Source organism: Klebsiella sp. 141198 (assembly GCF_050600785.1).
Taxonomy (GTDB): domain Bacteria; phylum Pseudomonadota; class Gammaproteobacteria; order Enterobacterales; family Enterobacteriaceae; genus Klebsiella; species Klebsiella aerogenes.
In genome coordinates this window covers 56,949-114,619 of the sequence record NZ_JAQIRM010000007.1, presented here as the reverse complement: position 1 = coordinate 114,619, position 57,671 = coordinate 56,949, and the positions used below count along the sequence as shown (strand labels likewise).

The 57,671-nt window shown below is 55.8% G+C and carries 55 protein-coding genes (2 of these 55 cut by a window edge); 32 read left to right on the top strand and 23 right to left on the bottom strand.

The genetic code is table 11. From position 1 onward, the window contains the following. The 4 genes in view from pgaA to pgaD are tightly spaced (at most 38 nt apart) and all read left to right on the top strand, a layout consistent with a single transcriptional unit that may run on beyond the window. On the top strand, positions 1-229 hold the 3' portion of the coding sequence (gene pgaA / locus PGR10_RS21870) for a poly-beta-1,6 N-acetyl-D-glucosamine export porin PgaA (protein WP_430924098.1). The gene continues 2,219 nt to the left of window position 1, outside the view; the window shows 229 of its 2,448 coding nt (coding positions 2,220-2,448); its start codon lies beyond the left edge, outside the window; it ends in the stop codon at positions 227-229. A 38-nt stretch (positions 230-267) separates the two neighbouring features. Beyond that, positions 268-2,253 (top strand): poly-beta-1,6-N-acetyl-D-glucosamine N-deacetylase PgaB, encoded by a 1,986-nt coding sequence (pgaB, locus tag PGR10_RS21865; RefSeq protein WP_430924171.1) that lies wholly within the window; start codon positions 268-270, stop codon positions 2,251-2,253. Continuing rightward, entirely contained in the window at positions 2,246-3,577 is a 1,332-nt protein-coding gene (pgaC, locus tag PGR10_RS21860) for a poly-beta-1,6-N-acetyl-D-glucosamine synthase (protein ID WP_087859248.1), read from the top strand. Before pgaB ends, pgaC begins: the two co-directional genes overlap by 8 nt. Continuing rightward, positions 3,574-4,008, top strand: coding sequence for a poly-beta-1,6-N-acetyl-D-glucosamine biosynthesis protein PgaD (gene pgaD / locus PGR10_RS21855; protein ID WP_087859247.1), 435 nt, complete (start codon positions 3,574-3,576; stop codon positions 4,006-4,008). Before pgaC ends, pgaD begins: the two co-directional genes overlap by 4 nt. 57 nt (positions 4,009-4,065) lie before the next feature. Here pgaD and PGR10_RS21850 read toward each other — a convergent pair whose 3' ends face one another. Further along, positions 4,066-4,857, bottom strand: coding sequence for a DsbA family protein (locus PGR10_RS21850; protein ID WP_045380425.1), 792 nt, complete (start codon positions 4,855-4,857; stop codon positions 4,066-4,068). Between the two features lie 218 nt (positions 4,858-5,075). On the opposite strand from PGR10_RS21850, the gene PGR10_RS21845 reads away from it, so the two are divergent. From PGR10_RS21845 to cbpM, 3 genes are all read left to right on the top strand, one after another. Beyond that, on the top strand, positions 5,076-5,759 hold the full coding sequence (locus PGR10_RS21845; protein WP_430924097.1) for a TerC family protein: 684 nt from the start codon (positions 5,076-5,078) through the stop codon (positions 5,757-5,759). A gap of 141 nt (positions 5,760-5,900) precedes the next feature. Then, a complete protein-coding gene (gene cbpA / locus PGR10_RS21840; protein WP_047057455.1) occupies positions 5,901-6,818 on the top strand; it encodes a curved DNA-binding protein in 918 nt (305 codons plus the stop codon). After that, positions 6,818-7,123: a chaperone modulator CbpM gene (cbpM, locus tag PGR10_RS21835; protein ID WP_087859244.1), complete on the top strand. Its 306-nt coding sequence runs from the start codon at positions 6,818-6,820 to the stop codon at positions 7,121-7,123. Before cbpA ends, cbpM begins: the two co-directional genes overlap by 1 nt. 192 nt (positions 7,124-7,315) lie before the next feature. Here the strand turns inward: cbpM and PGR10_RS21830 are convergent, their stop codons facing one another. From PGR10_RS21830 to PGR10_RS21815, 4 genes are all read right to left on the bottom strand, one after another. Next, positions 7,316-7,687, bottom strand: a complete 372-nt coding sequence (locus PGR10_RS21830) for a plasmid partitioning/stability family protein (protein WP_087859243.1) — start codon at positions 7,685-7,687, stop codon at positions 7,316-7,318. A gap of 9 nt (positions 7,688-7,696) precedes the next feature. Next, the gene (locus PGR10_RS21825) at positions 7,697-8,653 is read right to left on the bottom strand and encodes a plasmid stability protein StbA (protein ID WP_015368687.1); all 957 of its coding nucleotides are present in this window, start codon (positions 8,651-8,653) and stop codon (positions 7,697-7,699) included. Between the two features lie 274 nt (positions 8,654-8,927). Then, entirely contained in the window at positions 8,928-10,343 is a 1,416-nt protein-coding gene (gene melB, locus PGR10_RS21820; protein WP_113374726.1) for a melibiose:sodium transporter MelB, read from the bottom strand. A gap of 92 nt (positions 10,344-10,435) precedes the next feature. Then, a complete protein-coding gene (locus PGR10_RS21815) occupies positions 10,436-11,788 on the bottom strand; it encodes an alpha-glucosidase/alpha-galactosidase (protein ID WP_087859241.1) in 1,353 nt (450 codons plus the stop codon). 239 nt (positions 11,789-12,027) lie between these two features. On the opposite strand from PGR10_RS21815, the gene melR reads away from it, so the two are divergent. Beyond that, entirely contained in the window at positions 12,028-12,966 is a 939-nt protein-coding gene (gene melR / locus PGR10_RS21810) for a transcriptional regulator MelR (RefSeq protein ID WP_026612426.1), read from the top strand. Positions 12,967-13,016: 50 nt separating this feature from the next. Here melR and proP read toward each other — a convergent pair whose 3' ends face one another. Further along, positions 13,017-14,519, bottom strand: a complete 1,503-nt coding sequence (gene proP, locus PGR10_RS21805; RefSeq protein ID WP_020079848.1) for a glycine betaine/L-proline transporter ProP — start codon at positions 14,517-14,519, stop codon at positions 13,017-13,019. A gap of 534 nt (positions 14,520-15,053) precedes the next feature. On the opposite strand from proP, the gene PGR10_RS21800 reads away from it, so the two are divergent. The 13 genes from PGR10_RS21800 to PGR10_RS21740 all read left to right on the top strand — a co-directional run bounded on the left by PGR10_RS21800 (position 15,054) and on the right by PGR10_RS21740 (position 24,695). Beyond that, complete coding sequence (locus tag PGR10_RS21800; RefSeq protein ID WP_015704081.1) at positions 15,054-15,389, top strand: zinc ribbon domain-containing protein YjdM; 336 nt, start codon at positions 15,054-15,056, stop codon at positions 15,387-15,389. A gap of 284 nt (positions 15,390-15,673) precedes the next feature. Then, positions 15,674-16,108 (top strand): VOC family metalloprotein YjdN, encoded by a 435-nt coding sequence (gene yjdN / locus PGR10_RS21795; RefSeq protein ID WP_015704080.1) that lies wholly within the window; start codon positions 15,674-15,676, stop codon positions 16,106-16,108. A 156-nt stretch (positions 16,109-16,264) separates the two neighbouring features. After that, positions 16,265-16,990: a phosphonate metabolism transcriptional regulator PhnF gene (phnF, locus tag PGR10_RS21790; RefSeq protein WP_047065952.1), complete on the top strand. Its 726-nt coding sequence runs from the start codon at positions 16,265-16,267 to the stop codon at positions 16,988-16,990. After that, on the top strand, positions 16,991-17,443 hold the full coding sequence (gene phnG / locus PGR10_RS21785) for a phosphonate C-P lyase system protein PhnG (protein ID WP_015368696.1): 453 nt from the start codon (positions 16,991-16,993) through the stop codon (positions 17,441-17,443). After that, positions 17,440-18,024 carry a phosphonate C-P lyase system protein PhnH gene (gene phnH, locus PGR10_RS21780; RefSeq protein ID WP_015368697.1) on the top strand — a complete coding sequence of 195 codons (585 nt, stop codon included), beginning with the start codon at positions 17,440-17,442 and terminating at the stop codon, positions 18,022-18,024. The genes phnG and phnH overlap by 4 nt, the downstream gene beginning before the upstream one ends. Further along, positions 18,025-19,089, top strand: a complete 1,065-nt coding sequence (locus PGR10_RS21775; protein ID WP_213317927.1) for a carbon-phosphorus lyase complex subunit PhnI — start codon at positions 18,025-18,027, stop codon at positions 19,087-19,089. It abuts the gene before it with no gap. Next, positions 19,082-19,930, top strand: coding sequence for an alpha-D-ribose 1-methylphosphonate 5-phosphate C-P-lyase PhnJ (locus tag PGR10_RS21770; protein WP_430924096.1), 849 nt, complete (start codon positions 19,082-19,084; stop codon positions 19,928-19,930). The genes PGR10_RS21775 and PGR10_RS21770 overlap by 8 nt, the downstream gene beginning before the upstream one ends. Continuing rightward, entirely contained in the window at positions 19,927-20,685 is a 759-nt protein-coding gene (gene phnK / locus PGR10_RS21765; protein WP_042894298.1) for a phosphonate C-P lyase system protein PhnK, read from the top strand. The genes PGR10_RS21770 and phnK overlap by 4 nt, the downstream gene beginning before the upstream one ends. Positions 20,686-20,792: 107 nt before the next feature. Beyond that, positions 20,793-21,473: a phosphonate C-P lyase system protein PhnL gene (gene phnL, locus PGR10_RS21760; protein WP_411325439.1), complete on the top strand. Its 681-nt coding sequence runs from the start codon at positions 20,793-20,795 to the stop codon at positions 21,471-21,473. Continuing rightward, on the top strand, positions 21,470-22,606 hold the full coding sequence (gene phnM, locus PGR10_RS21755) for an alpha-D-ribose 1-methylphosphonate 5-triphosphate diphosphatase (protein ID WP_430924095.1): 1,137 nt from the start codon (positions 21,470-21,472) through the stop codon (positions 22,604-22,606). Before phnL ends, phnM begins: the two co-directional genes overlap by 4 nt. Beyond that, on the top strand, positions 22,606-23,169 hold the full coding sequence (gene phnN / locus PGR10_RS21750) for a ribose 1,5-bisphosphokinase (RefSeq protein WP_430924094.1): 564 nt from the start codon (positions 22,606-22,608) through the stop codon (positions 23,167-23,169). Before phnM ends, phnN begins: the two co-directional genes overlap by 1 nt. A 15-nt stretch (positions 23,170-23,184) precedes the next feature. Beyond that, positions 23,185-23,943, top strand: coding sequence for a phosphonate metabolism protein PhnP (gene phnP / locus PGR10_RS21745; protein WP_430924093.1), 759 nt, complete (start codon positions 23,185-23,187; stop codon positions 23,941-23,943). A gap of 290 nt (positions 23,944-24,233) precedes the next feature. Next, positions 24,234-24,695, top strand: coding sequence for a hypothetical protein (locus PGR10_RS21740; RefSeq protein ID WP_430924092.1), 462 nt, complete (start codon positions 24,234-24,236; stop codon positions 24,693-24,695). Positions 24,696-24,947: 252 nt separating this feature from the next. On the opposite strand, the gene yjdP is transcribed toward PGR10_RS21740, so the two are convergent. Together yjdP and PGR10_RS21730 are read right to left on the bottom strand one after the other, a co-directional pair. After that, a complete protein-coding gene (yjdP, locus tag PGR10_RS21735; RefSeq protein WP_087859231.1) occupies positions 24,948-25,301 on the bottom strand; it encodes a DDRRRQL repeat protein YjdP in 354 nt (117 codons plus the stop codon). A gap of 70 nt (positions 25,302-25,371) precedes the next feature. After that, complete coding sequence (locus tag PGR10_RS21730) at positions 25,372-27,657, bottom strand: ATP-binding protein (protein ID WP_430924091.1); 2,286 nt, start codon at positions 27,655-27,657, stop codon at positions 25,372-25,374. Positions 27,658-27,846: 189 nt separating this feature from the next. Between PGR10_RS21730 and PGR10_RS21725 the strand changes: the two genes are divergently transcribed. Genes PGR10_RS21725 through PGR10_RS21715 form a run of 3 tightly spaced genes read left to right on the top strand, consistent with a single transcriptional unit; the run spans position 27,847 to position 31,334 of the window. Then, positions 27,847-29,367, top strand: coding sequence for a sugar ABC transporter ATP-binding protein (locus PGR10_RS21725; protein ID WP_032713455.1), 1,521 nt, complete (start codon positions 27,847-27,849; stop codon positions 29,365-29,367). Then, the gene (locus PGR10_RS21720; protein ID WP_045380370.1) at positions 29,364-30,362 is read left to right on the top strand and encodes an ABC transporter permease subunit; all 999 of its coding nucleotides are present in this window, start codon (positions 29,364-29,366) and stop codon (positions 30,360-30,362) included. Before PGR10_RS21725 ends, PGR10_RS21720 begins: the two co-directional genes overlap by 4 nt. A gap of 30 nt (positions 30,363-30,392) precedes the next feature. After that, positions 30,393-31,334, top strand: coding sequence for an ABC transporter substrate-binding protein (locus PGR10_RS21715; RefSeq protein ID WP_087859227.1), 942 nt, complete (start codon positions 30,393-30,395; stop codon positions 31,332-31,334). A gap of 28 nt (positions 31,335-31,362) precedes the next feature. On the opposite strand, the gene PGR10_RS21710 is transcribed toward PGR10_RS21715, so the two are convergent. Next, a complete protein-coding gene (locus PGR10_RS21710; RefSeq protein ID WP_430924090.1) occupies positions 31,363-32,097 on the bottom strand; it encodes a response regulator in 735 nt (244 codons plus the stop codon). A gap of 272 nt (positions 32,098-32,369) precedes the next feature. Here PGR10_RS21710 and fdhF point away from each other — a divergent pair, with 272 nt between their 5' ends. After that, on the top strand, positions 32,370-34,517 hold the full coding sequence (fdhF, locus tag PGR10_RS21705; protein WP_077598920.1) for a formate dehydrogenase subunit alpha: 2,148 nt from the start codon (positions 32,370-32,372) through the stop codon (positions 34,515-34,517). Between the two features lie 202 nt (positions 34,518-34,719). Continuing rightward, on the top strand, positions 34,720-35,403 hold the full coding sequence (locus PGR10_RS21700) for a tetratricopeptide repeat protein (RefSeq protein WP_087858852.1): 684 nt from the start codon (positions 34,720-34,722) through the stop codon (positions 35,401-35,403). Between the two features lie 35 nt (positions 35,404-35,438). Here PGR10_RS21700 and gltP read toward each other — a convergent pair whose 3' ends face one another. Next, positions 35,439-36,749 carry a glutamate/aspartate:proton symporter GltP gene (gene gltP, locus PGR10_RS21695; protein ID WP_045398139.1) on the bottom strand — a complete coding sequence of 437 codons (1,311 nt, stop codon included), beginning with the start codon at positions 36,747-36,749 and terminating at the stop codon, positions 35,439-35,441. Positions 36,750-37,163: 414 nt separating this feature from the next. Between gltP and acs the strand changes: the two genes are divergently transcribed. The 3 genes from acs (at position 37,164) to actP (ending at position 41,266) form a co-directional block, all read left to right on the top strand. Beyond that, positions 37,164-39,122 carry an acetate--CoA ligase gene (gene acs, locus PGR10_RS21690; protein WP_032709622.1) on the top strand — a complete coding sequence of 653 codons (1,959 nt, stop codon included), beginning with the start codon at positions 37,164-37,166 and terminating at the stop codon, positions 39,120-39,122. Between the two features lie 183 nt (positions 39,123-39,305). Next, positions 39,306-39,620, top strand: coding sequence for a DUF485 domain-containing protein (locus PGR10_RS21685; RefSeq protein WP_045398145.1), 315 nt, complete (start codon positions 39,306-39,308; stop codon positions 39,618-39,620). Continuing rightward, on the top strand, positions 39,617-41,266 hold the full coding sequence (gene actP, locus PGR10_RS21680; RefSeq protein WP_045398148.1) for a cation/acetate symporter ActP: 1,650 nt from the start codon (positions 39,617-39,619) through the stop codon (positions 41,264-41,266). Before PGR10_RS21685 ends, actP begins: the two co-directional genes overlap by 4 nt. 41 nt (positions 41,267-41,307) lie before the next feature. On the opposite strand, the gene PGR10_RS21675 is transcribed toward actP, so the two are convergent. The 7 genes from PGR10_RS21675 to PGR10_RS21645 form a co-directional block, all read right to left on the bottom strand. Beyond that, positions 41,308-42,402: a type 1 fimbrial protein gene (locus PGR10_RS21675; protein WP_430924089.1), complete on the bottom strand. Its 1,095-nt coding sequence runs from the start codon at positions 42,400-42,402 to the stop codon at positions 41,308-41,310. 19 nt (positions 42,403-42,421) lie between these two features. Continuing rightward, positions 42,422-42,985 carry a fimbrial protein gene (locus PGR10_RS21670; RefSeq protein ID WP_087858820.1) on the bottom strand — a complete coding sequence of 188 codons (564 nt, stop codon included), beginning with the start codon at positions 42,983-42,985 and terminating at the stop codon, positions 42,422-42,424. A gap of 22 nt (positions 42,986-43,007) precedes the next feature. After that, positions 43,008-45,581 carry a fimbria/pilus outer membrane usher protein gene (locus PGR10_RS21665; RefSeq protein WP_430924087.1) on the bottom strand — a complete coding sequence of 858 codons (2,574 nt, stop codon included), beginning with the start codon at positions 45,579-45,581 and terminating at the stop codon, positions 43,008-43,010. Next, positions 45,535-46,221: a fimbrial assembly chaperone gene (locus PGR10_RS21660; protein WP_430924086.1), complete on the bottom strand. Its 687-nt coding sequence runs from the start codon at positions 46,219-46,221 to the stop codon at positions 45,535-45,537. Before PGR10_RS21660 ends, PGR10_RS21665 begins: the two co-directional genes overlap by 47 nt. Positions 46,222-46,274: 53 nt before the next feature. Beyond that, the gene (locus PGR10_RS21655) at positions 46,275-46,835 is read right to left on the bottom strand and encodes a fimbrial protein (RefSeq protein ID WP_162750243.1); all 561 of its coding nucleotides are present in this window, start codon (positions 46,833-46,835) and stop codon (positions 46,275-46,277) included. A gap of 565 nt (positions 46,836-47,400) precedes the next feature. After that, entirely contained in the window at positions 47,401-48,090 is a 690-nt protein-coding gene (locus tag PGR10_RS21650; RefSeq protein ID WP_087858823.1) for an LrgB family protein, read from the bottom strand. Continuing rightward, a complete protein-coding gene (locus PGR10_RS21645) occupies positions 48,083-48,493 on the bottom strand; it encodes a CidA/LrgA family protein (RefSeq protein WP_430924085.1) in 411 nt (136 codons plus the stop codon). The genes PGR10_RS21650 and PGR10_RS21645 overlap by 8 nt, the downstream gene beginning before the upstream one ends. 103 nt (positions 48,494-48,596) lie before the next feature. On the opposite strand from PGR10_RS21645, the gene PGR10_RS21640 reads away from it, so the two are divergent. Then, complete coding sequence (locus tag PGR10_RS21640) at positions 48,597-49,478, top strand: LysR family transcriptional regulator (protein ID WP_087858825.1); 882 nt, start codon at positions 48,597-48,599, stop codon at positions 49,476-49,478. 130 nt (positions 49,479-49,608) lie between these two features. Here PGR10_RS21640 and PGR10_RS21635 read toward each other — a convergent pair whose 3' ends face one another. The 4 genes from PGR10_RS21635 to soxR all read right to left on the bottom strand — a co-directional run bounded on the left by PGR10_RS21635 (position 49,609) and on the right by soxR (position 54,526). After that, positions 49,609-51,255: a Na+/H+ antiporter gene (locus PGR10_RS21635; protein WP_015368729.1), complete on the bottom strand. Its 1,647-nt coding sequence runs from the start codon at positions 51,253-51,255 to the stop codon at positions 49,609-49,611. Positions 51,256-51,402: 147 nt separating this feature from the next. Then, positions 51,403-52,752, bottom strand: coding sequence for an NCS2 family permease (locus PGR10_RS21630; RefSeq protein ID WP_015368730.1), 1,350 nt, complete (start codon positions 52,750-52,752; stop codon positions 51,403-51,405). Positions 52,753-53,124: 372 nt separating this feature from the next. Next, positions 53,125-53,793, bottom strand: coding sequence for a glutathione S-transferase family protein (locus PGR10_RS21625; protein ID WP_430924084.1), 669 nt, complete (start codon positions 53,791-53,793; stop codon positions 53,125-53,127). Between the two features lie 274 nt (positions 53,794-54,067). Continuing rightward, entirely contained in the window at positions 54,068-54,526 is a 459-nt protein-coding gene (gene soxR, locus PGR10_RS21620) for a redox-sensitive transcriptional activator SoxR (RefSeq protein WP_087858828.1), read from the bottom strand. Between the two features lie 84 nt (positions 54,527-54,610). On the opposite strand from soxR, the gene soxS reads away from it, so the two are divergent. Then, positions 54,611-54,940 (top strand): superoxide response transcriptional regulator SoxS, encoded by a 330-nt coding sequence (gene soxS / locus PGR10_RS21615; protein ID WP_015368734.1) that lies wholly within the window; start codon positions 54,611-54,613, stop codon positions 54,938-54,940. Here soxS and PGR10_RS21610 read toward each other — a convergent pair. After that, on the bottom strand, positions 54,925-56,529 hold the full coding sequence (locus tag PGR10_RS21610) for an EAL domain-containing protein (protein ID WP_213317917.1): 1,605 nt from the start codon (positions 56,527-56,529) through the stop codon (positions 54,925-54,927). The genes soxS and PGR10_RS21610 overlap by 16 nt on opposite strands. A gap of 550 nt (positions 56,530-57,079) precedes the next feature. On the opposite strand from PGR10_RS21610, the gene PGR10_RS21605 reads away from it, so the two are divergent. After that, positions 57,080-57,361 carry a YjcB family protein gene (locus PGR10_RS21605; RefSeq protein WP_015704055.1) on the top strand — a complete coding sequence of 94 codons (282 nt, stop codon included), beginning with the start codon at positions 57,080-57,082 and terminating at the stop codon, positions 57,359-57,361. 64 nt (positions 57,362-57,425) lie between these two features. On the opposite strand, the gene iraM is transcribed toward PGR10_RS21605, so the two are convergent. After that, a protein-coding gene (gene iraM / locus PGR10_RS21600) for an anti-adapter protein IraM (protein WP_213317916.1) crosses the window boundary here: on the bottom strand, positions 57,426-57,671 show its 3' portion. The gene runs 114 nt beyond the window's last position; only the last 246 of its 360 coding nucleotides appear in the window; its start codon lies off the right edge, out of view; its stop codon occupies positions 57,426-57,428.

Genomic DNA, 57,671 nt, shown 5'->3' with positions numbered 1-57,671 from the left:
GTATCAGCACTACGATACCGTCTGGAGCCAGCAGCTTGCGGCAGGCGGCGGCGCCTACTGGCAAAAAGCATATTCGGCCGGCGCTATCGCCATGCTCGGCTACGGTCAGCGTATTCGCTGGAACAACGTGATCGACACCGGCGTGATGCTGAACTGGGACAAGCGCCCTTACGACGGCAAACGCGAAAGCAATCTCTCCATTGCCCTTGATGCGAATTTACGGTTTTAAGGATAAACATGGTCAACAAAAGTATCCGCATCAGCCTGATGGTTATCGGCTGGCTCCTGATGACCTGCGCGCTTCGCGCAGAGACGATTCCTTTTCTGCCGCCGGACGCGCGGCCGCAACCGGAGGCGAATAAGCCCTGGCCGCATAATAAGTTTTTGGTACTGGCCTATCACGATGTAGAAGACGATGCCGCCGATCAGCGCTATCTGGCGGTGCGTACCAGCGCGCTCAACGATCAAATCGGCTGGCTGCTGCACAATGGTTATAAGGCCATCAGCGTGCAAAATATTCTCGACGCCAACGCGGGGTTAATCACACTGCCGCCGAAGGCATTTCTGCTGAGTTTCGATGATGGCTACAGCAGTTTTTACACCCGGGTCTGGCCGCTGTTAAAAGCCTGGAACGTCCCGGCACTGTGGGCGCCGGTAGGCAGTTGGGTCGATACGCCGGAGCAGAAAAAAGTCGATTTCGGCGGTCTGATGACCCCGCGCGAACGTTTCGCCACCTGGGAGATGGTGCGCGAGCTCGCGCAATCACCGCTGGTCGAAATCGGCGCGCATACCTGGGCTTCGCACTATGGTATTCAGGCCAATCCGCAGGGTAGCCGCGAACCGGCGGTTGCCAACCGCTTTTATGATAAGGCCAGTGGGCGCTACGAAAGCGACCAGCAGTTTCACCAGCGCATCGATACCGACGTGCGCAAAGTGAGCGACAAAATCGCCGACGTCACCGGCAAAGCGCCGCGCGCCTGGGTATGGCCCTACGGCGCGGCCAACGGCACATCGCTGGCTATTGCCAAAAATCGCGGCTATCAACTGGCGTTTACCCTAGGCGATGGTCTGGGCGACGTGCGCGATCTGGATAACATTCCCCGTCTGCTTATCTCCGGTAACCCGTCGATCAAGGCCTTCGCCAGCCAGGTGACGCAAATCCAGGAGCGTGAACCGGTTCGGGTGATGCACGTCGATCTCGATTATGTCTACGATAAAGACCCGGCTCAGCAGCGCAAAAATATCGATAAGCTGATCCAGCGCGTCTATGACATGAAAATCACTCACGTTTTCCTACAGGCCTTTTCCGATCCGCTCGGCGACGGCACGGTGAAAGCGCTCTACTTCCCCAACCGCCGCCTGCCGATGCGCGCCGATCTGTTTAATTTCGTCGCCTGGCAATTGCAGACGCGCGGCGGCGCCAAAGTGTATGCGTGGATGCCAGTGCTGGCGTTCGATCTGGACGGTTCGCTACCGCGCGTACAGCGCTGGGATGCACAAAGCAATACGCTGCGCCAGGCTACTCACCCCTATGTACGTCTGTCGCCATGGAATAGCCAGGTGCGCGATGAGATCCGCGATATTTATCAGGACCTTGCCCGCTACGCGACCTTTGACGGCGTGCTGTTCCACGACGACGCGGTACTGACGGATTACGAAGATGCCGGCGCCGGGGCGATGGCTGCCTGGCGTGCGGCGGGCCATCGGGAGGATATCGCGCAGATCCGCCAAAACCCCGCCACGCTGCACGCCTGGACGCGATTTAAAAGTCAAACGCTTATCGACTTCACCCGCACGCTCAGCCAGAGCGTGAAAGCGATTCGCGGCCCGCAGGTGAGAACCGCGCGCAATATCTTCGCCCTGCCGATCCTGCAACCGGAAAGCGAGGCCTGGTTCGCGCAGAATCTGGATGATTTTCTGGCGGCCTACGACTGGACGGTGCCGATGGCGATGCCGCTGATGGAATCCGTTCCGGTTGCGGAAAGCGATGCGTGGCTGGCGCGTCTGGTGCGCGCCGTCAGCGCCAGGCCGGGCGCACTGAAGAAAACCATTTTTGAGCTACAGGCTAAAGACTGGAGTCTCCCGCAGCAAAACGCCATCCCTGACCAACAGCTGGTCGACTGGATGCGGACATTACAGCTCAACGGCGTCAACAATTACGGCTACTACCCCGACGATTTCCTTAATAATCAGCCTGATATCTCGAAAATCAGGCCCCTATTTTCATCGTACTGGTATCCCAACAATGACTGATCGCATTATCGCATTTTCGATTTTATGCCTGGTTTTCGGGCTGCCTCTGGGCGTGGCCGCCGTTTTCACCGGCGAGTTGATACTGGATTTCGTCTTTTTTTGGCCGCTGTTTATGTCGGTGCTGTGGATAACCGGCGGGCTCTACTTTTGGTTTCAACTGGAGCGCCACTGGCCGTGGGGTAAAGAGACGCCGCCGCCGAAACTCGACGGCGATCCGCTGATCTCTATTTTGATTCCCTGCTTTAACGAGGAGAAAAATGCCCGCGAGACCATCGAAGCCGCGCTGGCTCAGCGCTATCGCAACATTGAGGTGATCGCCATCAACGACGGCTCCTCCGACGATACCGCCAGGGTGCTGAATCAACTGGCGGAAGAGTACGACCTGCTGCGGGTGATTCATCTAGCCGAAAATCAGGGGAAAGCGGTAGCGCTGAAAGCCGGCGCTGCCGCCGCGCGTGGGGACTTGCTGGTGTGCATCGACGGCGATGCCCTGCTCGACCGTGATACCGCCGCCTACCTGGTAGCGCCGCTGATTCAGTATCCCCACGTCGGCGCGGTGACCGGCAACCCGCGAATTCGTACCCGCTCGACGCTGATTGGCCGCATTCAGGTCGGCGAATTCTCTTCGATAATCGGGCTGATTAAGCGCACCCAGCGTATTTATGGCCGGGTGTTTACCGTCTCCGGTGTGATTGCCGCTTTTCGTCGCCAGGCGCTGGCGGACGTCGGCTACTGGAGCCCGGATATGATCACCGAAGATATCGATATCAGTTGGAAGCTGCAGCTACGCCATTGGGCGATTTTCTTCGAGCCGCGAGCGCTGTGCTGGATCCTGATGCCGGAGACGCTGAAGGGGCTGTGGAAACAGCGGTTACGCTGGGCGCAAGGCGGCGCCGAGGTTTTTCTGGTCAATCTGCGCCGCCTGTTTCGCTGGGAGCATCACCGGATGTGGCCGCTGTTTCTCGAATATGCCCTCTCCACGCTGTGGGCCTTCGCCTATGCGGTCACCATTTTGCTGTTCATCGCCAGCCATTTTGCCCCGCTGCCGGAGAATCTGACCGTCCGCAGCCTTTTTCCGCCGGAATTTACCGGGCTGCTGCTGGGGGTGATGTGTCTGCTGCAGTTTATCGCCAGTCTGTACATCGAACGGCGCTATGAACGCGGCGTCGCCGGCTCGCTGTTCTGGGTGATCTGGTTTCCGATGGTGTACTGGATGATTGGCCTGTTAACCACCATCGTTGCCTTCCCCAAAGTCATGTTGAAACGTAAACGCGCCAGGGCTCGCTGGGTCAGCCCCGATAGAGGTAAAGGAAGAATGTCATGAACGAACAAACCCTGATCTTAACCGAGCATCGCGTGTTGCCGCGCATCTTTGACGGCGTATTAACCGCTATCGCGTGGGCCGGCTTCGCCTTTTTTCTGTATGCCAATTTGCTGATGCAGTTTACCCAGCACGGTAACGACAGCTGGGACGCGATTATGGCGTCGTTTAATACCGTACTGGTCTATTTACTGGTAGCAGCAATTAACGGCTGGCTGCTGATTTTGTGGTATCAGTACAATCTACGCCGTTATAACGCCCGGCGGCACGGCAGCATGGCCTCGCTACGTCATGAAGAGCTAGCGGAGAGCTTTAATATCGCACCGCAAATCATTTCCGAGATGAGCCAATATAACCTGCTGACGGTATATCACGACCAGATTGGCAGAATCATTGATTTAAAAATCAATCAGAGCGAGGAAGACGAACGCTAACGGAACCACAAAAAAGGCCGCATCGCTTGCGGCCTTTGTGCTTACGGGGCGGTGAAATTAGTTACCGCCGGCTTTCTTAATCGCCGCATCCAGCGAGGCTTTGTCGGCCAGTCCCGGGAAGACGGTAATGGTCGCTTCGGTCGCGCCAGTTGTCGGCATGACTATCACGCCAGGCGTACCGCTTAAGCCAATCTCCTGCGCCAGCTGGTTAATGTTTTCCAGCGCCGGTTCGACGTCCGCCGCTTTTTTGGCGTCAAAGTTCACCTTTTTCGCCTGCTGTTGGATGTCCGCCGCCGTCAGTTTACCTTCGTTATGCCCGGTGGCGTAAACGCCGTTGTGGTAAGTCAGATAGGCCTCGGCCCCTTTCTGCTGATATATCTGCAGACCGGTTTTCGCCGCATCCAGCGAAGTTGCCCAACGGCTGCCGAAAATCGGCCACTCTTTGAAGGCAAAACGGGTTTGCGGATGGTCTTTAATCACCTGCTCCATAACCGGCGCGAGGCGGCTACAGTAGATGCATTGATAATCGAAGAACTCGATAACGGTGACTTTACCGTTAGCCGGGCCGTAGGTTGGCGTGGCCTTATCCTGCGTCAGCTTGTCGGCATTCTTGATTACCGCCTGGGTAGCGGCGCTGGCCTGCTGCTCCGCCTGAATTTGCTGCAGCTTTTGGCTGGCCTGCAATAGCACTTCCGGATGGGCGACCAGGTAGTCAGCGGCGATTTTGCCGATACGCGCTTCCTGCTCCGCGGTGAACGTCGCGGCCGGCGCGTCAGCGGCGCTGGCCAGCGCCGGCAGCAGGGAAGCGCCCGCCAGGGCGAGAATAAGTAGATTCTTGATGCCAGACATATTGAAAAGTCCTTACGAAAAGTAGACGGCAGGTGAGCCTAATCGGACAAAATATCATCCTTTGGCGGCGAATCATTGTCAGTCTATGCATTGATTCGTAACTTTATTTGTCAGACGCCGCGATTCCCCCTACGGCCTGAAGGGTGGTCAGGGGCGAAGAACGGGAGTACCCTGCGCCCATCTTTTTTGATCGACATTATTTGCAATACGAGCCAGGCATGAACGAAATATTGAGTCAGTGGGACTTCGCCGTTATTTTGCTACAAATCATCGCCATCGATTTGTTATTAGGCGGCGATAACGCGGTGGTCATCGCCATGGCCTGCCGCAAGTTGCCGGCGCATCTGCGCACCAAAGCCATTGTTATCGGTACTCTCGGCGCGATTATCGCCCGGGTCGCGCTGCTGGCGGTGGCGATTTATTTGTTGTCGTTGCCGTGGCTAAAAATCGTCGGCGCGTTACTGCTACTGTGGATTGGCATTAAACTGGTCGCCAACGAGGAAGAAGAGAGCGATATCAGCAGCTCCAGTAGCCTGTGGCGCACCGCCGTCACCATCACCGTCGCCGATGTGATCATGTCGCTGGATAACGTGCTAGCCGTGGCAGCCGCCGGTAAAGGCCATCTCCTGCTGGTGGCGCTGGGGGTATTAATCAGCATCCCGATTATTGTCGCGGGCAGTAAGCTGGTGTTGGCCATACTGACTCGCTTTCCCTCGGTCGTATTGCTGGGCGGCGCGTTGATTGGCTGGATTGCCGGTTCAATGATGATAACCGACCCGACCTTTGTTCAGCTGTTCCCCAATTCCCCGAATTATCTACATTTTGTTGCCGGGGCCATTGGTGCGGCGCTGGTGCTGCTGGAAGGATGGCGGCGCAACTACCGCTCCGGCACCCCAAAATAATCACTGGATGCCGTCATCCCCGACGGCGTCAAGTTTTTGCCACTTTTCTCCGCCACCCTTTCTCATTTGCCCTACTCTTAATAGAGCCGCCTGATCCAGGGATTCTGTGACCAGATTTTTGAGCATAAATGAGATAACACCATGGAATTAAAGGATTATTATACCATTCTAGGGGTTAAGCCAACGGACGATCTGAAAACCATCAAGACCGCCTACCGCCGTTTGGCTCGTAAATATCACCCCGACGTCAGCAAAGAGCCCGATGCCGAAGCAAAATTCAAGGATCTCGCCGAAGCATGGGAAGTCCTCAAAGACGATCAGCGTCGCGCCGAATATGACCAACTTTGGCAGCACCGCAACGATCCGCAGTTCAACCGCCAACAGCACGCCCACGAACAAAGCTACAGCCAGCAGGACTTCGACGATATCTTCTCCTCGATGTTCGGCCAGCAGGCGCATCACGCCCGCCGCCAGCGCGCCGAGCGCGGCCACGATGTCGAAATCGAAGTGGCGGTGTTCCTCGAAGAAACCCTCGCCGAACAGACTCGTACCATCAGCTACAAGCTGCCGGTCTATAACGTCTTCGGCATGGTTGAGAGTGAAACGCCGAAAACGCTGAATGTGAAAATTCCGGCGGGGGTCAGCGATGGCCAGCGAATTCGCCTGAAAGGTCAGGGGACGCCAGGCGAAAACGGCGGCCCGAATGGCGATCTGTGGCTGGTGATTCACATCGCGCCGCATCCGCTGTTCGACATCAACGGTCATAACCTGGAGATCGTACTGCCGCTGGCGCCGTGGGAAGCCGCGCTGGGGGCGAAAGTCACCGTACCGACGTTAAAAGAGAGCATTCTGCTGACAATTCCGGCGGGTAGCCAGGCGGGACAACGGCTGCGCATCAAGGGCAAAGGGTTGGTAAGCAAAACCCACACCGGCGATTTGTTCGCCGTCATCAAAATCGTTATGCCGCCAAAACCAGATGAAAAAGCGCGTGAGCTCTGGCAGCAACTCGCCGAAAGCGAAGCCAGCTTCGATCCGCGTAAGACATGGGGGAAAGCCTGATGGCTAAAGTAACAGTGACGTTTACCATCACCGAGTTGTGCCTGCGCACCGGGGTGTCGCAAGAGGAGCTGACGGAGATCGTCGGCTTAGGGATGATTGAGCCGCACCAGCCGCAGGCTGAAACCTGGCTGTTTGACGACAGCGCGGTGACGATTGTGCATCGCGCAGTGCGCCTGCGTAACGAGCTGGAGCTGGACTGGCCGGGGATTGCGGTGGCGTTGACGCTGCTGGATGAAAATGCGCGACTCACCCGCGAAAATCGACTACTGCAGCAGCGTCTGGCCCGCTTTTTGACCCATAGCTAAGCGGAATTCCCGGGTCGCGGCGTTCCGCCTTACCCGGCCTACAGGTCGCTCACAGCGCAAACGGTAGCCCGGCTGAGCGTAGCGTAAGCCGGGAAATTTCCCGGGTCGCGGCGTTCCGCCTTACCCGGGCTACAGCTCGCTCACGGTGCAAACCGTAGCCCGGCTGCGCGCAGCGAAAGCCGGGATAAGCGCTTAATCCGGCAGCGAGCCGGCGAGATTACGCGCGGAGACGCTCTCGCTCACCGGCGCTGGCGGCTCGGGCGCCTTAACCGGCGCGGCCGCTGGCGTAGATGCCGCAGCGGAAGAGGCTGGCTGAATCTCAAGAAACGAGGCCAGCATTCTACGCAGCGTCTCCGGTGGCGTATCTTCCGCCAGCAGCGCCGCCAGCATTGACGGCAGCCGGCTATCTACTTCACCCAACGCTAACCCTGCCAGCAGCGCTGTACGCGACATATCCCCGCGATCGCCACGATGATGGGCTTCAATTTTCGCGTCCGCAAAGCGCTCGCTGGCGCTGATATCCGGGCGCAGGTATATCAGAACCTTTCTGCGATCCAGAGTCATAGACGCTCCTTAACCAATAATTTTCAGACCACGCACGAGGGCGAACTGCGGCTCGTCGGCCACCACAAAGCGATCTTCGCGCAGACCCATGCGTTCGCGAATCGCATCGGCAACCAGCGGCGCGCCGCCGCCAATCACGATGGCGTGAGAATAGCCTTTAAAACTATCAATCGCCGTCAGAACGCGAGTCGTCAGGCGTTCGATGCTGTTGGAGATAACCTTTTTCACTTCAGATACCGCATCCGGATCGTTGATGTTATCGGTCAGATACTCTTCGTCGTGGCGGTTGATGATTATCTGGTCAACGTTATAACTGGAGGTATCGGTATTCGCCCGCGCCAGCGCCAGCTTAACGGCGTCGGTCACCAGCGATACGCCCAGCTTCGGGTCGCCGTAAATACGCGAAACCGAGGTCATTTGCCCGGCCACCATCGAAATATCCAGCGTGGTGCCGCCGAGGTCGACAATCAGCACCGAATGCGACGGTTTCAGCTCATCGCACAGGCTGATACCCGCCGGAATGGATTCCGGACGCACGGTGACTTTGGTGATATTGAACACCACGCCTTTATTCAGTTTAACTTCGCGCAGCAGGCTCTTTTTCTTACGCTCAATGTTATCAAGACGATATTGCGCATCTTCATCATAAAATTCAGTCAGCGGCAGGGTGACCACAATCTCGACATCCTGCGGTTCGAGGCCGCTGGTCAGCAGAGCATGGTGAACAGCGATGGAGTTCAACGGGCTGTATTGCCAATCAATATTGTTGGTGGGTAACGCATCGGGGGTGATCAGGTCGAAAGAGTACTTTTCATCATCCACGGTGTAGTTAAATGGCTTCCCGGCACCGAAAGTGGCAGACCAGCCGCGCTTGAAACTATTGGGGCTGATATGGGTGAAAGTTTCGCCATCTTGCTCCCACAGCATTTTGATATTGGTTGAACCATCATCGATAAAAATGCGCATCGCATTGCTCCATCACTGAGACAAATAAGAGAAAATGTAAGACCCAAAAAGAGTAGCAAGAGTTAAAAAGCAGCGCAAGAGCACGAAAAAGAGACAATTCTGAGTTTTATTTGAGAAACAATGGAGATTTCAATTAACTCATTGAGTTCAAAGAGAGAACTATAAGAGACAAATAAGAGAACTAAAAGTTTTCATTTCTGTCTATTTTAAACGCTTTTTTTGTGCAAAAAGAGAGCATCCCTCCCCTCTTTCGCCAGCGGTTTTCGCACGCTTTTTACACCTGATTGGGTACCACGATCGGCCGTTCCGGCTCGACGACATTTTCCGGTACCCGACGATATTTATCCAGCAGGTGAATCTGAATACGTCGCAACATATCGCCATTCAGTTTGTAATAGCGGAAATAGAGAAACAGCGTCAGAGCAAAAAAGATCGTCGGCAGCGCAATCATAATCGCCTGCATCCCCAGCAGCGTGTGGGATGATTGCACCACATTCGGCACGTAACCGATGATACCGAGCACGATGGCGATAAACCAGGCCGCAAACGCCGAACCGGCTTTGACCACCAGCGTCTGTACCGAGTAGGCGATACTTTCGCAGCGGATATTCATCGTATATTCGCCGTAGTCAACGGTATCGGCCACCATAATGACCTGCAGCACCCAGAACAGCGCAGTTCCAATATTCAACAACACTCCAGCCAGCGAAATCAGCGCAATGTTGTAAACCCCGCTCAGCGCCATCAGCAACAGTACGCCGCAGCCCAGCACCGGCATGATCGATGCCCCCGCCCACAGAATGCGTCGCGACAGACCTTTCACCAGCCGTGGGAACAGGATTAGCGTCAGCAAATTCGCCGCCCCCGCGTAGGACATGTAATACGGGAACATCTCCGCACTGCCAATCACGTAGGTAAAGTAATAAATCGCGAAGCCGGCAATGATATTCGCCGCCGTGTTATAGGCCAGCGCCATGCCCAACAGGCAGGCCAGCTGATCGTTTTTATAGATGAGCGCCACCATCTGGCGCAGTGAGAGATGGCTGGAATCCTCGCTTACGCCGCTATCCGACGAGTAAACCTCATGGACGTTGCGCAAGGTAACGAGGGTGGAAATTACGAAAAAGGCAATCAGCACCAGGGTAAACATCTGGAAACCGAAGCCGCGATCGGCGCCGCCGACGGCGCTGACAAACGGCAGTGTGACCCCGGCGGTCACAAACCCGGCAAGGCTGGCGAAAAAGCGCGGGTAAGGCACCAGCTGTTCACGTTCGCGTTTATCAAGGGTAATGGTCGGCACCAGCGACCAGAACGGCACATCCATGATGGTATAGGTGAAGCCCCACAGCAGGTAGGTCAGCCACACCCACGCCAGAAGCGCCCCGCCGCTGAAGTGATGGGCGCTGAACAGCATATACAGCACCACCGAGTTGGTGATAGTGCCGATCAGGATCCACGGCTTGAACTTCCCCCATCGCGATCGCGTGCAGTTGACGATCCATCCCATGATCGGATCGGCTATCGCATCGAGGATCCTCGCCACCAGGAACAAGGTGCCAACCACCCCAACCGATAAGCCAACAATATCGGTGTAGTAATACATCAGATACATGTAAACGATACCGATAGCGAAATCTTTACCAAAGGCACCAAATCCGTAGCTGAGCTTTGTTGTCATTGAAATACTCATAGGGTACAGGTCGCTGTCGCCAGCGCCTCCTTTAGCGTTTGATAGAGCATGGCAGGCGCCGCCGGGCCAGATCCCCCGGCGGCATGAGAAGATTAACGGTGCAGCCAGTCCGGCAGCCAGTCGCCGTGGCTGGCGATCAGATCGTCCACCAGCGCGTAGATCTCTTCGATCCCCAGCACCGCGGCGGTGTGCGGATCCATCATCGTGGCGTAATAAACGTAATCGCGATTTTCCGTCAGGATGGCCTCCGTTAGCAGCGTCTGCACGTTGATGTTGGTCTGCATCAGCGCCGCCAGATGCGCCGGCAGCGCGCCTACTTTCGTCGGCTGGATGCCGTTGGCGTCCACCAGGCAAGCAACTTCCACGCAGCAACCCTGCGGCAGGTTGTCGATAAGATTATCGTTGCGCACGTTGCCGTACACCACGCTTGGCTCGCCGGTCCAGATGGCATTCATGATGGTGCTGGCATACTCGCGCGAAGGTTTAACCTCGATACGCTCGCCGCTCTTATAGCTCTCCAGCTCTTTATGCCAGTTGGCCAACTGCTCGACGCAGCGTTTAGGGTACTCATCCAACGGCACTTTATAGCGGGCGATAAGATCGTCGCGCCCCGGCTTGATAAACCATGGCGTGTATTCGGCGAAATGCTCCGACGATTCGGTGACAAAGTAGCCCAGCTTTTTGAACATCTCATAGCGGACGATGTTCTCGCAGCGTGGATTGCCATGCAGGTTCGGCTTCGGCGCCAGTCCTTCGGCGTAGGCCTGCAGCAGGTCGGGATAGATACTGACGTAGCTGCCGTCCGCGAGCTTTTTCTCCAGCGACAGATAGAACGCCATATGGTTAATTCCCGCGCAGCGGTAACGTAAATCCGCCGGGTCGAGGTTAAGGTCGCGCGCCAGCTCTTCCGCTGTGCCTTGCACCGAGTGGCACAGACCCACCTGCTTGATATGCGGGTAGCGGGCGTACATCGCCCAGGTGTTCATCGCCATCGGATTAACGTAGTTAAGCATGGTGGCGTCCGGGCAGACCTCGCTCATATCGTCGCAGATAGCCCACAGGTGCGGGATGGTGCGCAGCGCGCGCATAATGCCTCCCGGCCCCAGCGTATCGGCAATGGTCTGCTCAAGGCCGTGGCGTTTACAGACTTCAAAGTCAGTCACGGTGCAGGGCTCGTAGCCGCCAATCTGGAAAGCGACAACAACAAAATCGGCGTTCCGCAAGGCGGTTTTACGATCGCGATGGCAGCTAATTTCGCCATTCGCGCCGACGGAATCCATCAGCTTTCGTACCACGGTATGTGACTCTTCCAGCCGGGTTTCATCGATATCCATCAGCGCGATATGCGCCGATTTCAGCGCCGGGCGCTGGAAAACATCACCGAGAATATTTTTGACGAACACCGTCGAACCGGCGCCGATAAAGGTAATTTTTGGGGCGGACATCGCGCTCTCTCCATCAGGTCATTGAACACTTTCAGAGTGGCATGCCGCTCGCCGCTGCGCTGCCCCGTTCCCGCCGGAGCATTCCCGGAAACTCAGATCGGCCATTAAGCGCCACAAAATCTGAGCTTTTGGGAATAGATCGGCTTAAAAGGAGAGAAAACGGGCCGATGATTCCGCTAAGCTGTAATCAGTTCAGGCTAAAAACGCAGCCACTCTGACGATCCAGGAATCCGCCCATGATGGAACACCGCTTCACTTCCCTGCCCCCCGACCCGCACATGTGCAGCAGCGATGAAAAGCAGAGCCGCAGCCCGCTGGCGCTCTATTCCGAGTATCAGCGCATGGATATCGAACTGCGCCCCCCGCACGCCATGGCCACCAGCCACTGGCACGGCCAGGTAGAGGTCAACGTGCCGTTCGATGGCGACGTGGAGTACTTGATTAACAATGAAGTAGTGCGCATTGAGAAAGGCTATATCACCCTGTTTTGGGCCTGTACGCCGCATCAGTTGACCCGCCCGGGCGACTGCCAGCAGATGGCGATATTCAACCTGCCGATGCATCTATTTCTGTCGTGGCCGCTGGATCGCGAACTGATAAACCACGTCACCCACGGGATGGTGATTAAATCTCTTGCCGCCCAGCAGTTAAGCGCTTTTGAAGTACGCCGTTGGCAGCAGGAATTGAATCACGAGAATGAACAGATTCGCCAGCTGGCGATCGATGAAATCGCCCTGATGCTCAAGCGGCTGAGCCTCGCCGGCTGGCAGCCGATTCTGGTCAATAAGACCTCGCGCACGCACAAGAACAGCGTCTCGCGCCACGCGCAATTTTACGTTAGCCAGATGCTGGAATTTATCGCCGCCCATTATGACCAGGCGCTGACCGTCGATGCCGTCGCCGAGCACGTTAAACTCAACCCAAACTACGCGATGGGCGTTTTTCAGCGGGTAATGCAGCAGACCATGAAGCAGTACATCACCGCCATGCGCATCAATCACGTGCGCGCGCTGCTGAGCGACACCGATAAGACCATCCTTGATATCGCCCTCACCGCCGGGTTCCGTTCCAGCAGCCGCTTCTACAGCACCTTTACCCGCTACGTCGGCATGCCGCCGCAGCAGTACCGTAAATTGAGCCAGCAGCGCCGCCACAGCCTCGCGCCGCCGCAGCCATAAAAAATGCCGCTTGGGTCTCCCCAGGCGGCATCGTGAACAGTGAAAAGCGGTTAGTCGTTGATACGCGGGTGCTGCTGTACCAGACGGGCGCGTTTTTCCTGCAGGTCGGCGATTTCCTGATCGATATCTTCGATTTTATGTTCGATGTTATCGTAGTGCTCGCCCAGAATTTCTTTCGCTTCCTGGATATCGGACGCCGCCGGCGTCGCCCCTTTCAGCGGACGGTTAGCGGTCTCTTTCATCGACAGGCCGGTAATCAGACCAATCACCGCAATCACCATCAGATAGTAAGCCGGCATCATCAAATTCTGGGTGGTTTCCACCAGCCATGCCGCCAGCGTCGGCGTCAGACCGGCGATCAGCACCGAGATGTTAAAGGCGCTGGCCAGGGCGCTGAAGCGGATGTGGGTCGGGAACATCGCCGGCAGCGATGAGGCCATCACGCCGATAAAGCAGTTCAGCACCACCGCCAGCAGCAGCAGACCGGCGAAGATCAGGCCAATCACGTTACTGTTAATCATGATAAAGGCCGGGATAGACAGCGTGAACAGCGCGACGCTACCCACCAAGATAAACGGACGGCGGCCAAAACGGTCGCTCAGCATGCCGATAACCGGCTGGACAAACAGCATGCCGACCATGATGGCGATAATAATCAGTACGCCGTGATCTTCCGAGTAGTGCAGGTTATGCGACAGGTAGCTCGGCATGTAGGTCAACAGCATGTAATAGGTCACGTTGGTGGAAATCACCAGACCAATACAGGTCAGCAGGCTGCGCCAGTGTTTGGTGGCAATCTCTTTAAAGGAGACCTTAGGACCTTCCTGCAGACCTTCGCGGTCGCCCTGTTCAAGGGTATCCACGTGCTGCTGGAACGCCGGCGTCTCTTCCAGCGCGTGACGCAGGTACAGGCCGATAATCCCCAGCGGCAGCGCCAGGAAGAACGGGATACGCCAGCCCCAGTCGAGGAAGTTCTCTTCACCCACCACGCTGGAAATCAGTACCACCACGCCTGCGCCCATCACGAAGCCGGCAATCGAACCGAAGTCCAGCCAGCTGCCCATAAACCCGCGTTTACGGTCAGGCGAGTATTCGGCCACGAAGATCGACGCCCCGGTATATTCGCCGCCCACCGAGAAGCCCTGCGCCATTTTACACAACAGCAGCAGAATCGGCGCCCAGATACCAATAGTGGCATACGACGGAATAAGACCGATACAGAATGTACTTATCGACATGATAACGATGGTGATCGCTAAGATTTTTTGTCGACCGTATTTATCGCCGAGCATCCCGAAGAACAGGCCGCCGAGCGGACGAATCAAGAAGGGAACCGAGAAAGTACCGAGCGCGGCAATCATCTGCACGCTGGGATCGGCATCGGGGAAGAAGACTTTACCAAGGGCATAAGCCACAAAACCATACACACCGAAATCGAACCACTCCATCGCATTACCGAGCGAGGCCGCGGTGATGGCTTTTCGCAACTTACCATCATCGATGATGGTGACATCCCTAAGCGTGATCGGCTTTATTTTTTTCCTTTTAAGCATACTTTTCCTCTGTGCTATCGCCTTGAGCGCACGACTCCTCGCCAAATGACGAGGTCATTCGCGACGTACGTTGGGAGCGGCGAAGTGCTGTGCTCCACATTTCAAGCGTAGCAGGTTTGCCTGCACTGTCTTTCTGACAGAGTGTACAACCGAACCTGTTGACGCCTGCTCTGGCCTTAAATTAATAATTCACTTACCAAATAAGCAGTGACGAATTTACTTACATCCCTTTTTACCCTACCAGCGTTTAAATTTGGGATCAACTTCACGAAAAATTCGCCCAGCTTAATTACAGAGCCAAATAAAATGAATAAGTTCAATCTCTGTTTCGCCGCCGATGTTTATTTATGGACTTTATTAACGTCCATTTTTCAGCATATTCTCCGCAAAGCCAAAATAATTACCCTGCGTTATTTCCTGGAAAAAATACCCGACAAAAGTGCGGGATTGCGCTATAATCAGCCGCACTTTCGGCTAATAGCCGCTGTTTAACGGACCAACGTCCTGTTTTTCCCAGTAATCACGAGGAACGCCATGCAACTTCCACACTGCCCAAAATGCCATTCTGAATACACATATGAAGATAACGGCATGTACATCTGCCCGGAATGCGCCCACGAGTGGAACAATGCCGAGCCGGCCGACGACACCGACGCGCTGATCGTAAAAGACGCTAACGGCAACTTACTTGCCGATGGCGACAGCGTCACCGTGGTGAAAGATCTGAAGGTAAAAGGCAGTTCTTCTATGCTGAAAATCGGCACCAAAGTGAAGAATATCCGTCTGGTCGAAGGCGATCACAACATCGACTGCAAAATTGACGGTTTTGGTCCGATGAAGCTGAAATCTGAATTCGTCAAAAAGAACTAATTAATTTTTTTTACGCCAGCGCCATTATTTTTCCGGCGCTGGCGGCAACCTCGCCGGCGCGTCCGAATATCAGCGGCGGATCGCGGCGAAGTTATTTTGCTAATTTCACGAAAATTATTCCCGAATCCTTCCAGCCAAACCGCGCGATCAATTCTCATTTCGTCTCTGCCTTCCCGCCACGCGGCGACGCATTTTCAGAAAAATTCACCCCGCTTTGCCGCCTGGCTTCTTTTGCCCGTCACCAACTACGCTTTATGGGTCATTGGTTATCTGAGGTCATGCTTATGTCCCTGAGTCCTTACATTGCTTTTAGCGGCAACTGCGCTGCCGCCATCGCCTTCTATCAGCAGGCGCTGGGGGCGCAGCTTATCCACCAAATCACCTACGGCGAGATGCCGCAGAGCGCCCAGGATGCCGAAGATGGTTGCGCCTCCGGGCAACATCTTGCCGCCGACTGCATCGCCCACGCCAGCCTGCAGGTCGCCGACAGTATTTTGATGTTGAGCGATAGCCCCAGTAGCGACATGGAACATTACGCGGGATTCGTCCTCGTGCTGGAGCCAAAAGATATTGCTGAAGGCAAACACTGGTTTGAGGCGCTGGCCGATGGCGGGCGCATCGAAATGGCGTGGCAGGAGACCTTCTGGGCCCACGGTTTCGGCAAAGTGGTCGATCGCTTCGGCGTGCCGTGGATGGTTAACGTCGTCAAACAACCCTAATCTTCTCCACAGGGCGGCTTCTCCGCCCTGTCATCTCACCGGCATCAACTCTTCATCCTGCGGTCATCGTGACTTAACAGAAATGTAACAAAAACGCGTCAGTATCGGCCCACGCTCAACGGGGATCCCCAAGGTGCTTAGTGAGGCTCGATAACCATGTACTTATCCAGACATCCGACCAGTTACCCCACCCGGTATCAGGAAATTGCCGCCAGGCTTGAACAGGAGCTGCGCCATCACTATCGCTGCGGCGATTATTTGCCTGCGGAACAGCAGCTGGCGGCGCGCTTTGAAGTCAACCGCCACACCCTACGTCGCGCCATCGATCAGCTGGTGGAACGCGGCTGGGTCCAGCGCCGCCAGGGCGTCGGCGTGCTGGTATTGATGCGCCCCATCGACTACCCGCTCAACGCCCAGGCGCGTTTCAGCCAGAACCTGCTGGAACAAGGCAGCCACCCGACCAGTGAGAAGCTGTTGTCGGTGCTACGCCCGGCCAGCAGCCATGTCGCCGAAGCCTTTGGCATTGCCGAAGGTGAAACCGTCATTCATCTGCGCACCCTGCGCCGGGTCAACGGCGTGGCGCTGTGTTTGATTGACCACTACTTCGCCGACCTGCGCTTCTGGCCGGTGCTGCAAACCTTCACCCACGGTTCGCTACACGACCTGCTGCGCGACCAACTCGCCGTCGAACTGACCCGCGTGCGCACCAAAATCAGCGCCCGCCGCGCGCAGGCGAAAGAGAGCAAGCTGCTGGAAATCCCCAATATGGCGCCGCTGCTGTGCGTACGTACGCTCAATAGCCGCGAGGGCGAGACAGTCACGACGGAGTACTCCGTCAGCCTGACCCGCGCCGACATGATTGAATTCACCATGGAGCACTGAATGCACTTCGATACCGCCACCCGCCAGCGCTGGATGTCCGTACTGGCCCACAGTGAACCGCAGGACCTTCTGGCGCGCATGCAATCGCTGCGGCTGGCGCCGGAGTATGAATTAATTCGCGCCCCGGAAACCGGACTGGTACAGCTCCAGGCGCGCATGGGCGGCATCGGCGATCGCTTCTTTGCCGGCGACGCCACCCTGACCCGCGCCGCCGTACGCCTGGCCGATGGCACCCTCGGCTACAGCTGGATTTTGGGCCGCGACCGCCCCCACGCCGAGCGCTGTGCGGCGATCGACGGCCTGCTGCAATCGCCTCACTATTTTCACACCTTAATGGAAACCCTCATTACCCCGCTGGAAGCACAACGCAGCGCGCGCCTTGACGCCCGCCGCGCCGAAGTCAACGCCAGCCGGGTCGACTTCTTTACTCTGGTTCGCGGAGATAACGCATGACATTACAAACCGCCTTTACCCTACCGGTGCAGGATGCCCAACACAGTTTCCGCCGCCTGCTGAAAGCAATGAGCGAGCCGGGAGTGATTGTCTCCCTACAGCAGCTTCAGCACGGCTGGCAGCCGCTGAATATCGCCTCCACCAGCTTGCTGCTGACGCTGGCCGATCACGACACCCCGGTGTGGATGGCCGCCGCGCTGCATAACGATCTGGTCAGCCAAAATCTTCGCTTCCATACCGGCGCGACGCTGGTGGAACAGCCGCAGCAGGCGGTATTTGCCGTCGCCTGCGACACCATCAGCGCCGAACAGCTTAATGTCCTTTCCGCCGGTACCGTGGCGGCGCCGGAAACCGGCGTCACGCTGATTGTTCAACTAGCCAGCCTGAGCGGCGGACGCATGCTGCGCCTGACCGGCGCGGGCATTGCCGAGGAGCGAATGATCGCCCCACAGCTGCCAGACTGCATCATCGACGAATTAACCGAACGCCCGCACCCGTTCCCGCTGGGCATTGACCTGATCCTGACCTGCGGCGAGCGCCTGCTGGCTATCCCGCGTACCACCCACGTGGAGGTGTGCTAAATGTATGTTGCCGTCAAAGGCGGCGAGAAGGCGATTAGCGCCGCTCACGCCTTGCAAGAGCAGAAACGACGGGGCGATGGACGGCTTCCCGAACTGAGCGTTGACCAGATAAGCGAACAGCTCAGCCTGGCGGTGGACCGGGTGATGACCGAAGGCGGCATCGCCGACCGCGAACTGGCGGCGCTGGCGCTGAAGCAGGCCAGCGGCGATAACGTCGAAGCGATCTTCCTACTGCGCGCCTACCGCACCACCCTGCCGCGGCTGGCGGTCAGCGAACCGGTTGATACCGCCGGTATGCGCCTGGAGCGCCGGATCTCCGCGGTGTACAAAGATATTCCCGGCGGCCAGCTGCTGGGCCCTACTTATGACTACACCCACCGCCTGCTCGATTTTACCCTGCTGGCCAACGGCGAACCGCCGTCGGTGCAGAAAGCCAATAGCGAAACGCAGCCGACGCCGCACGTCTTCAACCTGCTGGCGCAGCAGGGGCTGGCAAAAGCGGAAGCGGACTGCGGCGCGCCGCCTGACGATATCACCCGCACCCCGCCGGTCTATCCCTGCTCGCGCTCCTCAAGGCTGCAGCAACTGGTACGCGGCGATGAAGGCTATTTGCTGGCGCTGGCCTACTCAACCCAGCGCGGCTATGGCCGCAACCATCCGTTTGCCGGCGAGATCCGCAGCGGCTACGTACAGGTGGAAATCGTGCCGGAAGAGCTGGGCTTTAGCGTCAATATTGGCGAGCTGTTGCTGACCGAATGCGAAATGGTCAACGGCTTTGTCGATCCAAAGGATGAGCCGCCGCACTTCACCCGCGGCTACGGCCTGACGTTTGGCATGAGCGAGCGTAAAGCGATGGCCATGGCGCTGGTCGACCGCGCCCTTCAGGCGCCGGAATACGGCGAAGAGATAAGCGGCCCGGCCCAGGACGAAGAGTTCGTGCTGGCGCATGCCGATAACGTTGAAGCCGCCGGCTTCGTCTCGCATCTGAAACTGCCGCACTATGTCGATTTCCAGGCCGAACTGGCGCTGTTGAAACGCCTGCAACGGGAGAACGAACGTGGCTAACCCACTGACTGGCTATAACTTTGCTTATCTTGATGAGCAAACCAAGCGCATGATCCGCCGGGCGATACTGAAAGCGGTGGCCATTCCCGGCTATCAGATGCCCTTCGGCGGCCGCGAAATGCCGATGCCCTACGGTTGGGGTACCGGCGGGATCCAACTGACCGCCAGCGTTATCGGCGAGAACGACGTACTGAAGGTCATCGATCAGGGCGCCGATGACACCACCAACGCGGTGTCGATCCGCCAGTTCTTTAAACGCGTAACCGGCATCGCCACCACCGAACGCACCGAAGACGCCACCCTGATCCAGACCCGCCACCGGATCCCGGAAACGCCGCTGGTGGAAGATCAGATCCTGATCTATCAGGTGCCGATCCCGGAGCCGCTGCGCTTTATCGAACCGCGCGAAACCGAAACCCGCACCATGCACGCGCTGGAAGAGTACGGCGTAATGCAGGTGAAGCTGTATGAGGATATCGCCCGCTTCGGCCATATCGCCACCACCTACGCCTATCCGGTAAAGGTGAACGGCCGCTACGTGATGGACCCTTCGCCGATCCCAAAATTCGATAACCCCAAAATGCACATGATGCCGGCGCTGCAGCTGTTCGGCGCCGGGCGCGAAAAACGTATCTACGCGGTGCCGCCCTATACCGCAGTCGAAAGCCTCGATTTCGACGATCACCCGTTTAGCGTGCAGGAGTGGGATGAACCCTGCGCCATTTGCGGTTCGCGTCACAGCTATCTTGACGAAGTGGTGCTGGATGACAGCGGCCAGCGGATGTTTGTCTGCTCCGATACCGACTATTGCCGCCAACAGAGCGAGGCGCAGAAAAAATGAGCCAGCCGTTACTTGCAGTCAATCACCTGACCCATCTCTATGCGCCGGGCAAAGGTTTTAGCGATGTCTCTTTCGAGCTGTGGCCGGGCGAAGTGCTCGGCATCGTGGGCGAATCCGGCTCCGGTAAAACCACGCTGCTGAAAGCGATTTCCGCTCGTCTGGCGCCGCAACAGGGTGAAGTGCGGTATCAACAGCGATCGCTATACGCCATGAGCGAAGCCGAACGCCGCCGCCTGCTGCGCACCGAATGGGGCGTCGTGCATCAGCACCCGATGGACGGCCTGCGTCGCCAGGTCTCGGCGGGCGGCAACATCGGCGAACGGCTGATGGCGACCGGCGCCCGCCACTACGGCGACATTCGCGCCACCGCCGAACGCTGGCTGCAGGAGGTGGAGATCCCGCCTTCCCGCATCGACGACCTGCCGACCACCTTTTCCGGCGGCATGCAGCAGCGCTTACAAATCGCCCGCAATCTCGTGACGCAGCCGAAACTGGTGTTTATGGATGAACCCACCGGCGGGCTGGACGTCTCGGTACAGGCGCGCCTGCTCGATCTCCTGCGCGGGCTGGTGGTGGAGTTAGGGCTGGCGGCGGTGATAGTCACCCACGATCTCGGCGTCGCCCGCCTGCTGGCGAACCGTCTGCTGGTGATGAAACAAGGACAGGTGGTGGAAAGTGGCTTAACCGACCGGGTGCTCGACGATCCGCATCATCCTTACACCCAGCTGCTGGTGTCGTCGGTGTTGCAGAATTGATGCTGTTTTGCCGGATGGCGGCTGCGCCTTATCCGGCCTACAGGTGCGTTATTCGTAGGCCGGGTAAGCGAAGCGCCACCCGGCACTCCAACCCCGAGAGGGCTAAAATGATCCGCGTTGAAAACATCCATAAAACCTTTGTTCTGCACCAACAGCACGGCGTACGTCTGCCGGTGCTCGCCGACGCTTCGCTCACCGTTAACGCCGGGGAATGCGTGGTGCTGCACGGCCATTCCGGCAGCGGCAAATCGACGCTGCTGCGTTCGCTGTACGCTAACTATCTGCCGGACAGCGGCCATATTCATATCCGCCACGGCGACGAATGGGTGGATCTGGTGACCGCCACGCCGCGCAAGGTGCTGGAAGTGCGTAAAACCACCATCGGTTGGGTCAGCCAGTTTCTGCGGGTGATCCCGCGGATATCCGCGCTGGAAGTCGTCATGCAGCCGCTGCTTGAGCTCGGTACGCCGCGCGAAGAGAGCGCCGCTAAAGCCGCCCGTCTGCTGAGCCATCTCAACGTGCCGGAGCGTTTGTGGCATCTGGCGCCATCCACCTTTTCCGGCGGCGAACAGCAGCGGGTCAACATCGCCCGCGGTTTTGCGGTCGACTATCCAATTTTACTCCTTGATGAACCCACCGCCTCGCTGGATGCCAACAACAGCGCCGCGGTGGTGGCGCTGATCCAGCAGGCTAAAGCCCGCGGCGCGGCCATCGTCGGTATTTTCCATGATGAAACGGTACGCGGCCAGGTCGCCGACCGCCTGCACCCAATGGGTATCACAGTATGATAATCAATAACGTAAAGCTGGTACTGGAAGACGAAACCATCGACGGTTCGCTGGAAGTGCAGGAGGGACGAATTTACGCCTTTGCCGAAAGCCAGAGCCGGCTGCCCGGCACCCTCGATGGCGAAGGAGGCTGGCTGCTGCCGGGGCTTATCGAACTCCATACCGATAACCTGGATAAATTCTTCACCCCGCGGCCAAAGGTTGACTGGCCTGCACACTCGGCGATGAGCAGCCACGATGCTTTGATGGTCGCCAGCGGCATCACCACCGTACTCGACGCCGTGGCGATTGGCGACGTGCGCGACGGCGGCGACCGCCTTGAGAATCTGGAAAAGATGATCAACGCGGTGGAAGAGACGCAAAAACGCGGGCTTAACCGCGCCGAGCACCGCCTGCATCTGCGCTGTGAACTGCCGCACCACACCACCTTGCCGCTGTTTGAAAAGCTGGTCGACCGCGAGCCGGTCACTCTGGTGTCGCTGATGGATCACTCGCCGGGTCAACGCCAGTTCGCAAACCGCGAAAAATATCGCGAATATTATCAGGGCAAATATCAGCTCAGCAGCGAGCAGATGCTACGCTTCGAAGAGGAGCAAATGGCGCTGGCGGCGGCCTGGTCGCAGCCTAATCGCCAGGCTATCGCCGCGATGTGCCGGGAGCGCCAAATCGCTCTCGCCAGCCACGACGACGCCACTCATGAACATGTCGCCGAATCCCACCTGCTTGGCAGCGTGATCGCCGAGTTTCCCACCACATTGGCCGCCGCGCAGGCTTCGCGCCAGCATGGAATGAATGTGTTGATGGGGGCGCCGAATATCGTGCGCGGCGGCTCTCATTCCGGCAATGTCGCCGCGCATCAACTGGCCGCCAGCGGCCTGTTGGATATTCTCTCTTCCGACTACTACCCCGCCAGCCTGCTTGATGCCGCTTTCCGCATCGCCGATAGCGACGACAACGCTTTTACGCTGGCGCAGGCTGTCCGTTTGGTCAGCAAACATCCGGCGCAGGCGCTGGGTCTGCATGACCGCGGCGTCATCGCCGAAGGCAAACGCGCCGATCTGGTGCTGGCGCACCGCCGCGGCGAGCACGTCCATATCGACCACGTCTGGCGTCAGGGAAAGAGGGTCTTTTAATGCCTGGAAAACTGATTTGGCTGGTCGGCCCTTCCGGGTCGGGAAAAGATAGCCTGCTGGCCGCGCTGCGCCAGCGTGAGCATCCGCAACTGCTGGTCGCGCATCGCTACATCACCCGCCCGCACCAGGCGGGCTGCGAGAACCATATTGCGCTCAGCGAGCATGAGTTTTTCACCCGCGCCGAGCGTAATCTTTTCGCGCTAAGCTGGCATGCCAACAATAATTACTATGGCGTCGGCGTGGAGATCGACCTCTGGCTGCATGCCGGTTTTGATGTCGTCGCCAACGGCTCGCGCGCGCATCTGGCGCAGGCGCGGGAACGTTACGATGACGTACTGGTACCGATTTGTCTCGAAGTCTCGTCACAGGTATTGCGCCAGCGGCTTGAACAGCGCGGCCGGGAAAATGCCGTGGAAATCGCCCAACGCCTGCAACGCGCCGCACGTTATAAACCGGCCGACTGCCTGACGTTGAATAACGACGGCAGCCTCGGGCAATCGGTAGAGCGTTTCTTCCAGCTGTTGCGCCAGCACGCCGGGCGTGAAGAGAATCAGCATGCCTGAGGGTAAAGTAATACGATGAGCCTGACGATCCGCCTGACCGGCACCGGCGGCGCCCAGCAGGTGCCGGTCTTCGGCTGCGACTGCGCCGCCTGCCAGCGCGCCCGCGTCGATGCGCGCTATCGCCGCCGCCCCTGCAGCGCGGTGGTGCGCTTTAACCATGCGGTCACGCTGCTCGACGCCGGGCTGGCGGATCTGGCGGAACGCCAGCCCGCGGGCAGCTTCCAGCAGATTTTATTAACGCATTACCATATGGATCACGTGCAGGGGCTGTTCCCCCTGCGCTGGGGGGTGGGCGATCCGATTGCGGTGTACGGCCCGCCGGATGACATCGGCTGCGACGATCTGTTTAAACATCCCGGCATCCTCGATTTTAGCCACACCGTTATCCCCTTCACGGTATTTGAATTACAAGGTCTACAGGTCACGCCGCTGCCGTTAATCCACTCGAAGCTGACCTACGGCTATCTGCTGGAGTCGGCGCACAGCCGGGTGGCATGGCTTGCGGATACCGCCGGGCTGCCGGAGAAGACGCTGAAGTTTTTACTTAATAATCAGCCGCAGGTGATTGTCATCGATTGCAGCCACGAGCCAAGAACAGAGACGCCGCGCAACCACAGCGACTTGAATACCGTGCGCGCGCTGAACCAGGTACTTGGCTGCCCGCGGGTGATCCTCACCCATATCAGCCATCAGTTCGACCGCTGGATGATGACTAACCCGCTGCCGAAAGGTTTCGAGGCGGGATACGACGGCATGGAGATCGTGCTGGATTAGCATTATCAGTTATGGCTCATGAATCGCTGCGTTAATGGCACCTTCCTCTATTGCAAACAGGACGATCTCGGCTTTGTCAGCACTATCAAAAGAGAGCTCCGCTATTGAATTCGTGGAGATAAATAGCCGAACCGTTCCCCCTACTTCTGAGTGTGATATCTCGTAAAACCCGTTTTCATACGTTCAATCTCCAGATAAATATAATCCTAAATTTTGGTTTTAACTTCATTCTCACTTCATAAAACACAATTACTCTGCCATAAAATAGAGTTTTATACAGGATGTTTTCTATGCAGATTGGACGAATATTATATCATGTATGGTGGTTTATATTTTTTGGCCCATTGTTCGGCGTACCGGCAGGGATCATCACTTTGGGGCTCTTTGATACTAACAGTTTCGCCGATTATTTATTTCACATTACGCCACTGCTCCCTATCCTGATATTCTTTGGCTATTACTGGGGGGCTATTCCTGCGTTATTGACCGGAGCTATCGTTGGCTGTCTGCCTCGCTGTATTTATAATTATTGCTGGCTGAGAATATTGTTTAGCGGACTCATTGGCGCGGCTATCGCTTTCTGCTTCAGATACATTATTGATATTAACGGGTACGATATTTTTGCTAACGAAATGTTATGGGTAATGGCTAGCGCAGGTCTTTTTTCAGGGTTGGTTATGGGGTGGTTGATTGTTAAAATATCAAACATTTATAACTTACCCATTCGTAAAGATATTGAAACTAAAACCTAACGAGCAGATGGATACTCTAGAAATATATATTATGTATTGGTTGCAAATATAAAATTCAGGCAATTTTATTCTCGATACTGTTAAAGCAATGATACCAATCACGCCTTTCGGCTGGTTTTTTTTGCTTCATTCCAGCGCGGTTAACCGGTCACATCATCGCCTATATTCTCACATTTTTACTTGTGACCGGGCTATTCTCCGACGCGCTGATGAGTTGATTATCCCAAGGCTACCGTTCGCTCAAAAATAAGCTTAGTAACTGTCGTCGAGACGGCGCTGATCGCTTTCCAACTGGCGGCGATCGCTATCGAGCTGGCGCTGGCGCTCATCCAGCTGGCGACGGCGGTCGTCAAGCTGGCGCTGGCGATCGTTATATTGCTGCTGATTATCCCTACGCTGCTGGCGGCTGCCCTGATAGCTGCCGTCATCGTAGCGTCCGTCGTCATAGCGCCCGTCGTCGTCGTCGGAACGGCTGCTGCCCGGATTGTAGGCATCGTTGATGGCTTGCTGAATATTACCAATAGCGTCATCAATAATATCGGCGTGGGCCAATTGGCTGCTCAGCGCCAGCGTGCAAAAAAACAGAGCGGTTGCGTAACGTTTCATCGTGGCCAGTCTCATCAGGGTACTGGTGGTACCTTAATCAACCGTATGTGCGGCGTGTAGCGGAGGAATCTCAAATCCGCGCCATCGCCGCACGCAACGCCTGCGCCAGCTGCGTACGGGTAAAAGGCTTGCGCAGCCGTTCCACCTCCGGCAACGCCGGGTTATGCGCCGGGCGCAAATCCTGGCCGCTAATCAATAGCAGCGCCACCGCCGGGAAACGGCGTTGCGCTTCGTAAATTACCTCGGCGCCGCTCAGCCCGCCGGGGAGCATTAAATCGCTAATCAACAACGCGATATCCCTGGAGGCCGCCAGCATCTGCAGCGCCTGCTCGCCGCTTTGCGCCTCCAGCGTCAGCCAGCCCAGCTGATGCAACTGCTCGCATAACGTCTGGCGCACATCGGCTTCATCCTCAAGCACCAAAGCCAGCCGCTCGCCGCTCGTTATCGGTTCGCTATCCAACGGCGCTCGTTCATCCTCCGCCGCTGACGTGGCTCGCGGCAGCTGTAAACGTACGGTGGTGCCCTGCCCCGGCGCGCTTTCAATCGCCACACGCCCGCCCGACTGGCGCACAAAACCGTACACCATCGACAGCCCAAGCCCGCTGCCGCTACCGGTCTGTTTGGTGGTAAAGAAGGGCTCGAAGACCTGCGTTTTTATCTCCTGCGACATGCCGCAGCCGTGATCAATCACCTCCAGCGCCACCATATCCTGACGTCGTCCATCGCTACGGGTAACCCGCTGGTTCCAGGTGCGCAGCGCGATAACGCCTGGCCGTCCCTCCATGGCGTCGCGGGCGTTCATCACCAGATTGATAATCGCGTTTTCCAGTTGCCCGACATCGATCCACGCCGGCCAGGCGGGAGACTGCGCTTCAATTTCGAGACGCAACGATGCGGGGAGCGAATGGCGCATCAGTTCACAGACGTTCTCCAGCAATGGCTGTAGCGCCACCGCCTGCGGGTTCAGCGCCTGTTTACGCGAAAAGGCCAGCAGCCGCTGAGTAAGTAAGGCGCCGCGTTCGGCGGCCTTCAGCGCCCGCGATATCCGCGGCGCATCGCGCTCATCCGGCTGTACCAGTTCGAGGCTGCCGATAATAACCGCCAGCAGGTTGTTAAAATCGTGCGCCAGGCCGCCGGTCAGTTGGCCGACGGCTTTCATTTTTTGGCTATGCAGCAGCGCCTCTTCCAGCCCCTGTCGCTCAATGCGGTCAATTTCCATCTGGGTGGTTTTCTCCCGCAGCAGGCGGGTGGTGTGCTCAAGGGAAGCGGTATTACGGGCGAAAACGTTAAAGGCGCGCGCCAGTTCGCCAAGCTCATCGCGCCGCTGCAGAGCCGGCACCGTCACATTCTGCTCGCCGTGCGCCAGCCGCGACATCGCGCCGGATATCGCGTTCAGATTAAGGCCGAGATTACGATAAATATACCAACCGGCGCAGCCGGTAATCGCCAGCGCCAGCAGCGCGGCCAGCAGGATAAATGTGCTGATGGAGCGCAACTGCTGGTGGCTTTGCGCCGCCCGTGCCTCAGATGCCTGGGCTACTCTGGCAACGTACTGATTAATATCATCATTAAGCAGCGCAACCAGCGCTTTGATATGAAACATATACCAGCCTATCGCCAGATCGCTCTCTTCAAGCTGCGCCGATAGCGGCGCCAGCCGCGCCAACTCGGCGTTGAAATCCGGCAGGATAAACGCCCGCTCTGAATCGCTATCGTTGCGCGGTAAAAAGCGTCTGATGTCATCGAGCTGCAGGACGATTGAACGCGGCGTCGCAGTGTGTATCGCGGCGACGATCAGCCGGTCCATCTCGTTTAAACGCTGAGGATCGATCGCCGGTTTACCCTCGCGATCGTTGAGATCCTGCAAATGACGCAAATAGCTCTGGTTTTGATACAGCGCGCTCAGCAGTTCATTGCGCTGCAGATGTCGACGCTGCCCGCGCTCCAGCATGCCGGCGACGCTCTGCTGCAGCTCGTTGCTGCGGCGAATAATGCTCGCCACCAGCGTCTGTTCCTGCCGCGCCAGCGGCGCCGAGGCCAGTTGTCCAAACGAATGCTTCAGCGCCTGTTGGGTTTCCAGCAGCCGTTCCGCTTCGCTTTTATACTCCAGCGCGCCTACTACTTGCGACAGCCGTACCGCCGCGGTGGCGACGTTCGCGGTATCACGCGCCAGATTCATACTGCCGCTCATGTCGGTAAGCGTTTGCAGCTGCACCTGCTCCTGCAACTGACTGGCATGGCGAAAACCGAAAATCGCCACTCCGGCGACCATTAACGTCACCGCCACCATCAACAAGTTAAATGACAGCAGGCGACCACGGGCGCTAACGAAAAAGTACGGATGGCGAGAAGACATGGCGACTCCGGTCAGGCGTTTTCTCCCATCATTCCCGCACTATCGCCGAAGGTGAAGAAAATTTCTCGGCGTAATTGTGATCTGTATTAACTATTCAAAAATATGACAATTATGAATGGCCGATGACATCACTCATTTACGTTGCGGTGATGAAGTGCCGACATCGACAACGCAGCCAGGAGAGCAGGCATGCAGGGAACACCGGTGCTATCCATGCGCAACATCGCCAAAGTTTTCGGCAAGTTTTATGCGCTAAAAGGGGTGGATCTGACGGTCTGGCCCGGCGAGATCCACGCGCTGATGGGCGAAAACGGCGCGGGAAAAAGCACGTTGATGAAGATCCTCGCCGGCGCCTATACCGCCTCCAGCGGCGAGATCCTGATCGACGGACAACCACAGACGATCAGAGGCCCGAAGGATGCGCTGGCGGCAGGGATCACCTTGATCTATCAGGAGATGCAGCTGGCGCCTAACCTCACCGTCGCGGAAAACATTTTCCTCGGCAGCGAGCTTTCCCGCGGCGGTCTGGTACAACGTAAAGAGATGGAGTCCCAGGCGCAGGCGGTTATCGACCGGCTCGGCGCGCAGTTCAAAGCCAGCGACCGGGTGATGAAGCTGACTATCGCCGAACAGCAGCAGGTGGAAATCGCCCGCGCGCTGCATCGCAACAGCCGCATTCTGGTGATGGATGAACCTACCGCCGCCCTCTCCTCGCGGGAAACGCAGCGCCTGTTTGAGCTGATTTTGCGCCTGCGCGATGAAGGGATGGCAATCATCTACATCAGCCACCGCATGGCGGAGGTGTATGAACTCTCCGACCGGGTCAGCGTGCTGCGCGATGGCCAGTATGTCGGCAGCCTCACCCGCGACCACCTTAGCGCCCCCGAATTAGTACGCATGATGGTTGGCCGTCCGCTCAGCGATCTGTTCAATAAAGAGCGCGATATCCCGCGCGGCCAGCCGCGCCTGCGGGTGCAGGATCTCAGCGACGGCGGCAAAGTGCATCCCAGCAGCCTGGTGGTGCACGCCGGGGAAATCGTTGGCCTGGCCGGGCTGGTCGGCGCCGGGCGTTCCGAGCTGGCGCAGCTGATTTTCGGCGTCCGTAAAGCGACGGGCGGGGTGATTGAAATCGACGGCGAACCGGTTGTTATTCACTCGCCGCGCGAAGCGATCGACCTCGGGATCGGCTTTCTGACCGAAAACCGTAAGGAACAGGGTCTATTTCTCGAACTGGCGGCGCAGGAGAACATCACCATGGCGACGCTTGAGCGCGACGCCAATTGGGGGATGCTCGACCGTAAGAAGGCGCAAACCATCTCCGATGACGCCATCCAGCTGCTGAACATCCGCGTCCCACATGCCCAGGTACGCGCCGGCGGGCTTTCCGGCGGCAATCAGCAAAAGCTGCTGATTTCACGCTGGGTGGCGATCGGCCCGCGCATTCTCATTCTGGATGAGCCGACCCGCGGCGTTGACGTCGGCGCCAAAAGCGAGATTTACCGCATCATGAATCAGATGGCCCGCCAGGGCGTCGCCATTTTAATGATCTCCAGCGAATTGCCGGAAATCGTAGGCATGAGCGACCGGGTATACGTGATGCGCGAAGGCGCTATCGCCGGCGAGTTGCAGGTTGGCGAGATTAGTCAGGAAAGCATTATGACGCTGGCGACCGGCGTGAACGATTCTCACCTTAAGGCAGGACAAGCATGAGCATACCGAAAGAGACCTCCGCGCCGGCGGCGAAATCCGCCTCGGCAAAAAAAATGCTGATGGGCGACCTGATGCAAACCGTCGGCATCCTGCCGATTTTAATCCTGATCGTCGCGGTGTTCGGCTTCGTCGCGCCGAATTTCTTTACTGAAAGCAACCTGCTGAATATTACCCGCCAGTCCTCCATCAACATCGTGCTGGCGGCGGGGATGACCTTTATTATTCTGACCGGCGGTATCGATCTGTCGGTGGGGTCAATTCTCGGCACCACCGCGGTTGCGGCGATGGTGGTATCGCTCATCCCACAATTCGCGATGCTGTCGATTCCGGCGGCCCTGATGCTCGGCCTGCTGCTCGGGCTGTTCAACGGCGCGCTGGTGGCCTTCGCCGGACTACCGCCGTTTATTGTCACCCTTGGCACCTACACCGCGCTGCGCGGCGCCGCCTATCTGCTAGCCGACGGCACCACGGTGATCAACTCCGATATTAGTTTTGAATGGATCGGCAATAACTATCTCGGCCCGGTGCCGTGGCTGGTGGTGATTGCGCTGGCGGTCGTGGCGGTGTGCTGGTTTATCCTGCGCCGCACCACCCTCGGTATTCATATTTACGCCGTCGGCGGCAATATGCAGGCGGCGCGGCTGACGGGGATTAAAGTCTGGCTGGTACTGCTGTTCGTCTACGGCATGAGCGGGCTGCTTTCCGGGCTCGGCGGGGTGATGAGCGCCTCCCGGCTGTACAGCGCCAACGGCAACCTCGGCGTCGGCTATGAGCTGGACGCCATTGCCGCGGTGATCCTCGGCGGTACCAGTTTCGTCGGCGGTATCGGCACCATCACCGGTACGCTGGTGGGGGCACTGATTATCGCCACCCTCAACAACGGCATGACGCTGATGGGCGTCTCCTACTTCTGGCAATTGGTGATCAAAGGGGCGGTGATCATCATAGCGGTGCTGATCGACAAATACCGTACCCGACACCACCAAAGTGCATAACAACAACATCTTACCTGCGAGGAAAAGCGAATGCGTTTAAAACCGATAGTGACCGCGCTGTGTGCCGGCGCGCTGCTGGCCGCCTCCCCTTTTGCGTCGGCCAAAGATCTACAAGCGATAGGCGTGACGGTAGGCGACCTCGCCAACCCGTTCTTCGTGCAAATTACCAAGGGGGCCGAGCTGGAAGCGCGCAAGCTGGCGGGGGATAAAGTGAAGGTCACGCTGGTGTCGAGCGGCTACGACCTGGGACAGCAGGTGGCGCAGATAGATAACTTTATCGCCGCCAAAGTCGATATGATCATCCTCAACGCCGCTGATTCAAAAGGTATCGGCCCGGCGGTGAAACGGGCGAAAGAGGCCGGGATCGTGGTGGTGGCGGTTGACGTCGCCGCCGAAGGCGCGGATGCCACCATCACCTCCGATAACACCCAAGCGGGCGCTATGGCCTGTAAATACATTAGCGATCGCCTGAACAACAAAGGCAACGTGGTGATTATTAACGGGCCGCCGGTTTCCGCCGTGCAGAACCGCGTCGAAGGCTGCGAAACCGAATTCAAAAAACATCCGGATATCAAAATCCTCTCCGCCAACCAGAACGCTAAAGGCAGCCGCGAAGGCGGACTGGAGGTGATGACGTCGCTGCTGGCGGCAAATCCGAAGATTGACGGCGTGTTCGCGATTAACGATCCGACGGCGATTGGCGCCGATCTGGCGGCGAAACAGGCGCAACGCAGCGAGTTCTTTATCGTGGGCGTCGACGGCAGCCCGGACGGCGAAGAGGCGCTGAAGCGTAAGAATTCGCTATTCGTCGCCACGCCGGCGCAGGACCCGCAGGTCATGGCGGCGAAGGCGGTGGAAATCGGTTATGACATTTTGCAGGGCAAGCCCGCGCCGACCGCGCCGGTGCTGATCCCGGTGAAGATGATCGATAAAAATAACGTCAGCAGCTATAAGGGCTGGACGGTGAAATAACGCTGCAAAGCGGCTGACGGGTCTCCCCTTAGGCCGCTTTGTCGTTATGGATAACGTCAGCGGAGAAAACGTAGCCCAGCCCGCGCAGGGTTTTAATCAACGTGGGCTGGTGCGGATTGACCTCAATTTTACGCCGCAGGCGCATGATCAGCACATCGATCGTGCGGTCGAATACCTCCATGCTCTCATTATGGGTCAGCGCCAGCAGCTGTTCACGGTTCAGAACCCGGCGGGCGTTTTGCGCCAGCGCCAGCAACAATCCATATTCCCCCTGGGTTAACGCCACGCTCTGCTGCTGGGGATTAAACAGCTCACAACGGCGGGTATCCAGCCGCCAGCCGTTAAACAACAGGCCATGATCTCCGCCCGGCACGAGGCTTTCCGTGCCGATCGCCCCGCTGCGCCGCAGCACCGCCTTGACGCGCACCACCACTACCCGCGCGTTGAACGGCTTGGCGATGTAATCGTCGGCGCCCATTTCCAGCCCGACCACCACATCCGATTCGCTTCCCAGGCCGGAAAGCATTATCACCGGTAGCTCAGACCGCGTGCGCTGCAGCTGTTGCAACACCAGCAATCCATTGGTATCCGGCAAGATCATATCCAGCAGCGCCAGCGCAATATCTGCGCGCCGGGCGACCGTCGCCAGCGCTTCGCCGCCGTTCTGGCAGGCCACCACCTCGAACGCGTGGGCGCCGAGCACGTCGCTCAGCAGCTCGCAGATCGCAGCGTCATCATCAATCACTAAAATGACCGGTTTCATGGTTTACCTCTGCCTGGCGGGAATAGTGTCAGTCTGGTCGATTGTGCAAGCAGGCGACGACAAATCCATTTTTCGCTGCCGTTTTTATAATCGGCGTCACATCTCCGGGTTTTTCGTCACGTCAAAACTGACGATGACCTGTTTTTCGTCAGCATTTCGCCCAAAAAAGCCGCGTACTATCCGTCAATACCCACAATGAAAACATGGCATAGAAGATGCATAGTGACGGTCGATTGCGCGTCAGCGCTAATTGATTAACTGGAGCAAAACCGATGAAAAAAGTCGTCACGGTTTGCCCGTATTGCGCATCAGGTTGCAAAATCAACCTGGTGGTCGATAACGGCAAAATCGTCCGGGCTGAGGCGGCGCAGGGGAAAACCAATCAGGGAACCCTGTGTCTGAAAGGCTATTATGGCTGGGACTTCATTAACGATACCCAGATCCTGACCCCGCGTCTCAAAACCCCCATGATCCGTCGCCAACGTGGCGGCAAACTGGAAGCCGTCTCCTGGGATGAGGCGCTCGATTATGTCGCCACCCGCCTTGGCGCCATTAAAGAAAAATATGGCCCGGACGCGATCCAGACCACCGGCTCCTCTCGCGGGACCGGTAATGAAACCAACTACGTGATGCAAAAATTCGCGCGCGCCGTTATTGGTACCAATAACGTCGACTGCTGCGCTCGCGTCTGACACGGCCCTTCGGTTGCAGGTCTGCACCAGTCGGTCGGTAACGGCGCCATGAGTAATGCCATCACGGAGATTGATAACACCGATTTGGTGTTTATCTTCGGTTACAACCCGGCGGATTCCCACCCTATCGTGGCGAATCACGTCATTAACGCCAAACGCAACGGGGCGAAAATCATCGTCTGCGACCCGCGCAAAATTGAAACCGCGCGCATCGCCGACATGCACATCGCGCTGAAGAACGGCTCGAATATCGCGCTGCTCAACGCCATTGGCCACGTCATTATTGAAGAGGATCTGTACGATAAATCCTTCGTCGCCAGCCGTTCCGAAGGCTTCGAGGAGTATCGCAAAATCGTCGAAGGCTACACGCCGGAGTCGGTGGAAGAGATAACCGGCGTCAGCGCTCAGGAGATCCGCGCCTGCGCCCGGATGTACGCCAGCGCCAAATCCGCCGCCATCCTGTGGGGCATGGGCGTCACCCAGTTCTACCAGGGCGTGGAGACCGTGCGCTCGCTGACCAGCCTCGCGATCCTCACCGGCAACCTCGGCAAGCCGAGCGTCGGCGTCAACCCGGTACGCGGGCAGAACAACGTCCAGGGCGCCTGCGATATGGGCGCGCTACCGGATACCTATCCGGGCTACCAGTACGTTAAGTTCCCGGAAAACCGCGAGAAGTTCGCCAGAGCCTGGGGCGTCGACAGCCTGCCGGAACATACCGGCTATCGCATCAGCGAGCTGCCGCACCGCGCCGAACACGGTGAAGTCCGCGCGGCGTACATTATGGGCGAGGATCCGCTGCAGACCGATGCCGAGCTTTCCGCGGTGCGCAAGGCGTTTGAACAGCTGGAACTGGTTATCGTCCAGGATATTTTCATGACCAAAACCGCCGCCGCGGCCGACGTCATCCTGCCGTCCACCTCGTGGGGCGAGCACGAAGGCGTGTATACCGCAGCGGACCGCGGCTTCCAGCGCTTCTTTAAAGCGGTGGAGCCGAAGTGGGACCTGAAAACCGACTGGCAGATTATCAGCGAAATCGCCACCCGGATGGGCTATCCGATGCACTACAACAACACCCAGGAGATCTGGGATGAGTTGCGGCATCTGTGCCCGGACTTCTACGGCGCTACCTATGAAAAAATGGGCGAGCTTGGCTATGTCATGTGGCCATGCCGCGACGAGTCCGACGCCGACCAGGGGACGTCGTATCTGTTTAAAGAGAAGTTCGATACCCCGAACGGGCTGGCGCAGTTCTTCACCTGCGACTGGGTCGCGCCGATCGATAAGCTCACCGACGAGTACCCGATGGTGCTCTCAACGGTACGCGAAGTCGGTCACTACTCCTGCCGTTCGATGACCGGCAACTGTGCGGCGCTGGCGGCGCTGGCGGATGAACCGGGCTATGCGCAAATCAACACCGCCGACGCCGAACGGTTAGGCATCGAGGATGAAGCGCTGGTGTGGGTCAATTCGCGTAAGGGGCGCATCATCACCCGCGCGCAGGTCAGCGATCGGCCGAATAAAGGCGCGGTGTACATGACCTACCAGTGGTGGATCGGCGCCTGTAACGAGCTGGTGTCGGAGAACCTGAGCCCGATAACCAAAACGCCGGAGTACAAGTACTGCGCGGTTAACGTTGAGCGGATTGCCGATCAGCGCGCGGCGGAGCAGTACGTGATCGACGAGTACAACAAGCTGAAAGCCCGGCTGCGCGAAAGCGCGATGGGTTAAGGTTCGGCGGCCATACCCGATATCCGGGAACCCTCCCCCGGTGGCGCTTACGCTTACCGGGGCTACCGACCGAATACCGAACCGTAGCCCGGATAAGGCGCTATGCGCCGCTATCCGGGTATTCACCCCGCTAATTCCCGCCATTTTCTTCTTTTCCGCCTCCCTTTATACTGCGGGGGTCTTCCTTACTGATAATAAAAAAATGAAATACCTCTATTTACTGCTGGCGCTGACAAGCTTCGCCGCAGACGCTGCAGATCCGGGCAGCCAATACCAACAGCAGGCCGAAGCTGGCGACCCGCGCGCGCAGTTTTATCTGGCGGATACCTGGGTTAGCTCCGGCAACTATCAACAGGCTGAATACTGGGCGCAGAAAGCGGCGGCGCAGGGCGATGGCGACGCGCTGGCGCTGCTGGCTCAGCTTAAAATCCGTAACCCGCAGCAGGCCGACTATCAGCAGGCCCGACAGCTAGCGGAAAAATCCGTGCAGGCCGGCAGCAAGGCCGGCGAGATTATCCTCGCCCGCGTGCTGGTCAATCAGCAGGCTGGCCCCACCGATTATGCGCACGCCATTAGGCTGCTGCAGGATGCGGCCAAAGATGAAGAGAGCGACTCTGCCGTCGATGCGCAGATGCTGCTGGGGCTTATCTACGCCAGCGGCGTGCTGCCGCCGGAAGATGACCTCAAGGCCGCGCAGTACTTCAAAGGCAGCTCGGCGCTTTCGCGCACCGGCTATGCCGAATACTGGGCTGGGATGATGTTCCAGCAGGGAGAGAAAGGTTTTATCGAACCAAACCCGCAAAAAGCGCTGCATTGGCTTAACGTCAGCTGTCAGGAGGGGTTTGATACCGGATGTGAAGAGTTCGACAGGATAACCAAAGGCTAAAAAAAGCCCGGCGCGAATGGCCGGGCTCTGACGTCTTATTGGGCGGTTTTATCAAACTTGCCCAGCACTTCGCGTTCATACGCCAGCGCTTTCTTGCGATCAAACTTATGTTCCCACTTAGCGATAACCAGCACCGCCAGCGCGTTGCCGACCACGTTCAGCGCGGTACGCGCCATATCGAGGATACGGTCGACGCCGGCAATAAACGCCAGCCCTTCCAGCGGGATCCCCACGCTACCCAGGGTCGCCAGCAGCACCACGAAGGAGACGCCCGGTACGCCCGCGATGCCTTTTGAAGTCACCATCAACGTCAGCACGAGAGTGATTTCCTGCCACAGGGAGAGGTCGATACCATACAGCTGGGCGATGAAGATCGCCGCGATGCTCTGATATAGCGTCGAACCATCGAGGTTAAAGGAGTAGCCGGTCGGCACCACGAAGCTGGTGATTGAGGCCGGCGCGCCGTAGGCTTCCATTTTCTCAATGATACGCGGCAGCACGCTCTCGGAGCTCGCCGTGGAATAAGCCAGAATCAGCTCATCTTTGAGGATGCGAATCAGGATCCAGATGCTCAGCCCACATACCCGCGCCACGATACCCAGCACCACCAGCGCGAAGAACAGAATCGCGAAGTAAACCAGGATAACCAGCTTAGCCAGCGGCCACAGCGAAGCGAAGCCGAAGGTGGCGACGGTCACCGAGATCAGGGCAAAGACCCCGACCGGCGCATAGCGCATCACCATGTGCGTCACTTTAAACATGGTTTCGGAGATGGAGCGGAACACGGTCACCAGCGGTTCGCGGTGAGTAGACGGCAGGGAAGAAAGCCCCAGACCGAACAGCACCGAGAAGAAGATAATCGGCAGCATATCGCCTTTCGCCATCGAGGCGACGATATTAGTCGGCACCAGCGACAGGATAGTCCCCATCAGGCCGTGAGCGTGGCTCTGCACCTCTGCGGTGGTGTTCTGATATTTCGAGATATCGACCGCCGCCAGCTGCGACATATCAATGCCGCTGCCCGGCTGGAAGACGTTCGCCAGGGTGATCCCCAGCACAATCGCCACCGTGGTGATCACTTCAAAATAGATAATGGTCTTGGCGCCGATGCGGCCCAGTTGCTTGGCGTCGCCTACACCCGCAATGCCCACCACCAGCGTCGAGATGACAATCGGGACGACAATCATTTTAATCAGGTGGATAAAGATATCGCCCGCCGGGGTCAGGAGGTTTGAGATTAACCAATCACGGCTTTCGGCGTGGTAATGCAGGTAGCTGCCCAGAAGTATGCCAAGCACCAGGGCTAGCAAAATCTGCCAGGCCAGGCTGACTTTTGTTTTTTTCATCACTACTGACTTCCTCAATGAAAGGCACCATTCCGGGAGGTAATGGCACCCACTGAAAGGGGTATGAATTGTGTTGCGTTGCTTTATGGGGTTATTTAACGCGCAATATCAGTATCATTTGCACGGCATGCTGCGCAAGCCTTTAAGAACAGCGCTTTCCTCTGGTTTTCTGCATAAATCCGCCCATTTCAGCGCATTACATTGCATAAGTATTTGTTATAAAAAATATTTAACACATTCAGTTTCTATAAATACAGTAAATGAATTATTTCACTTCAAAGTTTCATTTGATTGAATTTCATTCAGTTTAATCAATGCGTGATCTGCCCCCCAAATAGTAAACAAAGCTCATAAAGCCCCTATTCTTAACGGTTATTTGACATATATTTAACAAGTTAAAGGAGAAAAAAAGCCATGAGCCAAATACATAAACACCCTATTCCCGCAGAGATTGCGGAACATTGCCTGATGAATCCGCAACAGTACCAGGTGAACTACCAACAATCCATCAGCAACCCAGATGCCTTCTGGGGTGAGCAAGGCAAAATCCTCGACTGGATTAAGCCCTACACGCAGGTGAAAAATACCTCTTTCGCCCCGGGAAACATCTCCATTAAATGGTATGAAGATGGCACCCTGAACCTCGCGGCCAACTGTCTCGACCGTCATCTGCACGAGCGCGGCGACCAGACCGCGATCATCTGGGAAGGCGACGATGCCAGCCAGAGCAAAAACATCACTTATCGTCAGCTCCATCGCGATGTTTGCCGTTTTGCCAACGTATTGCTCGATCTGGGCATTAAAAAAGGCGATGTCGTTGCTATCTATATGCCGATGGTGCCGGAAGCCGCCGTCGCCATGCTGGCCTGCGCGCGCATCGGCGCCATCCATTCGGTTATCTTCGGCGGCTTTTCGCCGGAAGCGGTTGCCGGTCGTATTATCGACTCCAGCGCTCGCCTGGTGATCACCTCTGACGAAGGGTTACGCGCCGGTCGCGCCATCCCGCTGAAGAAAAACGTCGACGATGCGCTGAAAAACCCGCACGTCACCAGCATCGAGCACGTGGTGGTACTCAAACGCACCGGCGGCAAAATCGACTGGCAGGAAGGTCGCGATCTGTGGTGGAGCGATCTGATTGAAAAAGCGGATGACCAGCATGAAGCGGTGGAAATGAACGCCGAAGACCCGCTCTTTATCCTCTATACCTCCGGTTCAACGGGCAAGCCGAAAGGCGTACTGCACACCACCGGCGGCTATCTGGTGTATGCGGCGACCACCTTCAAATACGTCTTTGATTATCATCCGGGCGATATCTACTGGTGCACCGCCGATGTGGGCTGGGTCACCGGTCACAGCTACCTGCTGTACGGCCCACTGGCCTGCGGCGCCACCACGCTGATGTTTGAAGGCGTGCCAAACTGGCCGACCCCGGCGCGCATGTGCCAGGTGGTGGACAAACATCAGGTCAATATTCTGTACACCGCGCCGACGGCGATCCGCGCGCTGATGGCGGAAGGCGACAAAGCTATCGAAGGTACCGATCGTTCCTCACTGCGCATTCTCGGCTCGGTCGGCGAGCCGATTAACCCGGAAGCCTGGGAGTGGTACTGGAAGAAGATCGGCAACGAGAAGTGCCCGGTGATGGACACCTGGTGGCAGACCGAAACCGGCGGCTTCATGATTACCCCGCTGCCGGGCGCCACCGAGCTGAAAGCCGGTTCCGCCACGCGTCCATTCTTCGGCGTCCAGCCGGTGCTGGTGGACAACGAAGGGACGCCGCTGGAAGGCGCGACCGAGGGCAACCTGGCTATCGCCGACTCCTGGCCTGGCCAGGCGCGTACCCTGTTTGGCGATCATGAACGCTTCGAGCAGACCTACTTCTCGACCTTTAAAAATATGTACTTTAGCGGCGACGGCGCCCGTCGCGACGAAGATGGTTACTACTGGATAACCGGTCGCGTCGATGACGTACTGAACGTCTCCGGCCACCGTCTGGGCACCGCGGAAATTGAATCCGCGCTGGTTTCGCATCCGAAAATCGCCGAAGCGGCGGTGGTCGGCATTCCGCATAACATCAAAGGCCAGGCCATCTACGCTTACGTGACGCTGAATCACGGTGAAGAGCCGACGCCGGAACTGTATGCCGAAGTACGTAACTGGGTGCGCAAAGAGATTGGCCCACTGGCGACGCCGGATGTCCTGCACTGGACCGACTCGTTGCCGAAAACCCGCTCCGGCAAAATCATGCGCCGTATTCTGCGTAAGATTGCCGCTGGCGATACCAGTAATCTCGGGGATACCTCGACGCTGGCCGATCCGGGCGTAGTGGACAAACTGCTCGAAGAGAAGCAGGCCATTGCGATGCCTTCTTAACACGATACCTACCCCCCTCTCCCTCTTAGGAGGGAGAGGTTAAAAACATAAACTCCCCCCAAGGATTCTGTTCAGCAGGAAAGCGGTAAACCAGCGGCTACTCGACGTAATAACGTCGGGCGGGTCACTGTTGCCGACGGATAGCCGATGGATGACATAAGGGTTACCTCTGGAGACGCTAAGATGAATGAACAAATTTGTCAGCGGATAGAAAATAGTGCGCATTTCAGGGAGTTAGTAGCATCACGGCAACGGTTTGCCGCCATTTTGTCAGTCATTATGCTGGTCATTTACGTAGGTTTTATTTTGCTTATCGCCTTCGCGCCAGGCTGGCTGGGAACGCCGCTGCATGAAGGCACCAGCGTCACCCGCGGCATCCCTATTGGCATCGGCGTCATTATCATCTCCTTCGTTCTGACCGGGATTTACGTCTGGCGGGCAAACGGCGAATACGACAAGTTGACCAAAAGCGTGATTAGCGAGGTGCAAGCATCATGAAAAAAGTCCTGACGGCGCTTGCCGCCACGCTCCCTTTCGCCGCCAACGCCGCCGATGCCATTACCGGCGCGGTGCAGCGTCAGCCGACCAACTGGCAGGCGATTATCATGTTCGTGATTTTCGTCGCCTTGACGCTGTATATCACTTACTGGGCGTCAAAACGCGTACGTTCGCGTAGCGATTACTACACCGCAGGCGGCAATATCACCGGTTTCCAGAACGGTCTGGCGATTGCCGGCGACTTTATGTCCGCGGCCTCGTTCCTCGGCATTTCCGCGTTGGTTTACACTTCCGGCTACGACGGTCTGATCTACTCGCTCGGCTTCCTTGTCGGCTGGCCGATTATTCTGTTCCTGATCGCCGAACGCCTGCGTAACCTCGGCCGTTATACCTTTGCCGACGTGGCGTCTTATCGCCTGAAGCAGGGGCCGATCCGCACCCTCTCCGCCTGCGGTTCGCTGGTGGTGGTGGCGCTGTATCTGATCGCGCAGATGGTTGGCGCCGGTAAGCTCATCCAGCTGCTGTTCGGCCTCAACTACCACGTTGCGGTGGTGCTGGTCGGCGTGCTGATGGTGTTGTACGTGCTGTTCGGGGGCATGCTTGCCACCACTTGGGTGCAGATTATCAAAGCGGTCCTGCTGCTGTTCGGCGCCAGCTTTATGGCCTTTATGGTGATGAAGCACGTCGGGTTCAGTTTCAATAATCTGTTCACTGAAGCGATGGCGGTCCACCCGAAAGGGGCGGCGATCATGAGCCCCGGCGGGCTGGTGAAAGACCCGATATCGGCGCTGTCGCTCGGTCTCGGCTTGATGTTCGGTACCGCGGGCCTGCCGCATATTCTGATGCGTTTCTTCACCGTCAGCGACGCCAAAGAAGCGCGTAAGAGCGTGTTCTACGCCACCGGTTTCATGGGTTACTTCTATATCCTGACCTTTATCATCGGCTTTGGCGCGATCATGCTAGTGGGGGCGAATCCGGCGTTTAAAGACGCGGCCGGACAGCTTATCGGCGGCAACAACATGGCGGCAGTACATCTGGCGGATGCCGTCGGCGGTAACCTGTTCCTCGGCTTTATCTCGGCGGTGGCGTTCGCCACAATTCTGGCGGTAGTCGCCGGACTGACGCTGGCGGGGGCATCGGCGGTCTCTCACGATCTTTACGCTAACGTGTTCCGTAAAGGCGCGACCGAACGTCAGGAGCTGAAAGTATCGAAAATCACCGTGCTGATCCTTGGCGTGGTGGCGATTCTGCTGGGGATTTTGTTCGAAAACCAGAATATCGCCTTCATGGTTGGCCTGGCGTTCTCTATCGCCGCCAGCTGTAACTTCCCGATTATCCTGCTGTCGATGTACTGGTCGAAACTGACCACCCGCGGCGCGATGATTGGCGGCTGGCTCGGCCTGCTGACCGCGGTGATTCTAATGATCCTCGGCCCGACCATATGGGTGCAGATCCTCGGACACGAGAAAGCCGTCTTCCCGTATGAATACCCGGCGCTGTTCTCCATCGCCATCGCGTTCATCGGCATCTGGCTGTTCTCGATTACCGATAACTCCGCCGAAGGGATGCGCGAGCGCGAGCAGTTCCGCGCTCAGTTCATCCGTTCGCAAACCGGTATCGGTATCGAACGCGGTCAGGCGCACTAAGCGTATTAGCCTCTTCCTCACGCTGGGGAGGAGGCTGAGGTTTAGTTATAGGTAAAAGTTATCACCCCGGCCGCATTTGCCGAGCCCGCCGTCACCGTCGCTCCTGTTTTGTAATAATTGGCGGAAAACGATAGCGTCTGCAAAGCGGCGGCGCCGCCGGGGCTATCAGGGTTGGTAAAGACGGTATAACCGGCATCCGCATCGCTATTGGTCACCGTGGTGCGGCTTGAAGAATACAAGCTGATATCCGTATTCAACGGTAGCGCCTCGTCATTCAGATTGAGCTGGACGCCAACGCCGGTGGCGACATTGCTATCTGTAGTCAGCGCCATCACCGTGTTATCAGGGTTATCACCGCCCGCTTGTGCCGCCGTCACGCGCATCGATACGTTGGTCCCGGGTTCGCAGGAGAGCGTGACCCACTGCTGGGCGGCGCCCACTTTCGTCGCGGTATTAAACGCCGAGGCGCTGACCGTCCCCATCGCGAAGTTGAGCCCTGAGCTGTTGGTCACGCAGCCCATCGGGATCAGTTGAATCGTGGTGGTGCCGCTGATATGCAAAGGAGAAATACTAGTCGTATTGGCATTATCCTGAACCGATACCCTGGAAATCGGATCGCCAAACGTTAAAGTACTATTGCTGGCGATAGGCCCGCCGGTGGCGACCAACTGTAGTTGATACGCGGGCGAGTAATTGGTTGTCGCGAAGCTATCACCAAATCCCGTAGGCTTGCCCAGATAATAGTTCGCATCGCCAATATAATGCGTTTGATAATCACTGCTAAAATCATTGGTATCGCCACCGTACTCACCAGTGATATTTAGCCAGACTTTCACACGAATACCAACGCCTGAAACCGAGGTGGTATAGATATTATCGCCAATTAGCGTACCCGCATTGTCTGATGCCCACTTAAAAAGCGCGTAGGTTTCACCTTCACAATTTAATAACGTTGTCTGCGCGCGCGTAATTTTGCCGGAGTCATATAAAATAGTACCAGCCGAATAGCTACCGGCATTGACGAGGATTTTCTCCGGCAAATTGGTCATAGAGACGCTGCCATAGTTAATCCCATCACAGGCCCAACCATAAACAGGAAAGACAATAACCAGTAACAGCAAAATGTATTTTTTCATACTCTTCCCTGTATAAATATCATTTATAGGCCACATCAAACGTGACCGTAAAACCCACTACGCCAGCGCTTATTTTTCCATAGGGTGAATACATTCGAGCAAGCATATTAAAAGTATGCGTATCAGTGTTATCAAAGGTATAGAGATAGCGTTCGCTGGGGCCTAAGGTTTGTTGGTCGGTTTGACTAAGCAATTGCATTCCGACGCCGCTGGCGCCATTACTGCCTGTTTGATTACTTTTGTAGATTGAAGGATAAGTATCATCATAAGATGAACCACTGAATGACAGCGTAACCGACGTTAAACCCGCAGCACAGTTAGTAAACTCTAATTTAACCGGCGTACTTTGCCCATGGGATCCTGCTTTCCCCGTCAGAGTTTGATAGGACACCGTGCCTAAGTCGATGGTGGTTGACGGTTTAACCGCCACCTCGCAGGAGGGCTCCTCGATACTTCCCGTGACGTTAATATTAAGCGTACTCGACTCATCATATGCCAGCGCGCAAGGCGCGATAAAAAAGCTGCCGGGCAATAAAACAAGGGCGCAAGTTAATATCGAAGTTATTTTTTTAACTTTACTCATTTATTACTCTCAGCGTGATAAGTTAATAACAAACAGCCTGATAGAAAATGATATCCTGGTCCGAAACCTGGCCGCTAAAGTCATAAACTGCCCGACACTGCTCATTGCTACCGCTGCCCCATTTCACAAGCAGCGCACCTTTTTTCTGGAGACCCGTTACATATACCTGCCCGCCATCACCAACAATATTGCTGCGGATATCATTGGCTCGTCCATTATTATTATCCAGAGACACGATGGCGCCAAATGGAACAATTCCAGACTTCGTTTTTAAGGTAATCATTGCCTTATAGCCAATATAGGTATCGTATTTTACTTTCACGATGGCGTTGCGCGTCGGCACCACGGTTCTCACCACGTTATCCACTTCGGCGCCAGTGACCTGCTGCTCATCTAATGACAAGTTGTTGCTATGATAAGGGCGGATATAAGGCACAATAGCGTAACCCGCCGAATCGGTGCTGACGTTCGTTTGACCGCGCACCGTCACATCGCTGACGCCTGGCGTTTCAACCAGCGCCGAGCTTTCCCCCAGAAAACGAGAAAACGTAAGGCCACCTGAATGAGCAACCATGCCGCCACGCAGCGTATAGTTGTAGTGGTTGCTATAGCGATCGTAACCATATCCGGCGGTCACTTCGCCCCTTGATCCCTGATAACCCACGCCAATATTTCCGGAGATACTTTTATCACTGGCGTCATAGCCTTGCTGAACGTTCCAGTTCAGCGAACGATCGGCAAGCATCATCCCGTTAAGACCGACACTGTGCGTGGTATCGCTTTTACGGCCCGCGCTCATACTGTAATTGGCTGACATCGTTTCGCCGAGCGGCACACTCAGCGTGAGTGACACGATAGTGTCGCTGTCTGGATTGTTCTCCCCGCTATCGTCTGTACTTTGGACATTACGGTTGTATGAGTAATTAACAAAGTAAGACACTTTGCCGATAGTACCGCTATAACCAACGCCTAAAGAGGCCATTCTTGAGTTATCCCAATACGTTTCATTGACCAGTGAAAGCGACAGTGAGCCGTAGCCAGATAGCGTTTGCGAAATTGACGCATCAAAACGACCTTTTTTGCGACCGGTTAATGAAGTGCGGTCACTATCAGCGGTAGTCTCATCGATAAAGTCGGCAAAAGAATAATATCCTGAAGTGGAATAGCGATAACCCGCGACGGAAAAACTGGTCCCCGATTGCATAAAACTTTTATTAAAACGCAGGCGATAGGATTGCCCTTTCTCTTTAGTTGCAAAGAGCGAGTTATCGTTATTTTTCATCTCAGCCAAAGAGCCGGAAGCATCCAGAGAAAGAGCGCCAACAACACCGAGATTGAATCCGGTACCTACGAGTATATTCGTATACCGATCTTCAGCTTGCTGAAACCCGGTATAGAGCGTGGCGTTGCTGGAAAGCCCGTAAGCCAAAGTTGACTGGACAAAATTATATTCTTTACCACCTGAATTGGCCGAGCGGGTCTTACCGCTGCTAAACGTGTAATCCAACTGCCCTTCGCGCTGCAAAATCGCCAATGATGCGTAAGGAACGACGAAACTTTGCTGACTGCCATCTGACTCTTTAATATTGACGTACAAATCGCCAGCGCTACCGGTAGAGTACAGATCTTTTATCTCAAAGGCGCCGGGGGCAACCGTCGTTTTATAAATACTATAGCCGTTTTGATAAACAGAAACTTCGGCCGTTGTCCGCGCAATTCCCTTAATCGTCGGCGCAAAACCATGCAGGCTATCTGGTAGCATTTCTTTGTCCGAACTTAGCTGTAGACCAGTGAAGTTCAAACTGTCGTAAATATCCGAGGCGGTATAGGTATTGCCCATCACCAACTGGCTTTTCAGCCGATGAATATCTCGCGCAAGATAGCTATAAACCGATTCCCACCGGCTGCCATCATCGCTATGGTTAAGCGTGCTGTAGTTGCGTATACGCCACGCTCCCCAATTAATACCTGGCTGCAGGCTGACAAACTGACTCTCCGTCGCGGCGCCGCCATGACGCGGAATGCTACGCTGGCCGGATAGGCTGTAATTAAGTACACCGGCATTGATGCCTTGCTGCCACTGATTTTCCGGCACATAGTCTCTTGGCCGATTCGGTAACGCGACCTGTGGAATCGAAAAATTAATCCGCTGCTGGGCGAGTTCGACGGTGTACTCCAGCCCCGGAATGGCAGACAGGCGAGCGCATTCCGTTCCCGCGGCAGCAAGCTGCGGGTAACTCTCGGTATTAATTAACCACGTTTTAAGAAGCTCAAGCCGAATGCAAGGTTGAACCGCCATCGCGGCATCGCCGGAATGTTTTTTAAAATCAATAGATTCAGAAGAAACAAATTTATCATTTATATAAACATCCAGGCTATAGCGGCCCGGCGGCACCGCTTCCTGAGAAAAATAGGATAAATCGACAGCAGTTGATTGGCTTTCCGTAACCTCAAGGAGATGGGGATTAAAATATTCACTCGCCTGTACGCTAACGCTCAACGCGGCAGCGGACAGGATTAAAATAATACGGCAGTATATTAACTTCGAACTATTGTACGATCGCAGTGTATTTCTTTCCTGACATACCATAATCATTAATCACGCTCCATGTGATCGATTGTTTCCCTGTCGAGGATAAATTACTTTCAGCTGGTATTTTTAACGTCGTAAACGGGGCGGCAAACCATCCGCCAGAAATATTCCTACCGTTAATGCCAATCTGCGAGAAGTTCATATAAAGTGGTGAGTTGTTCTTTACACTAATAAAGCTTCCCAAGCGCTGCCATTGTAACTTCCCGGCATACATTTCTGGCGAACTTTTTTTAAGCTCAGCGGGACGATAGATAAGTTTTATCTTTGAATTGATAGCAAACTGAACCATATTAGTATCTGGCATATTATTCATTGCCGGAATACCTTTAATGTTAAGCCAAAACATGGATTCACGGTCGGCGGCCAGAGGCTTACCGGAACGCACTATTCGCACGAAACCTTTTTCTCCCGCTTTTAAGCGAAAAAGCGGAGGGGTAATGATAAATGAGTCTTTCGCCGGAGATGTGGCATCCACCAATGAGACCCACGACTGAACAATATCAGAGCTATTATCTTTATTCTCTACAGCTACTTCGGCATTATTTTTTGCACCGTCAAATATCACGCGAGTTGCGCCAACCACTACGCTCGCTTGCGCGCTGGTGATAGATAATAACCCGAAAAATAACAGAAAATATCTCATCTGATTTTATTCCAGGGGAATCAGGATAGATTCCCCTTGCTCCATGAATAATATTAATAGTAAGTCACGTTATAAGTCACAGTGGTTTGTACTGCGCCTTTAGTTGGGTCAGCGCTTCCTGATTTAGCCATTTTTACCGTAAAAGGGATGGTCGCCTCACCAGAGGAGATATCAACATCGGCGCCCTCAACGTTATTTTTGAGTAAATTTCCCGCATTGTCGAAGATAGCAACGGCAACGCCTGATGCCGCTTCCGAGCCTGCCTGGTTTTTAAAATAATCGCTATTAGCGCTGTCTGCTTCACCACCAAATGTTACGCGAGCGATAGTGCTCCCTCCCTCTTCAGTGGTTGGGCAATCAGCCAGCTTAAAGGAAAAGTTTTTCGCCGCGCCGTAGGTATAGGCTTTTAAATCTGCAACCGACGCGGTCCCCATGGCAATCGCAGTTACGCCGCCGTCAATGGTTGCGGTGCAGGTTGTATCAGAAACGGTACCGGTGAAGGTAATGGTATTCGGCGCCGCTTGCGTAATAGTAGACAACATACAGGAGGCGGAAATCGCCAGCGCGCTGAATAAATATTTTTTACTGATTTTCATATGAATTCCCATATCCATTGTAAAATGACAATCAATCCGTCAATTGCTTCATGCAGGTATATTAGAGAATGGAATTCAATATTCGCATTACAAATGCGTCATGCAAATAATGATAAGATCAATTTATACCCGTCATACTTCAAGTTGCATGTGCGTTGGCTTTCCTCGCTCAACCCAGTCACTTACTGGAGTAAGCTCCTGGGGATTCCCTGCGTCGCCGCCTTCCTGCAACTCGAATTATTTAGGGTATATTTCACCACGTGGTCACTCATTGAATCCATTCAATAATAATAGCCCACGTAAAAAGAATATCCTGCAGAAAATATCTTTTCAATAAGAAGAGCTAATATCACTTATTAGCAGAAATTTATCATCAGGCATCACAAAGCATAAAATCATAAACATCAACAAATTAGATACACACTCAACCAGAAAGAAAATTAATGTATCCTGATGGATTCGGAATAAAGCCTAAACACTTTAAATATTAATTACGCCAAACATCTTATATATACGTAGTTTCTTAACTCATTCTAATATCAGCAGCCTTACCCGCTGTACTTCGGGGTAAAACTGCTGAAGTTCAAAATATCGCCCAGCGCACCAAAGGCGCCGCCAGTACCATCACTACGCCGGAAAGCATCATTACCAGGCTGGCGACCACGCCCTCCTGCTGCCCGAGCTCGTAAGAACGAGCGGTCCCGGCGCCGTGGGACGCCGCGCCAAAGCCGGCTCCTTTCGCCATGCCGGCGCTTATCGACAAGCGTAAGAACAGCACGTCGCCAATCGCCATGCCAAAGACTCCGGTAACCACCACAAACAGCGCCACTAAGTCGGGTTGACCGCCGAGCGGTTTCGCTGCCGCCAGAGCAAACGGCGTGGTCACCGAGCGCACCGCCAGGCTTCGCTGGATCTCATCTGAAAGAGTAAACAGACGCGCCAGCCAGACGGAAGTGGTTACCGCCACCAGCGAAGCCGTCACCACCCCGGCAGTCAACGACATCCAGTGACGCTTGATAATCGCCATGTTGTCATAGACCGGTACGGCGAAAGCGATGGTGGCTGGCCCCAATAGCCACAATAGCCAGTGCGACTCGCCCATATAGCTCTGGTAGGAAATATGACCAAAGACGAGGATCAGCACCAACAATACCGGCGTCAGCACCAGCGGCATCAACGGCAGTTTGTGAAAGCGGCGATAGAGACGCTTATTGGCAAAATAGAGCACGAGGGTGACCGCCAGACACAACACGCTCAGGGTAAAATCACTCATCTTTCAACCTGCTCACTTCGTAGCGATAAACCTTATCCACTACCCACGCCGTGGCGCCCAATACCAGGGTGGTGCTTAGCGCGATGACGAGGAAGATACGCCAGCCGTCCACCATCAGCAGTTGCACATAGTTAACGACGGCAACCACCGCCGGGACGAAAAATAGCAGCATCTCCGCCAGCAGCCAGCGCGCGCCTGCGCGCACCCAGTTCAGCGGTATCACCCGGCAGACGATAAGCATCAGCAGCATCAACATGCCGACAAGATTGGCCGGAAGCGGGAGATGAAGCCAATTAACCAGATATTCAGCGCAGACAAACAGCCCGGCATAGAGCAGTACCTGAACCGGTACCTGAAGACGTCGCGCCACGAAAGGCGCAACACGTGCTGGCGCGAAGGCCATGAGCGGAATTCCCTAAAAATAAGACAGACGTGAAGTATAGAGAGCCGCCCTTACTGACAGAAATGAATTAAAATCATCACAGGTATAGTCTCAGGGAATAATCATGGATATACGTACGTTGCGATATTTTGTCGAAGTCGTCCGCCAGCAAAGCTTTACCCGCGCGGCGGAGAAGCTCTTCGTCACGCAGCCCACCATCAGCAAGATGCTCAAAAATCTGGAAGACGAGCTCAACTGCACTCTGCTTATCCGTGATGGCCGTAAGCTGTTATTAACCGATACCGGCCGGGTAGTTTTCGAACGCGGGCAGGCGATACTCGGCGAATTCAGCCAGTTAAAAGCCGAGCTCAGCGATATCAACCATCTGAATAAAGGCGTGCTGCGGCTGGGGATCCCGCCGATGGTCGGCATGTTGATGGCTGAGCCCATCAGCCGGTTTCGCCTGCGTTATCCCGGCGTGGAGCTGAAAATTTCCGAGTTCGGCGGGCTGACGGTACAGCAGGCGGTTAGCAACGGCGAGCTCGATCTGGCGATGACCGCGCTACCGGTCGATGAGGCCAGCGGTCTGACCACGCTGTCGCTCTTCAGCCATCCGCTCTGCGTCCTCGTGCCAAAGACGGCGCAATGGCAGGATATCACCTCGATCTCGCCGCAGAAGCTGGCACAGCATCCGTTGGTTATCTACAACGAAGATTTTGCCCTCAGCCAGCAGCTGATGCGCCTGTTTGCCGAGCATGACGTGAAGCCGCGTATCGCCGTGCGCAGCGGCCAGTGGGATTTTCTGGCGGCAATGGTGCAGGCGGGCATTGGCGTAGCGATTTTGCCGGAGCCGATTTGCCAGCGGCTGGATGCCGAGGATTTTTACTGGATCCCACTGGAGAGCGAATTACGTTGGGAATTAGGGATGATCTGGCGGGAAGGCGTATATATGTCGCGCAGCGCTCAGGCATGGCTGGAGTGCAGTAAGTCATTTTGGCTGGAGTAACTCCCCGGTCGCGCTAACGCTTACCGGGGCTACATATATACTGTAGGTCGGGTAAGGCGTTAGCCGCCACCCGACAAAAAACGGCACCGCGAGTAGTCCCGATAAGCGTCGTGCTTACCGGGACTTAAGGTTACTGATCTTCGATTAACAGCGCTTCTAACAGGTCGAGATCGTGCAGCAGCTTCTGCAACGTCTCGTTGCTGATTTGCCGCGTCGCGCGCAGGTGGTACAGCTCACCGCGCTCCGAACGTAGCGCCGCCAGACGGAAACGGCGCTCAAGGCTCTCTTCCAGCATCGAGGTTTCGACATCGTTACGGCCATCCACACGGCGTCGCAGGTTACCGATGACGCGCGAACTTACCTCGGTCAACAGCTGGTTGTCGATATTCTCTTTGGTATCCGCCGCCAGGCGTTCTTCCATTTTCTGAATCGCGACAATCGCCACATCCGCCGTCGCGGCGCGCGCCAGACGCTCTTCTTTGCGCTGCTGTACGTGGTCGGTAGACTCAATACGCCGCAGCAAAATCGGCAACGCGATGACCCCGACGAACAGGGAGAAAAGAATCACCCCGGCGGCCAGGAAGATAAGCTCGTAACGCGCCGGGAAGACGTTGCCGTCCGGCAGCAGTAGCGGAATCGACAGCACACCGGCGAGAGTAATCGCCCCGCGCACCCCGGCGACGGAGGAGATCAGCAGCTCACGGGTGGTCCAGGAGCCAAACTCCATCGGCTTCTTCTTCAGGAAGCGCTGGCTAAGCTTACGCATCGTCCACAGCCAACCAAAACGCACCAGCATCAGCGCGGCGTAAATCAGCACGATATCGGTGAACAGCATCCAGGTTTCAACGTTAGGATCGGCTTCTGCCGCCACCAGCGAACTCGACAGGATATCCGGTAGCTGCAGACCCAACAGCAGGAACACCATGCCGTTAAACACGAACTCCAGCATTGCCCAGGTGCTGTTGGCGCGCAGGCGCATAGCCAGCGGCGCGGTACGCATCACCCCGGAACGGGTGATGGTCATCCCTGCGGCCACCGCCGCCAGGATCCCGGAGAAACCGATATGTTCGGCAATCAGGTAGGAAGCGAACGGCAGCAGGAACAGCAGCACAATTTGCGTTGCCGGTTCATCGCCGCCCCAGCGGCTGAGGAAACGCATTGAGCGGCCATACAGCCAACTGACCACGAAACCGGCCAGGATGCCGCCAATCGCCACCTTCAGGAACTCAACGGTGGCGCCGCCAATGGTGAACACCATCGTGCCCATTGCCACGGCAACGGCAAATTTTAACGACACCAGGCCCGAAGCGTCGTTCATCAGCGCTTCGCCCTGCAGAATGCCCATGATTTTCTTCGGTATCCGCCCTTCGCCGACAATACCGGACAACGCCACGGCATCGGTCGGCGACAGCACCGCCGCAAGGGCGAATGCCGGAACCAGCGGGATCCCCGGCACAATCCAGTAAATCAGGAAGCCGATACCGACCACGGTGACCACCACCAGCGCCAGCGCCAGGCCGAAGATTTCTCGCCCGTGCTCGATAAACTCGCGGGTCGGCGTTTTCCAGCCGTCGGCAAACAGCAGCGGCGGGATAAACAAAACGAGGAAGAGTTCAGGGTCGAACTCGACGTGCAAACCAAAGGTCGGCCAGGCCAACAGCGCGCCGATGGCGATTTGCATTAACGGTAATGGAACCTGAAAGGGCAGTACGCGTGTAACCACCCCGGAGAGAGAGACCACGAGGGTCATGATGAGTATGGTGAAGAATATTTCCATGTGTTCCCTGTTTGCTGCGTTTTCTTTTTTTACATCCGAGGCGTCATGTCTCGAAATGATACGCTACTCAGATTAACGCAAAAGGAAACAGGATGTGGCTGAAAAATTAAACGGGCGGCCAAAGCCGCCCGTCGTTAGCAGGAAAAGTTAAATCGCCCACCCACCAGCGTAGAAGATGACCAGCGCCGCCGCGATGATCACGGTGCCCGCATTGAGCTTACGCCACTCGCCGGATACCACGCGGCCAATCACCAGCGACGCAAAACCGATCATGATGCCGGTTACGATGTTGCAGGTCAGCACGATGAACACCGCGGTAATCAGCCCCGCCATCGCATCCACGAAGTCATTGAAGTCGATTTTCGCCACGTTGCTCAGCATCAGCAGGCCAACGTACATCAGCGCTGGCGCGGTCGCATAGGCCGGAACCAGATAGGAGAGCGGGGAAAGGAACAGGATAAGCAGAAACAGCACGCCAACGGTGACTGCCGTCAGGCCGGTTTTACCGCCCGCCGCCGTACCGGCCGCCGATTCAATATACACCGCCGCAGGGGCTGCGCCCACCACGCCGGAGAACACGCTGCTCAGGGAGTCGGTAGTCAGCGCTTTGCCGCCGTTGATGATCTGCCCGTCTTTATCCAGCAGGTTAGCCTGGCCGGCGACCGCGCGAATGGTGCCGGTGGCGTCGAATACCGCGGTCATAACCAGCGCCAGCACGCTTGGCAGCACCACCGGGTTCAGCGCGCCGATGATATCGAGGCTGCCAATCAGCGAATTGCCTTTGTCATCGCTCAGCGACGGCATGGCGAAAATCCCGGAGAAGTGGACGTTGGGATCGAAAATCAGCCCGATAATGGAGACCCCGATAATGGTCAGCAGAATACCGCCCGGCACTTTCAGTTTTTCCAGGCCGATAATCACCGCCAGGCCAATCAGCGACATCATCACCGGGAAGCTATCGAAATTGCCCAGCGCCACCGGCAGGCCGTCCAGCGGGTTTTTAATTACCAGGCCGACGCCGTTGGCGGCGATCAGCAGCAGGAACAGGCCGATACCGATGCCGGTTCCGTGCGCCACGCCTTGCGGCAGATTGCGCAGGATCCAGCTACGAATACCGGTGGCGGAGATAATGGTGAACAATACCCCCATCAGGAACACGGCGCCTAATGCCACCGGAATACTGATGTGTTGTCCCAGCACCAGGCTGAAAGCGGTAAAGGCAGTCAGCGAAATCGCACAGCCGATAGCCAGCGGCAGGTTAGCCCACAGACCCATCACTAATGAACCGACGCCCGCCACCAGGCAGGTCGAGACGAACACCGCTGCCGGCGGAAAACCGGCTTTGCCTAACATTCCCGGCACTACGATGACGGAGTACACCATCGCCAGGAAGGTGGTTAATCCGGCAACGATTTCCTGACGTACGGAGCTGCCGCGAGCTGAAATTTTAAACCAGGCGTCTAAAGAACCGCCGGTACGCGCTGAAGGCGTAGACATAGAAAACTTCCCCTGAAAATTTTGATCGTTCGCTTGCATGCGTGATGGACCATCCACTGCCAGTTAAACGCCATCTCCTTGTGCTGTTTCCCGGCGCCAGGAGGGAGGCTGAGAAAAAGCAAACGTTTAACTCCGCACATACAATGCGATGTATGGAATGTCTTTGCTCCCCCTATCGGCAGGGGAAAAAACGAGCAAAGTAAAAAGGCAAACGATTATCCTGTCTTTAGACGGCCCTTTTCAACTGAAGTTTGTCGTATTTTGCCAAATTTCGCCGCCAAAGCTCAGGAAATAGACAAACGATGCGCAAACGTTATCGTCAATGCGCAAAGCATTAACATTTTTATATGTTTTAATCCGCTTTCAGGCGCATTAACCGCCAGGTAGGGTAAACGGCCCGCCGCGCTCAATAGCGCTAATCCATGCCGGACGTGACTCAACCTGCTGCTGCCAGCGGCGGGTGTGCGGCAGGTCTTGAATGCCGCCGCGCGCCAGTAACGCCATCACCGGGAAGCTCATCTGGATATCCGCCATACTCAACGCACTGCCGGCAAACCACGGCTGACGGGCCAGATGCTGTTCTATATACGCCGCGTGGGTCGCCAGCTGTTTGTCCAGCCACGCTTTTTGCACCCCTTTGCCCAACGCCCCGCCCAGCGTGCGCATGCCAAGCGGCACCGGCGGCTTGCCGAGGCTGGCGAAGATAAGCTTCATCAACAACAAAGGCATTAACGATCCCTCGGCATAATGGAGCCAGAAACGATATTGCAGTTTCTCTTCCCGCCCCAGCGGTCTGAGCTGCTGGGCGCTATCGTAGGTCTCCTGCAGATATTCCAGAATGGCGCCGGACTCCGCCAGCACTACGCCCTGATCCTCAAGCACCGGCGATTTACCCAACGGGTGAATTTTTTTCAGCTCCGGCGGCGCCTGCATGTTTTTTTCACGCTGGTAGCAGACGACCTGATAAGACAATTGCAGTTCTTCCAACGCCCACAGCACGCGCTGCGAGCGGGATTGGTTGAGGTGATGGACCGTCAACATGGCGCTCTCCTGTTGTTCGTTCAAATTAACTATAGGAACAGGCGGCCAATGAAGGAAAAATTTCGGCAACACCAACAGGCAAAATCAGCAGGCTGTGCCACAATTACATTGTCGACGCAATCCGGAACCTCCTTCAACACATTGCGCAATACCTGAGGGGAGTCGACGTCGGGGGAAACCCTCCCGTGAGCCAGCGGGATAATGCGAAAGACAAAGACCGGAAAACAACTAAAGCGCCCTGTTGTGGCGCTTTAGTTTTTTGCAGGTATCACGATTAATCCTCTTCCAGCAGGCGTGCGCCGGTCCCCTCTTCACCCAACTTATCTCCTGGGTTGCGTAATGGGCAATCGCGGCGCGATAAACAACCACAGCCGATGCAGCCGTCGAGTTGATCACGCAGCGCAGTCAGGGTGTGAATACGCCGGTCCAGCTCCTCCCGCCATTGCGACGACAGCTGTTTCCACTCTTTGGCGCTCAGATTATGTCCTTCCGGCAGGACGCCAAATGCCTCGCCGATGGTCGCCAACGGAATGCCAATACGTTGCGCAATCTTGATAATGGCGACCGCTCGCAGTACATCACGGCGATATCGCCGCTGATTGCCGGCATTACGCTGGCTGCGGATAAGCCCTTTACTTTCATAAAAGTGCAGCGCCGAGACGGCGACGCCGGTTCGTTTAGCCACTTCTCCAGGAGAAAGCAGCATTTTGATACGGGCTGATTTCTTTTCCATAAAGCTCTTTACCTCAAGTTAACTTGAGGAATTATACTCGCCGACAGACAAAACGACGAATCGAGAATTGAGAGAGGCCGCTTTATGTCCCATCAGGATATTATCCAAACGCTTATTGAATGGATTGATGAACATATCGATCAACCACTTAACATTGATGTAGTCGCTAAAAAATCGGGATACTCGAAATGGTATCTGCAGCGGATGTTCCGTACCGTTACCCACCAAACGCTGGGTGATTACATTCGTCAGCGCCGGCTACTGCTCGCTGCTGAAGCGCTGAGAACCACGCAGCGTCCTATTTTTGATATTGCGATGGATTTGGGATACGTCTCGCAGCAGACGTTCTCGCGGGTGTTCCGCCGGGAGTTCGATCGCACTCCCAGCGACTACCGTCATCAGATTTCCGCCTGACGACCGTCGTGCGGCGTACGCAGTAAGATCGGGGACTTGGCCAGCCACTGCATAAACTCCTGCGGCGGCATTGCCCTCGCAAAATGCCATCCCTGACAAAACTGCACGCCGCGCTTAAGTAACCAATCCACCTGATCCAGCGTTTCTACCCCTTCAGCGATGGTTTTTAGACGCAGGCTACGCGCCATGTCGATGATATGCTCGGCAATCAGGTGGCTGGTGCTATTAGTCGTCAGCGTATCGATAAAAGATTTATCAATCTTCAGAATATCGACGTTGAGCGAATAGAGGTTATGCAGGTTGGAATAACCGGTGCCGAAATCATCAATAGCTATCTCGTAGCCCGCCTCGCGGAAAGCCTGAATCACCGGCGTGGTTTTCGGCACATCGATAAATCCCCTTTCGGTGACTTCAATTTTGATTTGCTTCACGCAAACCGCATAGCTGCGCGCTTTCTCAGTAATCTGCGCAATTAACCGCGCGGAATGGAAGTCGGATGCCGAAAGATTAATCGCGATATAGAGCTGCGGATGCCTGGCCAGGTATTCACCAAGATCGTTGAACAACTCGTCAACCACGTAATCTGTTACCTGAGCAATCATGCCTGAGTTTTCCGCCAACGGAATAAACTCCGCCGGGCTCATCACCGGACCGTCAAATCCCGGCCAGCGTAGCAGCGCCTCGGCGCCGACGCAGCGGTTATTCTTGATGTCGATAATAGGTTGGTAATGCAGACAAAGCTGGCGGTGGCTTAACGCTCGCTGCAGCTTATTGCGCGGCGAATGATACTGCTGACGGCTTCGCGACCAGACCATCAGAATCAATATGCTGCAAATAATTCCTAACGGCAGGGTCAAAGTAACCTGATCGTACAGGCTGGCATAATAGCTGGCGCGCGAGGTGGACATGATGACCGCAATCGGCCGAATCGACGAATGGGCGACGGTATAAACCCGGCCATCCTGATTGAAAAAAGCGTCTTCGTGGCGAATAAGACGATGAAGCTCCCTGGCATCAACGTTTTTACTCACGGAGAAAAACATGTTCGTTTTGGTGTCGAAGACGCCGTAGGCTAAATCTTTATCACTGGAAATGACTGAACTATAAGAGAGGGGGTTAACCACCACGGCATAATGCCCGCGCTGCATATAATTCATATCATAGCCGGGATAAAACGGCGTATCGCGATAGTAGTAGATGGAGATGTCGGGATTTCGAGTATAATTCGCCGCGGATATTCTCCAGCCCTCTTCGGGATGGACCGCTGTGGAACAAAGGAAAGTGTTTCCGCTCGCGTAAATCAGGTCATCAACGTACAGTAGTCCGCGCACGATATTCAACATGTACTGCTGATGCTGAGGGGAACACATTAACCCGGTAAATTGCATGGCTTTTTCGCGCGCCTGCTCGGATTCATGAATGACCATTTCCGTTTTTTGCAGCGCCAGCTGCGAAAACGATTGCAGTCTATCTGAGATTTCTTCCTTGGCCCTGATTTGCGCAAACCACAACGCCAACACCACCGGCAGTACAACCACCAGTATGATGAAGAATATTCTTAACGCCTTACGCGGCGCGTTACGATTCATTTCCGCTTTTTATCCATGCGATACGCCTCAATCACGGTATAAGGACAAAAACCAGGCATTACCGACTGTTATAAAAAACAGCGAATTTCAGCAACGAACACGTTTATGTAAAAACCTCACACCTAATAATGATGAATCATACTTACTTATAGATGGATCGAGAAACATTCTCGTAATAATTAAGACACTAGCCACTTACTAATTCGGTTTCTCCGTACAATTACTCGTAATAAGTAACAAAACCCGTAGATCAATTATCGGCAGTCCAGGTCCGGTCCTTAACGGCGTCGAAAAACGGCCATCAGACAAGCTGGTACGCATTGCCGCGCAATTAACCACACTCACAACATGGTTTTTAAATGTCAAAAAAGGTCATTTTTTGTCTGGTGAATAAATCAACAAATGTGATATAGTTCACACAAGTTGATGAAACAGAACTGTCGTTTCATCACTCCCTGAAGTGCCCCCAGATAGCCAGAGCGTCTCATTATTGATAATCGCGCCAGGTTGTCTAAGGCTCCCGAATTTCTTTGAGAGATAGGATAAGTTAATGGCTTCCATTACTACCAGTGTCGTACTTTTGCGCTGGCCCCTGGTGAGCGCGGTATTGATGTTCCTGGCCAGCTCGCTGAATATTCAATTACGTAAAAGCGACTATGCCGGCTTAGCGATTATTTGTAGCTGTCTGGGTCTGGCTGCCGCCTGCTGGTTTGCTACCGGCTTGTTAGGTATCACCATGGTGGATGTCGCCAAAATCTGGGGCAACATTAAAGATGTCATGGTTGAAGTCATGAGTCAGACGCCGCCAGAGTGGCCAATGATGATGACCTGATAAAAAAGCTTCCTGCGGGAAGCTTTTTTATTTTCAGCAACGATGATGTTCTTCTCTACCCAAGCTAATATTGTCCGCATAACATCGGCCGCAGACGCTCGTTCGGGCAGCGCTTAACCGCACAATACGATTGATAAAGACAAGATTCCGGCTCCGCGACCTCGAAATTATACGGACAGGTTGGCCGCTCTCTTAACGTTTCCCACTGTTTATCGTCATAACACGTGATGTTATAAATTTTTAATGAATGATATTGATCATTAATTAAAACTTTAGATGAATAAAGCTTCATGGTTTCGCCAGGAATTAA

Coding starts and splice junctions, on each gene's coding strand:
- PGR10_RS21740 (WP_430924092.1), top strand. CDS start 24,234: ATGCAGATTGGACGAATATTATATCATGTATGGTGGTTTATATTTTTT.
- PGR10_RS21800 (WP_015704081.1), top strand. CDS start 15,054: ATGCAACTTCCACACTGCCCAAAATGCCATTCTGAATACACATATGAA.
- PGR10_RS21630 (WP_015368730.1), bottom strand. CDS start 52,752: ATGTCTACGCCTTCAGCGCGTACCGGCGGTTCTTTAGACGCCTGGTTT.
- PGR10_RS21700 (WP_087858852.1), top strand. CDS start 34,720: ATGAAATACCTCTATTTACTGCTGGCGCTGACAAGCTTCGCCGCAGAC.
- PGR10_RS21655 (WP_162750243.1), bottom strand. CDS start 46,835: ATGGATATGGGAATTCATATGAAAATCAGTAAAAAATATTTATTCAGC.
- cbpM (WP_087859244.1), top strand. CDS start 6,818: ATGGCTAAAGTAACAGTGACGTTTACCATCACCGAGTTGTGCCTGCGC.
- PGR10_RS21670 (WP_087858820.1), bottom strand. CDS start 42,985: ATGAGTAAAGTTAAAAAAATAACTTCGATATTAACTTGCGCCCTTGTT.
- acs (WP_032709622.1), top strand. CDS start 37,164: ATGAGCCAAATACATAAACACCCTATTCCCGCAGAGATTGCGGAACAT.
- phnK (WP_042894298.1), top strand. CDS start 19,927: ATGAGCCAGCCGTTACTTGCAGTCAATCACCTGACCCATCTCTATGCG.
- PGR10_RS21825 (WP_015368687.1), bottom strand. CDS start 8,653: ATGCGCATTTTTATCGATGATGGTTCAACCAATATCAAAATGCTGTGG.
- PGR10_RS21845 (WP_430924097.1), top strand. CDS start 5,076: ATGAACGAAATATTGAGTCAGTGGGACTTCGCCGTTATTTTGCTACAA.
- phnM (WP_430924095.1), top strand. CDS start 21,470: ATGATAATCAATAACGTAAAGCTGGTACTGGAAGACGAAACCATCGAC.
- gltP (WP_045398139.1), bottom strand. CDS start 36,749: ATGAAAAAAACAAAAGTCAGCCTGGCCTGGCAGATTTTGCTAGCCCTG.
- pgaD (WP_087859247.1), top strand. CDS start 3,574: ATGAACGAACAAACCCTGATCTTAACCGAGCATCGCGTGTTGCCGCGC.
- PGR10_RS21640 (WP_087858825.1), top strand. CDS start 48,597: ATGGATATACGTACGTTGCGATATTTTGTCGAAGTCGTCCGCCAGCAA.
- yjdN (WP_015704080.1), top strand. CDS start 15,674: ATGTCCCTGAGTCCTTACATTGCTTTTAGCGGCAACTGCGCTGCCGCC.
- PGR10_RS21625 (WP_430924084.1), bottom strand. CDS start 53,793: ATGTTGACGGTCCATCACCTCAACCAATCCCGCTCGCAGCGCGTGCTG.
- PGR10_RS21715 (WP_087859227.1), top strand. CDS start 30,393: ATGCGTTTAAAACCGATAGTGACCGCGCTGTGTGCCGGCGCGCTGCTG.
- PGR10_RS21730 (WP_430924091.1), bottom strand. CDS start 27,657: ATGTCTTCTCGCCATCCGTACTTTTTCGTTAGCGCCCGTGGTCGCCTG.
- PGR10_RS21725 (WP_032713455.1), top strand. CDS start 27,847: ATGCAGGGAACACCGGTGCTATCCATGCGCAACATCGCCAAAGTTTTC.
- yjdP (WP_087859231.1), bottom strand. CDS start 25,301: ATGAAACGTTACGCAACCGCTCTGTTTTTTTGCACGCTGGCGCTGAGC.
- proP (WP_020079848.1), bottom strand. CDS start 14,519: ATGCTTAAAAGGAAAAAAATAAAGCCGATCACGCTTAGGGATGTCACC.
- PGR10_RS21645 (WP_430924085.1), bottom strand. CDS start 48,493: ATGGCCTTCGCGCCAGCACGTGTTGCGCCTTTCGTGGCGCGACGTCTT.
- PGR10_RS21685 (WP_045398145.1), top strand. CDS start 39,306: ATGAATGAACAAATTTGTCAGCGGATAGAAAATAGTGCGCATTTCAGG.
- phnP (WP_430924093.1), top strand. CDS start 23,185: ATGAGCCTGACGATCCGCCTGACCGGCACCGGCGGCGCCCAGCAGGTG.
- soxS (WP_015368734.1), top strand. CDS start 54,611: ATGTCCCATCAGGATATTATCCAAACGCTTATTGAATGGATTGATGAA.
- melR (WP_026612426.1), top strand. CDS start 12,028: ATGGAACACCGCTTCACTTCCCTGCCCCCCGACCCGCACATGTGCAGC.
- PGR10_RS21610 (WP_213317917.1), bottom strand. CDS start 56,529: ATGAATCGTAACGCGCCGCGTAAGGCGTTAAGAATATTCTTCATCATA.
- PGR10_RS21660 (WP_430924086.1), bottom strand. CDS start 46,221: ATGAGATATTTTCTGTTATTTTTCGGGTTATTATCTATCACCAGCGCG.
- pgaC (WP_087859248.1), top strand. CDS start 2,246: ATGACTGATCGCATTATCGCATTTTCGATTTTATGCCTGGTTTTCGGG.
- PGR10_RS21830 (WP_087859243.1), bottom strand. CDS start 7,687: ATGACTCTGGATCGCAGAAAGGTTCTGATATACCTGCGCCCGGATATC.
- melB (WP_113374726.1), bottom strand. CDS start 10,343: ATGAGTATTTCAATGACAACAAAGCTCAGCTACGGATTTGGTGCCTTT.
- PGR10_RS21650 (WP_087858823.1), bottom strand. CDS start 48,090: ATGAGTGATTTTACCCTGAGCGTGTTGTGTCTGGCGGTCACCCTCGTG.
- phnH (WP_015368697.1), top strand. CDS start 17,440: ATGACATTACAAACCGCCTTTACCCTACCGGTGCAGGATGCCCAACAC.
- PGR10_RS21675 (WP_430924089.1), bottom strand. CDS start 42,402: ATGAAAAAATACATTTTGCTGTTACTGGTTATTGTCTTTCCTGTTTAT.
- PGR10_RS21710 (WP_430924090.1), bottom strand. CDS start 32,097: ATGAAACCGGTCATTTTAGTGATTGATGATGACGCTGCGATCTGCGAG.
- PGR10_RS21775 (WP_213317927.1), top strand. CDS start 18,025: ATGTATGTTGCCGTCAAAGGCGGCGAGAAGGCGATTAGCGCCGCTCAC.
- PGR10_RS21605 (WP_015704055.1), top strand. CDS start 57,080: ATGGCTTCCATTACTACCAGTGTCGTACTTTTGCGCTGGCCCCTGGTG.
- phnN (WP_430924094.1), top strand. CDS start 22,606: ATGCCTGGAAAACTGATTTGGCTGGTCGGCCCTTCCGGGTCGGGAAAA.
- PGR10_RS21815 (WP_087859241.1), bottom strand. CDS start 11,788: ATGTCCGCCCCAAAAATTACCTTTATCGGCGCCGGTTCGACGGTGTTC.
- phnG (WP_015368696.1), top strand. CDS start 16,991: ATGCACTTCGATACCGCCACCCGCCAGCGCTGGATGTCCGTACTGGCC.
- phnF (WP_047065952.1), top strand. CDS start 16,265: ATGTACTTATCCAGACATCCGACCAGTTACCCCACCCGGTATCAGGAA.
- cbpA (WP_047057455.1), top strand. CDS start 5,901: ATGGAATTAAAGGATTATTATACCATTCTAGGGGTTAAGCCAACGGAC.
- actP (WP_045398148.1), top strand. CDS start 39,617: ATGAAAAAAGTCCTGACGGCGCTTGCCGCCACGCTCCCTTTCGCCGCC.
- PGR10_RS21635 (WP_015368729.1), bottom strand. CDS start 51,255: ATGGAAATATTCTTCACCATACTCATCATGACCCTCGTGGTCTCTCTC.
- phnL (WP_411325439.1), top strand. CDS start 20,793: ATGATCCGCGTTGAAAACATCCATAAAACCTTTGTTCTGCACCAACAG.
- PGR10_RS21850 (WP_045380425.1), bottom strand. CDS start 4,857: ATGTCTGGCATCAAGAATCTACTTATTCTCGCCCTGGCGGGCGCTTCC.
- PGR10_RS21720 (WP_045380370.1), top strand. CDS start 29,364: ATGAGCATACCGAAAGAGACCTCCGCGCCGGCGGCGAAATCCGCCTCG.
- PGR10_RS21665 (WP_430924087.1), bottom strand. CDS start 45,581: ATGATTATGGTATGTCAGGAAAGAAATACACTGCGATCGTACAATAGT.
- soxR (WP_087858828.1), bottom strand. CDS start 54,526: ATGGAAAAGAAATCAGCCCGTATCAAAATGCTGCTTTCTCCTGGAGAA.
- pgaB (WP_430924171.1), top strand. CDS start 268: ATGGTTATCGGCTGGCTCCTGATGACCTGCGCGCTTCGCGCAGAGACG.